This is a genomic window from Enterobacter sp. Bisph1, from assembly GCF_000814905.1.
Taxonomy (GTDB): Bacteria; Pseudomonadota; Gammaproteobacteria; order Enterobacterales; family Enterobacteriaceae; genus Kosakonia.
On sequence record NZ_JXAG01000017.1, the window covers coordinates 1 to 44,142 of the forward strand.

The following is a 44,142-nucleotide window of genomic DNA, read 5'->3' on the forward strand; positions in this document are numbered from 1 at the left end:
CGAGGCACAGCGAAACGGGGAATTACCCGCCTCGACGGATATTGAAGCATTGACCCGATTGTACGTCAGCATCCAGCAGGGAATGTCTATTCAGGCCCGCGACGGCGCAAGCCGTGAGCAACTGCTCGGTATTGCGCGTATGGCGATGGAAATGTGGCCGCAGGTGTAACCACCGAAATAGATACAGATTTTGTAAAAGCAATATCCGTACATGTTCAAGTGTATAAAAACACCAGAATTGCTGCTGCCACGTGGCAATCCGAAAAGGGGTATATTCGATAAAGGAGATGTGGGATGGATCCGAAATTAGAGGACGTGATCGCTTTTGTGCGGAAATGTACAGGCTGCTATCGTGAAGCAATAGATGAAAATACATTACTGGAGAACGATCTTGGTGTAGCTGGCGATGATGGTGATGAGCTTTTGCAAGAAGCAGAACAAGTTTTTGGAGTCAGCTTTGGGAGGGAAGAGCATTTTCGCGCGCTCTTTTCCTTGAAAGAGAATGAGTATCTTTTTACTGGAGAAGGTTTGGATTTATTAGGTATTTGTTATTTATGGCGCAAATTGCGTGGGATACCTGAGCCTGTGTTTCGCGATCTCTCAATAGCTCAACTGCATAACGTTTTGGTTAAGTTACGCAGTAAGCAATTACGTTAAAGACTGGCTTATATCACGCGCTCAAAATTAAAATAGAGTAATCAGTACATTATCTTATGCCTAACCGATTCATCCGTTATAATGGTCTCTTAAAGTTCTCCATTGCGTTCCGCATATTCAACATGTTTTTTTCGGGATTAGACCGCAAATAAACAACCGGAATGGTAAGGCCCACCTGAAACTTTGGTAAGTCCATCGTTTTTATGGCGGTCAGGTTATTATTTCTTTTGAACGTTTTCCCATTGATTGCCGTAAATTCATAATTAACCGTAATGTTTACTATCCCGTAACTCGTTGGAGTGCCTGGTACAATATCAGTTATAGTTGCCTCAACATAGCATGGATCGCTTAATATTTCCATAGCGACTTTTTTCTCGAATAAATTTTTTATTGTTGAATAGCAGATTGCTGTCGCGGCGATTCCAACAAACAAATAAAGTCCCGATTTTAATAGCATTTCCATCTTGTTTACCTCTATTCTTATCCGCTAGATTTGTTTATAATGTCGTCTAAATTCACATTGTAAAAAAATTTCTCATGTGGAGCATAATCAACTTTAATATCAGTTAGTTATTCGTTCAGCTAAATAGCGATTGTGCAATATTGTTTGATATAGCTGCCTCAGCCAAACTTATTTTCACAGTTTTATAATTAACGATTAATACCTCAAATCATAATTAACAAATGGTATAGTCAATAAAATAAAAGGTTTCCCAAGTGTTGCCGAACGCCCTACAATCATCCGTTCTCATAATCAATGTAATAAAAAATGAATGGCCTTATGGGATCAACTCTTATCTTGATAATTTGTCCTGGTTCAAATTTATCTTTATCAGTGAGAGGATAACGTAGGCCGCGCTTAGAAATAATGGTTTCTCCATCAAAAACATATTTCACCGTTACGATGCTGAAAACTTTATTACTGCCTTCCTGATTTTTGTCCAGAGAAACCTTAATGATAGTTGCATCGACGTCAATGCCATATTCCCTGATATAGACGTCCTTTTGATTTGATTGATCTTCTTTGAAAATTATATAAGCCACTAATAGCATAATACCTAGCGGAATGATCCATGCAAGTTTTAGCATGATGTACGAAATAATTTACATATTTCCTCGATTAGATATATTTGGGTATGCGATAACTATATTCTAATGAAATTTTTTCGGCTGCCAAAAGGTAACAATGCAAAAAAACAAAATCGATTCTACCCTTTTCCTTTAATAAAACTAAGTAGGTATTTTATTTTCTATTAAAATCTTTCAGTGCATACTGTTTTACAACAGCCCTTTAATTCCCTATATCGCCCAGCACAACAATTTTCTTAGGCGAGTCATTCTTATACCGAATTGTGACATATTGTCCGGGTTTAAATGCATCAGCTTCAAAAATTTTCACTATAACATCTTTCTGCGTCACGACTTTTTCCATGTCAACAGTAAACTCAACAGTAAGATTTAGGGAGAGTCGACCTTCGGCGTTCTGGTTTCGATGCTGCTCCGCATTGACGATTAGCGCGCTGGCTGTTGTTCCATTTTGCCTTATCGACTCGCTACTACGTGCCGAGACAACAGAGTTCCGAATGCCAATGAAAACTACAACCGCCAATATCACGGTGGCGGTAAGCAGGCCCAACATTGCAATAGTTGCCATTTTCATCTTCTTAAACAAAAGTAGTTAATACATTAACAAAAGAGCGAAAACCGGATAATGTGGTTTCCGTTCCGCTAACAAATTGAACTTTATTATCATGGCGTTTAAGCTCAAAAGGTTTATTTTTGATTGAAAATGCCCCTACCGAGACGCTCATTAAAGATGTACTGATAGTAGATGCCGTAAAACCGAAAGAAGCACCGGTAAAACTTTCTGAAGTTCCGGTCATACTAAAAGAGTTGCCGGTAAAGCTTTCATTGTGTGCTTTCGCCTTGCTTTTAATATTCGGCGCATCGAGATTAATTTTGGTTGTACTACGTAGGGTTATGTCTTGTGGGCTAAAAATTGTAATTGTGCCTTCATTAACATTTTGCGTCCAGTTGCCGCTGTTAACATTAATGACTACACCGCCTAAGATCGTTTCCTTCCTCCCATCGGCACCGATGGTCGTTTGTTGTCCTTGATCATAGTCTTCTGTTAATTTCCCTGTTACGTGGTGGAATTCACTCCCGTTGATAAGTGTTTCACGACGTTCGTTAACTTTAACCGTATCCCCGCCGTCAATGATTGTTAGCTTCCTTCCTTTATGAATAGTGGTCTGCTCGCCATTATTAAATGTTTTTAATTCCAGATCTTCAACTGTGGTAGTCCTTTTTTGAAGATATGAAAAAGTCGCATCGCCAATAACATCATCTTTCTGCTCTTTTTTGATAGTAGTTAAGCGTGAACCTTCAATATTAACGCTGTGATCGTTTTCGACAGAGACGTTCATATCGCGTTCAGAGTGCAAATCGACGGATTCGCTGCCCAGTTTGTCTTCAAAGAAGAGATAGCTGGCGTTGTCTTTATTGCCATCCTTGCTGCGCGTCATAAAGCCCATACGCGTTGAATCACCCGGCAGATCCCAGGGCGGCATACTCGCTTCGTTATAAACGCGGCCGGTGACGATAGGGCGATCCGGATCGCCGTTAATAAAGTCGATGACCACTTCATCGCCCACGCGGGGGATCTGCACGCCGCCAAAGCCCTGACCGGCCCAGGCGCTGGAAACACGCACCCAGCTGGAGCTGGTATCGTCACCTTTGGCATGGCGATCCCAGTGGAACTTCACTTTTACGCGACCATATTTATCCGTCCAGATCGATTCACCCTGCGGGCCTACCACGCGCGCGGTCTGCGGGCCATGAGTTCGTGGCCACTCTGTGCGCTGGGCTGAACGAAAGGTAATTGACGCCGGTATCACCACAAACTGGATCTGGTGAAGGCTGTCGGTCGCGCTGCCGCTGGCGTAGCTATTCTCTTCCAGGGTATAGCTGGCGCTGACCACAAGGTAATCATTACTGTTACCGGCAAACGGCGGATTACCCAGGGTAAAGGTGTATCCCGGCACAATGCCTAACGTGGTGCCGCTTGCGTCAATACGCTGCTGCTCGGCCTGCCACTCTTCCTGACGGATGCGCGCGTAAAATTCACCATGCTGATGATCGACAAAACGGCCCGGCCATTCGTAGTAATCAATCTGGCCTGGGGAAGGGGAGGCCGGGTTCTGCCGGGCCTGGAACATCCACGCGTTCGGCTTACGGAAATCGTAGTCATCAATACTGTACAGCCCCGGCGTTACGCGTTCGCTGATGGCCCACTGGCCGATCCCTTCTTCGTCTGTCGAACCGCCGGACAGGCTGGTGTGATAAGGGATAACTTCATATCCGCTGTAGGGCTGATGATGCTCCGCCGCATCCATTAGCACCAGCGTGTGGGAATCCGCTTCATGACGGAAGAAGAAATAGATCCCCTCAAGCTCCATCAGACGTGAAATAAAGTTATAGCTGCTCTCCTGGTACTGAACGCAATATTCCCAGTTGCGATATTCGCCCGTCAGCTTGTCTTCCGTTTTAACGCCATATTCCGCCAGCACCGTTTTGATAATATCCGGCACCCGTTGGTTCTGGAAAATACGCTGGTTACGGTCGCGCAGCAGTGGCCATAAATCAGACTCTATCTTCAGGAGATAAACCGCATAGCGTACGCCGTTCAGTTCGGTACTTTGCAGGTTAACTTCGGTGATTTTGCCGTTGAAATAACGCGGCTGCAGACTCTGGGTGGGAACCGTCACCGTTAAGGATTTGCCAAGCAGCGCCTTGCGGTCAATATCGCCGTGCTCACTTAGCATCGTGACGTTCAGTGCAAAGGAGCGGGACATCACTTCGGTGCCATTAAGTTTCCAGAATAGCAGCGACTCGGCACCCGCAGGCGGGGTGACAGTGATACGGTCTAACATCGAGGCTCTCCCCAGAGAATCCGTGAGCAGTTGTGATAATTATTTGTACTGTGAGCGGGGTAAAATAATCACCTTCAGCAACAATATTGAAAGGATGCCCGCGCTGTAAAAGTCGTTATTTTACAGAATGAAGCTTCTATATACATACCGCTGCGGTTGAAATCGAAATACAAAGCGGCTTTTACAGATAATTCTTAAAACCGCTGTCGTAAATAGCCTTGTCACCTTAAGGCAAATTAAATAGGGCAAAGGGATATCAGGCCACTCCCTGGCCTGATTATTTACATCTCGGGATAAACAATATTTGCACCCGGCGCTTCGCGGTGCAGATGGATAAAGTTCAGGTGACGTTCATACTGATCGAGAATATCGATGATCACCTGTTCTTTGTTGTAATCCATCAAATCATTCCCCTGGCTGCCCTCCAGCAGGAAGGTTTCCAGACGGTAATAGTGCGACTTACCGCTGCGGGCGCGGTAGGTAAAGCCCGGTATCGAATATTGCTGGGGCCAGACCTGATAAATAAAGTTCTGTTCCTCACCAAGATTAACGCGTAAATCCAGATAGCCCAGCGGCGGGTTCTCATCCGCAGGTACAGACTCCAGCGAGACGCGCGCGCCGCGCAGTTCCAGCTCTTTCGCCACATCCTGCATCGCCGGGAAAATAACCGTTTCCATCATCTGCTGGGTGTAACGCGTGCCGGGGTAGTTCATCAACCGCGACAGGCGTTTTTTCCAGCTCAGACGATCGTTGCTGGCGGGAATATAGGGCGCGGTATCGCGGTTGGCGCTGGCGCGGCGGTGATCTTCGACTTTCAATGACTTATACAATCCGGCCATAACAAAGAAGATCACAAAACTGAACGGCAGACCCATGATCACCGTGGTGTTTTGCAGCGCCGAAATGCCGTTGGTCATCAGCATCGCCATGGTTAGCACACCAATCGCCACCGACCAGAAAATACGCAGCCAGTTTGGCGCGTCGCTATTAATGTCTTTTAACGTCGACGTGAAGTTCCCCAGTACCAGCGAGCCGGAGTCCGCCGAGGTGACATAAAACAGCATGCCGGTAATGGTAGCGACAGAGGCGCTGAGTTTAAACGCCGGGTATTGCGCCAGCAGACTGTAGAAACCGCGCTCGGCGTGAGCAATCACATCCTGGGCAAAACCTGCGTCCCCGTGAATGATTTCATACAGCGCAGCGTTACCGAACACCGACAGCCACAGCAGGGTGAAGGTAAAGGGAATGATCAGCGTGCCGAGCACAAATTCACGGATGGTGCGCCCGCGAGAAATGCGTGCGAGGAACAGGCCAACAAACGGCGACCAGGCAACCCACCAGGCCCAGAAAAAGAGCGTCCAGCTGTTCATCCACTGCGTTGGGCGGTCGAAGGCGAAGGTGTTCAGCGTCATGCCCATAAAGCGATTAATGTAATCACCGACGTTAAGCACCAGCGCATTAAGCAGAAACTCTGTCTTGCCCATAAACAGCACGAACAAAATCAGCCCGAGGGCCAGCGCCACGTTGAGTTCTGACAGGATACGAATCCCTTTATCCACGCCGGAGGTGACGGAAATCGTGGCGATCACCACCGACAGCACAATCAACGCCATCTGCGCCGTCAGCCCTTCCGGAACGTCAAACAGCACTTTCAAACCGTAATTGAGCTGCACCACGCCAATACCCAGCGTGGTGGCAATCCCAAAGATTGTGCCGATCACCGCGGCGATATCCACCGTATGACCAATCGGGCCGTTAATCCGTTTACCGAAAATAGGGTAGAGCGCCGAACGGATGGTGAGCGGCAGGTTGTAGCGATAGCTAAAGTAACCGAGCGCAATGCCCATCAGGGCGTACATCGACCAGCCGGTTAAGCCATAGTGGAACAGGGTCCAGACCATCGCCTGGCGCGCTGCTTCCATTGTCTGACCCGCGCCTTCTGGCGGCTGCATATATTGCGTGACCGGCTCGGCGACGGAGAAAAACATTAAGTCGATCCCGATCCCGGCGGCAAATAGCATCGCCGACCAGCTCAGCAAGCTGAACTCCGGTTTGGACTGTTCCGGCCCGAGTTTAATCGCGCCGTAGCGCGAGCAGGCCATATAGATAACAAACACAATATAGAGCGTCGCGGCCAGCATGTAGTACCAGCCAAATGTGGACGACACCCAGTTGACGGTGGTCTGGATATACGCCGCCGCCACATCGCTAAACAAAATGGTAAGCAGTGAAAATGTCAGAATCAGTCCGGCAGAGGTGTAAAACACCACGGGATTGATTCTGTCTTTTTCACTGGCAGGGGGATTAATCATCGATGACCTCTGGTTAATTTCCTGTGAATATTCAACGTACTCTTCGCATAAATCGGACTGTCTGCTGGTGTCGTTTTCCCTCATCTCGCGCGGCTTAATGCACCCGCTATAGCTTATACATTACCGCTTCGTTTTTGTAACAATTGAAGCACGACAGCTTAACAAAATCTCTTTTTATATTGAACGTCCAATCAAAAAAAGATTAAATAAGGCTCTTACAGTGCGCTGGAGAGGGAGCCATGCCAAAGGTGGGAATGCAGCCGATACGCCGTCGGCAACTGATTGATGCGACCCTGAGCACCATTAACGACGTGGGGATCAACGATGCCACCATCGCGCAGATTGCGCGCCGCGCAGGCGTCTCAACCGGCATCATCAGCCACTATTTCAAGGATAAAAACGGCCTGCTGGAAGCCACGATGCGCGATATCACCCGCCAGCTGCGTGACGCGGTGGCGAGTCGATTAAAACCCTTAGCGCAGGCCAGTACAGAAACGCGTTTGCTGGCCATTGTCGAAGGCAACTTCGATGACAGCCAGGTGCACAGCGCCGCAATGAAAGCGTGGCTCGACTTCTGGGCCAGCAGCATGCATCAGCCGCAGCTTGGCCGCCTGGAGCGCGTCAGCAGCCGCCGTCTTTTTTCCACCCTCGCAGCGGAGTTTCGCCGCGATCTGCCGCGTGAACAGGCACGGCTGGCGGCCCACGGGCTTGCGTCAATGATTGATGGCCTGTGGCTGCGCGCGGCGCTCAGCGGCGAGCCGTTTAATTTGCATATTGCCCGCACGCTCACCACCCAATTCATTCGCCAGCAACTGGCTGGCACAGAATCACTGAGGAAGGAGGAATAATGTCCCGATTCGCAGAACAGCAGCTTTATATCGATGGTCAATACGTCCCGGCTGCGGCGGGGAACACATTCCGCACCATCAATCCGACTAATGGCGAGGTGCTCGCCGAGGTGCATGAAGCCGCACAGGCCGATGTCGATCGCGCCGTCGCCAGCGCGCGCAAAGGGCAGAAAATCTGGGCGGCGATGACCGCGATGGAGCGTTCACGCATTCTGCGCCGCGCCGTCGATATCCTGCGCGAACGCAATGACGAACTGGCGGCGCTGGAAACCCTTGATACCGGCAAGCCGCTGAGTGAAACCCGCTTTGTCGACATCGTCACCGGTGCGGATGTGCTGGAGTATTACGCCGGGCTGATCCCGATGCTGGAAGGCGAGCAGATCCCGCTGCGCGACACCTCATTTGTTTACACACGCCGCGAACCGTTAGGCGTGGTTGCCGGAATCGGTGCCTGGAACTACCCGATTCAGATCGCGCTGTGGAAATCCGCACCGGCGCTGGCGGCGGGTAACGCGATGATCTTCAAACCGAGCGAAGTCACGCCGCTGACGGCGCTGAAGCTGGCGGAGATTTACACCGAAGCGGGCGTGCCGGACGGCGTATTTAACGTGCTTAACGGTAGCGGCGCGGTAACCGGCCAGGCGCTGACGGAACATCCGGGGATCGACAAAGTGTCGTTCACCGGTGGGGTTGCCAGCGGCAAGAAGGTTATGGCTAACGCCGCCGGTTCGACCCTGAAAGAGGTCACTATGGAGCTTGGCGGAAAATCGCCGCTGATTATCTTTGACGACGCGGATCTCGATTTGGCTGCCGATATCGCCATGATGGCGAACTTCTACAGCTCCGGCCAGGTGTGTACTAACGGCACGCGGGTATTTATTCCGGCGGCGTTGCAACAGGCGTTTGAAAACAAAATTGCCGAGCGCGTGGCGCGTATCAAAGCCGGGGATGTTAACGATCCCGAAACCAATTTCGGGCCGCTGGTCAGCTTCCCCCATCGCGATAATGTGCTGCGCTATATCGAAGCCGGTATTAACGAAGGGGCGCGTATTCTGTGCGGCGGCAAGCCGCTTACCGGCGGCGCGTTTGACCAGGGTGCCTGGGTTGCGCCGACGGTATTCACTGATTGCCAGGATGAGATGACTATTGTGCGCGAAGAGATTTTCGGGCCGGTGATGTCAATTCTCACTTATCAAAGTGAAGAGGAAGTGGTGCGCCGCGCCAACGCTACCGATTACGGTCTGGCCGCCGGTGTGGTGACGCAGGATCTTAACCGCGCGCACCGCGTTATCCACCAGATTGAAGCGGGTATCTGCTGGATCAATACCTGGGGTGAATCCGCCGCCGAAATGCCGGTGGGGGGCTATAAGCACTCCGGTGTCGGGCGCGAAAATGGCCTGATGACGCTGCAAAATTACACCCAGGTGAAATCTGTGCAGGTCGAACTGACCCGTTTTCAGTCCGTATTTTGAGTAAAGTTTTAACCTGAGGAGCGACGAATGGAATTTGATTACATCATCATTGGAGCCGGATCCGCAGGGAACGTTTTGGCAACCAGACTGACCGAAGAGAGCGACGTTAGCGTTCTGCTGCTCGAGGCGGGCGGTCCCGATTATCGTTTTGATTTTCGCACGCAGATGCCCGCCGCGCTGGCGTTCCCGCTGCAGGGAAGACGCTACAACTGGGCCTATGAAACGGAACCTGAACCGCATATGAATAACCGCCGCATGGAGTGTGGACGCGGCAAAGGCCTGGGCGGCTCATCGCTGATTAACGGCATGTGCTATGTGCGCGCTAACGCCATGGATCTCGATAACTGGGCCAGTCAGCCCGGGCTTGAGAGCTGGAGCTATCTGGATTGTCTGCCTTATTACCGTAAATCGGAGACGCGCGATATCGGCGCGAACGATTACCACGGCGGCGACGGTCCGGTGAGTATTACCACCTGCAAGCCGGGCAATAATCCCTTGTTTGCGGCGATGATCGAAGCGGGCGTGCAGGCGGGTTACCCGCGTACCGAGGATCTGAACGGTTATCAGCAGGAAGGTTTTGGTCCAATGGATCGCTTTGTCACGCCAAAAGGCCGACGCTCCAGCACCGCGCGCGGCTATCTGGACCAGGCGAAAACACGGCCAAACCTGAAAATCATCACCCATGCCACCACCGATCGCATTCTGTTCGACGGCAAGCGCGCCATTGGCGTGGCTTACTTAAAGGGTAGCAGCAACGCGCCCCATGAAGTGTATGCGCGCCGCGAAGTGCTACTGTGCGCCGGGGCGATTGCTTCGCCGCAAATTTTGCAGCGTTCCGGCGTCGGTGCCGCTGAACTGCTTAAGCAGTTCGACATTCCGCTGGTGCATGATTTACCGGGCGTTGGCGAAAACTTGCAGGATCATCTGGAGATGTACCTGCAATACGAATGCAAAGAGCCGGTATCGCTCTACCCGGCGCTGAAGTGGTGGAACCAGCCGAAAATCGGCGCGGAGTGGTTATTTAACGGCACCGGCATTGGTGCCAGTAACCAGTTCGAGGGCGGCGGGTTTATCCGCAGCCGGGAAGCGTTCCCCTGGCCGAACATTCAGTACCACTTCTTGCCGGTGGCGATTAACTACAACGGCACCAATGCGGTGGAAGCGCACGGCTTCCAGTGCCACGTTGGCTCGATGCGTTCGCCAAGCCGCGGCTTTGTGCGTCTGAAATCGCGGGATCCGCGCCAGCATCCGGCTATTCAGTTCAATTACATGGCTCATGAGCAGGACTGGCAGGAGTTCCGTGATGCGATTCGCATCACCCGGCAGATCATCAACCAACCGGCGCTGGATAAGTATCGCGGGCGCGAGTTAAGCCCCGGCATTGAGTGCCAGAGCGATGAACAGCTGGATGAGTTTGTGCGTAACCATGCAGAAACCGCCTATCACCCGTGCGGCACCTGCAAAATGGGCAGTGACGAAATGGCGGTGGTTGACGGTGAAGGGCGCGTTCACGGGCTGGAAGGTCTGCGCGTGGTCGATGCCTCGATTATGCCGCTGATCATTACCGGTAACCTTAACGCCACCACCATTATGATTGGTGAGAAGATTGCCGATAACATCCGCGGCCGCGCGCCGCTGCCGCGTAGCACCGCAGCTTATTTCGTGGCGGGCGACCGCCCGGTGCGCGGTATACCGCTGCGGGCGTAAAAAATGCCGCCGGTAAAGGGATGCTTACCGTCGGCATAGTTTCATTTTAGCGCGACCGCGTTGCATTTTTCTCACGCCAGACGCTGGCTGGTGAAGATACCGAATCGACTGCCTCGGTCGCGGGCTAGGTCTCTCCAGCGGTCACACATCTCTTCTGATTAAATACACCGCCCGGTGGCGCAGCCATAGATCATGATTAATGGAAAAGCGGGCACCATTAACGGCGCGGCCCATGACACGTTTTGTTTGGTGTTGTCATTAATCGTCACCGTAACGGGTTTTTCCAGTTTACGCGTAGTCGGTCCCGGCGGATGTTGCCGAATATAGATGACGTTCCCGTGTGCGTTAAAGGTTACCGCCAGCTTCTTGTTTGGCTCAATTATCGTTGCGCGGTAGTGATAACGCAGGCGCTCAATCTGTGCGGCCGTGAGCCCGGTTGCATCGACGAAGGCGCGATATTGAGCCGTCACCTTTTCATCCTTGACGACAAAATTCACTTCCACGCCGGGAATATGGCTGGCGAACTCCTGATAAAAACCAGCGTACTGCGCATAAGCATCCTGCTGCGGATCCTGACGCTCGAAGCTGTAGGCATAGTTACTGGAGTAAGCGGTGATACGCGTCTGGGTGACTTCTAGTTTGGTGATCTTGTCCCACTCAGGCATGGGCGAGGTCATCGCACAGCCCGCGAGCAGCATAATAAAAAACAGCAGTATACATTTTTGCATCGTTGCCCACCTGTTAAGCCGCAGCGCAGCGGCGTGCGGTTAGCATACCTGGCTGGCGCAACGGGACAAGGGGGCCTACGCGATCGGGTAGGGGGTTCACGCCGCCGGGTGCAGCAAAATGACCTCTTTATCTACGCGATTGGCCTGGCTTTGCGGCGCGCTGGCGTGACTGTCATAACGTGGCGGAGTGATCACCGGGTAGATAAACGAGCCTACTTCATTGCAGTGCTCCGGCGCATCGGCGTCGGCATAAAACAGGTAGTACTGCCCGGAATCCGGGAAAAAAACCAGATTATCGCCATTACTGAAATTCGTGCTCCAGAACGGCACGCCCGCGTTGGTTTTGCTGCGCTCTTTCCCGGCGGCGATTTGAAAATGATCGCCCCATTTCATGGTCATCAGGTTGTAGTTAAAAAAGGAGACCGTTAAGTCGCCACGCGTTGGGCAGTGGAGCTTAACGGCATCGTCGGCCCTTACGTTGGCCATAAAAGTTATTAGCAATAACAGAAGGGAATATTTCATTGGTGGAGTTTGCAGGTTAAGGAGACGTTGAAAATAATGCATTGTACGGCGGTAAACCCGTAAAAAAATGTATCAAAGAAACGGAAAGGGTTTCTGGCGATTTCGCGCTGGGCCAGAGCGGAAAATGCGTTTAATCAGCGGCGTTGCGCCGCTTTACACAATTGGATGTAGGCACCGGCTTTTGGGCGGAGGCGGTTCATTACGTACAAAGGCTAACGCTAGCGCCGGGCCTCAATTAAGTGCCGGGATGAGTAAGCGATAAAAGGTGTGCCGCCGCGCATTTGAGCATCCAGCGCCTTGAGCTGCGGGGAATATTTGTCCACAGAGAAATCCGGCACCCACCAGACGCACTTGCGTAAAATCCACACTACCGCGCCGATATCATAAAACGCCATCCGACAGCGTACGGACTGGATATCAACAATCTGCAGACCGGCAGCTTCTGCCGCTTGCGCTTCCTTATCCGGATGCCGTAACGCTCGCTCTACCGGTAGCGGCCCGAGAAAGTATTCAATAAGTTCAAAGGCAGACGCCGGACCGACATGCTGGGCAAAATAACGTCCGCCGGATTTCAGCACGCGGTAAATTTCAGGCCAGTCTGGCGCAATCGGATGTCTCGCCGTGACCAGTTCAAACGTGGCATCTGCAAAGGGAAGCGTTGTGGCCTGCGACGTATCAACAATAGTTACTCCACGCGAGGACAAGCGCGCTCGGGCTTTGGCAATATTCGGCGGCCAGGCTTCGGTGGCAAACATCTGTTGTGGGAATACCGGCATCTCGCTCAGCACTTCGCCGCCTCCGGTATCGAGATCGAGGGCGGAATTGACGCTTTTCAGCCGCTGAGCGAGTAATTTAGCGTAACCCCAGGGTGGCCTCTCTTCTGTCGCTCTGCCATCCAGCCAGCCAAATCCCCAGCCCTCAACGTCCGCGTCTGTTGCTTCTGCAATTAATTCATCGAAGGGTTTCATCGGCAGCTCCGTCTGATTAAAGCGCTATTGCACCACAAACTGCGGGGTAATTGCGACGCGGTAAAGCAAGATTTTGCACGAGCTGTTTCTGAGACAGCAGGGTCCGTTTGGAAGAGACGAGCAGCTGGTTGAGCGCATCCAGCAAGCCGCCTGGTCGAGAAAATGCAGAAAATGTTCGCGGGACGCGCTATTGATAACAGGTGCATTTTAAGCAACTGTCTCGATGGCATCGCCGATCGGCCATCCCGGGATGGCCGTGGTGTCATCCTCAACCCTGGGTCATTCCGCCATCAACACAAATCTCGGCTCCGGCGATATAGCTGCTCTCGTCACCGGCGAGGAAAAATACCGCGTTTGCCACCTCTTCAGGGCGCGCCATTCTGCCCAGCGGTATTGCACTGTTTAAGCCTTTACGCACTTCATCTGAGACTTTAGCCATCATCTCCGTATCGACAGGACCGGGTGCGACAACGTTAACCCGGATGCCGCGCCCGGCGAGTTCCCTTGTCCAGGTGCGGGCAAAAGATCGCAGTGCCGCTTTGCTGGCCCCGTAAACGCCATATCCCGGCGTGCCGATAACATCCGCAATGGAACCAATGAGTACGACGCTGCTGCCGGGTTTCATCAACGGTAATGCTGCCTGCAGAGCAAAGAGGGGAGAGCGAACATTCAGGCCAAAAGTCTGATCAAAATGCGTCTCATCGACCTCTTCAAGGGTGGCGTATTCCGACATGCCAGCATTGATTATCAGGACATCGATCTGGCTTGATTTATCGGCGATCGTCTGCATGATACGGCTCAATTCGTTCTTATCACTGACATCTGCCCGCAGTGGCATCGCGCTGCCGGCTATTTTGCTTTTGGCACTTTCAAGATCGGCTTCTCGTCTTGATGTGAACCAGGTTATCGCCCCTTCGCTTGCTAAACGTTGGCTGATAGCCAGCCCAATCCCTTTTGCGCCGCCGAGTACCACCGCGATTTTTTTCTCAATATTGCCCATCTGATTTCTCCGCTTTAGGTCGAAAACTGATGGTATAAAATCTATACTTAATATCAATTACGCACTTTATCTAAACTAACTATAAGTGACTATACCGCCATGCCAGAAAAAGATAATAACTGTCTGAAAGACATCGGGAAAACCAGACCGGTGTTAGAAAACATCACCAATAAATGGTCGATATTAATTCTCACAGTGCTGTGTAGTGAACCTTGCCGCTTCAATGAAATTCGACGACGCCTGGGCGGGATTACCCATAAGGCGCTGGCCGATGCGCTGAAACGGCTGGAGCGCAACGGTTTAGTCACTCGTCAGGTTTTGCCAACTTCACCGGTCAGCGTGGAATACTCGATTACGCCGCTGGCGAAGTCATTACAGCCGCCTTTTGTGGCGCTGGCGAACTGGGCGCTGGAATTTGGTCCGGCCATGGAATTGGCGCAGGCTGAATATGATCGTCTTCATGCGGGTGAAATTAGTGAGCAGGCGAGCCCGGTCTCCTGAAGAATCATAAGGGGCGGAGTTAACTGCGGCTACAGTGAATAGAAATGACGAAGGCGCATAGAGTGAATGCGCCGGGTTTAGATGGTTACGGATGTACTGATCCAGAAGTACGCGCAGCGTAACGGCGACAGAGGCGGGGCAGGCGCTGGCGGCGCGCATTGCTCCCTTGCTTATGGACATGAGAGCCGCACTTAATGATGTTACGAGTTCCCGGCAAAGTTTACGCGGCGAACTTAAATTGAACGTCACGGGAGCGGTCATGGTGGACATTTTGCCCCCCGTGTTGGATCGTTTTCTTACGCGCCATTCGCAGATTCGCGTAGAGATTATGGTTGAGGACCGGCTGGTAGATGCATTAGCAGCGTGCTGCGATGCGGGCATACGCTACGGCGAACATCTGGCGAAAGATGTTATTGCGGTGCCAATAGGACCCAGAATACAACGATTAGCCCTGGCAGCAGCACCCGCTTATCTGGCATCAAGGGGAGTAATCAACCATCCAACCGATCTACTTGAGCATGACTGCATACGCATGAAATTTTCGAGTGGGGCGCTGGTTCCGTGGCGATTTGAGCGCAATGGTGAAACCGTCAATGTTGATCCTCCGGGCCGTATAACCATCGGCGTAGATGGTGCCTCTGCGGCCATCGACCTTGCGCGCTGCGGCAAGGGCGTTATAACCACATTTGAAAATTGGCTACAGCCCCATTTCAAAAACCACGCTCTTGAACCTGTCTTACCGCAATGGTGGCAGGCGTTTGAAGGACCCTGGCTCTATTTTTCCAGCAGATTTACGTCGGCACCGCTACGCGCATTTATTGATTTTCTCAGAGAAGAGCGTGAATAGCGTTTAAGCATATTGTCGATGATTCGGCAGATCATGGCGAAATAAGAACACGTTCTGTCAGTTCATTGGGTCGCTGTCCGTATACCTTCACTGCCAGTTATGACATTGCTCCAGTAGCCGTATAGCAGGTAAAAAATAAAAAACCGTTATATTTTGATGGTATATTCATCTTTTTCAGCAAAATAAGTGTTCAGACATGAATAAAATCGGTAATAAAGCCCCTACCATCACTGATATTGCCCGTCTGGCGGGGGTCAGCAGCATTACCGTTTCCAGAACTTTTACCGATCCGGATAAAGTGAAAACCAAAACGCGGGAGAAAATCCTGCGTATCGCCGCTGAAGTTAAGTATGTACCCAACATCTTTGCTCAGAATATCAAGACCACCCTGAGCCCGATTATTGGCATTGTGACTGACGACACATTTAATCAGAGTTATTCCTATGTGATTCAGGAGCTATGCCAGCATGCGGAATCAAAAGGCTATTCGGTAATGATTTTTACTACCGGAGGCAGCCGTGAGTCAGAGGTGAAGGCTATCAACACCCTGGTAGGTTATAAAGCGGCCGGGGTAGTGTTATCTGTCATCAGTGATACGCCCGACTACGATACCCGCCATCTGAAGACGCTCTGCCACTCTGCCACCAAACTCATTCAGTTTGATCGTCAATTCGATACGACGCTTCCCGCTGTCTACGTCAATGATGAGCGTGCCGGGGAGCTGATTGCTTCTGTGATTAAGCAGAAGCAGTACCGGCATGTGCTGGTAATTGGCGGGCAGGAACGGTCACGTATCACTCAGGCGCGGGTAACCAGTATTTGCCATAATCTCCCCGCCACAACGCAAGTTACCCATCTGTATACAGATTATCGTTACGACAATGCCAAAGAGATGATTGCCGCACATTTTGCAACGGGCGAAAAGTGTTATGACGCAATAGTTGGCGTCAATGGCGCAATCTCACTGGCGGCGCATAGCGTGGCGACAAAATGGTCGCTGACAAAGGTAGATTTTCTGTCTATAGACGACATTCCTAATGCTGAAGCCTTTGGCTTTTTTTACCCCTCCGTCGTTCACGATTACAAACAGTGGGCCACTATTGTGGCTGAAAATCTGGTCGCTGCTATTGAAGGACGCCCCTGGCAACCTCGTACCGTCATCAACGGCTTTCTGAAGAATAATCGCTGACCGTCCTGCCCAGCAGAATTTTTTTGTCCCTCAATGTTCACATAAACATTATGGAATGAAAATGAGCTTTTCAATTAAACAATTTTAAAATAACGAAACGGTGTTTCATTTTAAGTGATTGATATTAAAGAGTTTTAAAAGTAGATTGCAACAATGATCACAAATTGAGCGGCGAACCTTATAAATGTTTACGAAAACATTATAAGGTTATCCAACCTCATTCGTTACAGGAACGCTGCTGTGAACATAAAATCTTGCGATATCAAACAGCTGGTCAACTTTGGCCCTCATGATTACCGTTTAGTCTCTTCTCCTCTGCCGGTACCGCAGCGAAATGAGCTGCTGGTGAAAATAGGGGCGTGTGGCATCTGCGCCTCTGATTTTCACTGTTATCACGGCGCGCCGATGTTCTGGGGGAATGAAACCTTCCCGCCATATGTAAAAACACCGGTGGTAAGCGGCCATGAATTTTTCGGCACGGTTGTTGCGGCGGGTCCCAATGCGCTTGAGCACTTTGGCGTTGAAGAAGGAGACCGGGTGATCGCCGAGCAAATTGTCCCGTGCGAGAAGTGTCGATTCTGTCGTAACGGCCAGTACTGGATGTGTGAAAAACATGATATCTATGGGTTTCAGAAACAGGATGCTGATGGTGGGATGACCGAATACATGCTGTTCAAACCTACCAGCCGGGTACACAAAATTCCGCTTTCACTCTCGCTGGAAGAGTGCGCGCTCATCGAACCGTTCTCCTGTTCCGTACACGCCGTAAACCGCGGGGATATCCAGTTTAACGATGTCGTGGTCCTTGCCGGGGCCGGAACACTTGGGCTGGGCATGGTACAGGCCATTAAGCTTAAAACGCCTAAGAAGCTGATTGTTCTTGATACCATGCCTTATCGCCTGGCACTGGCGAAGAAACTGGGGGCTGATGTTGTGCTTAACCCGCTTGAAGAGGATGTTATCGCCAAGGTGAAAGCTCTGACAGACGGTTATGGTTGCGATGTTTACATTGAGGCATCGGGTAACCCCGCAGCTGTTACGCAGGGGCTGCAAATGATTCGCAAACTGGGCCGCTTCGTTGAGTTCAGTGTCTTTAGCCGCGAAACCGCCGTGGACTGGTCAATCATTGGCGATCGTAAAGAGCTGGATATTCGTGGCGCGCATTTAAGCCCCGGCTGCTACGAGACCGTGATTGACCTGTTCAGCCGCAAACTACTTACCGCCGAAGGGATCGTCACGCATAAATTTCCTCTCGAACACTGGGAAAATGCCTTCGAAACCTTTGGTACGCCAGAGGCGGTAAAAGTGCTGCTGGTCCCGCACGCCGGGTAACGCGTTTAACGTTCGCCATTCGCTGCTGGTGGCTTCGGGTGCCAGCGCGATCCCCTGTCCTCTACGCTCGGGGCAAAATAAAATGAAAGAACGAAAAATCCAGTTACACCACTATCTGGCTTACGGGTCAGGTGATTTTCTCGGTGCCGGTACCGCGGTGCTGACATCTGCCTGGCTGCTTTATTTCTATACCAGCTTTTGCGGGCTTACCCCCGTTGAAGCGACGCTAATCTTTGCCTGTGCACGTGTGCTGGACGCGGTGGTAAGCCCGCTGATGGGGTATCTGAGCGATAATTTCGGCGGCACCTGGTTTGGTAAGCGGTTTGGGCGGCGTAAGTTTTTCATCCTGCTGGGTATCCCCAGTATTTTCAGTTACGCCATCATGTGGGTGAGCGGGATGGATTTCTGGTACTACCTCCTGACCTATCTTCTTTTCGACATCGTCTACACCATGATCCTGGTGCCCTATGAAACCCTGGTGCCGGAAATGACCGACGATTTCAAACACAAATCGAAATTCTCCGGCGCGCGTATTGCGATGGGGCAACTCTCGGCGATTCTGGCGGCATTCCTGCCTGGCATTTTTCTCGGTTATTTCGGTAAAGACAATCCACTCTCTTTCTTTTATGCCAGTCTGGTACTTGCCATCATTTGTGCGGTGGTACTGACATTGGTGTGCTGTTTCACTTGGGAGCGACCAGCGGAACTAAAATCCGATGCCGAACGGCACGCAGAAGAGGAGTCGCTGACTCCCGGGCAACGCTTCAGGCGCCTGTGGATCGAACTGACTTCGACACTGCGCATCAAAATTTTCCGCCAGCATCTTGGGCTCTATCTGGGGGGCTATATTGCTCAGGACGTCTTCAATGCCGTGTTTACCTATTATGTGGTGTTTGTGCTGATGCAGTCCGCCCAGACCGCCTCGAATTTAATGGGCGTAATGGCGATTCTGCAGTTTGTGGCGGTTGTGGGGATGATACCGCTGTGTATCCGTTTTGGACCCGCGCCATCCTACCGCTTCGTCGTCATCCTGTTTGGTCTGGCCTCGGCGTCTTTTTCGCTGGTCTATTACCTCGGACTGCACGATATCTACACCCTGTTACTCTTTATCTCTGCGGTGGCCGGTCTGGGACGCGGCGGGATCAACTATATTCCCTGGAATATCTATACCTATATTTCCGATGTTGATGAAGCGGTAACGGCTCAACGCCGCGAAGGGATCTTTGCCGGGGTAATGACGATGGCGCGCAAAGCCTCTCAGGCCGGTGCCGTCATGCTGGTGGGCGTTGTGATGCAGGTGTCCGGTTTTGTCTCGGGGCAAAGCATTCAGGACCCGCAGGTTAGCCATACGATTTTACATATCCTTAGTTTTGGCACTCTTGCCGTCCTGTCCATCGGTTTTTTGGTCTCACTGAAATTTAAGCTCAACCTGCAAACGCACCGACTGTTGCAACAGGAAAATCAACGTATGCGTAACGCGAACGGCCCGTTGCCGGAAAGCGTATCGCCGGAAACCCGTACTACGATGGAAGTGCTGACGGGCATGCAGTACGAATCACTGTGGGGCAATAACAACATTGGCTATCTCAATCGCAAGAAAGCCGCACCGGTTAAAGCTAACAGACCACGAAACTCTTTCTCTCACTCTGAAAACGACAAATATACAGGATGACATAATGACGATTTATCCCGTGAAACATAGTGCGTTGCTGCGCCAGCCAGAGCACTTTATCTCGCGCGATGCGCTGAAAGCGTTAATTCACAAAGTTACAAAAAATCTGGTCGCGATTGAAGATACTACCGGCGAGTTTGCGCTCCATCTGGATGACGGCCGGATCATTGATGCGAAAGGCTGGGCGGCAGGATGGGAATGGACGCATGGCATTGGGCTGTATGGTATTTTTCAGTTCTACCAGCAGACTGGCGAGCCCGAGATATGCGCCATTATTGACGACTGGTTCAGCGCAAGGCTGGCCGAAGGAACACCGACTAAAAATGTTAACACTGTCTGCCCGTTATTAACTTTAGCCTGCCGTTATGAAGAGACGCGCAATCCGGCCTGGTTGCCGCTACTGGAGCGCTGGGCCGAATGGGTAATGTACGAGATGCCACGTACGGAAAAGGGGGGTATCCAGCATGTTGTCATTCACAAAGAAAATAATCAGCAACTCTGGGATGATACGCTGATGATGACTGTGATGCCCCTGGCGAAAATTGGCAAGCTGCTGGGGCGGCAGGAGTATATCGAAGAGGCCAAATTCCAGTTTCTGACCCATATCCAGTATCTGATGGATCGGGAAACCGGGCTGTGGTTTCACGGCTGGACATTCGAAGGCAACCACAACTTTTCTCGCGCCCGCTGGGCACGGGGAAACAGTTGGTTAACGGTAGCAATACCTGATTTCATTGAGTTGCTGGCACTGCCCGAACACGATGCGACCCGTCGGTTTTTACTTGAGGTGCTAAACAGTCAGGTTAGCGCGCTGGCGCAGCTTCAGGATGAAAGTGGTCTGTGGCATACACTGCTGGATGACAGGGATTCTTATCTTGAAAGCTCAGCCACAGCAGGTTTTGCCTATGGCATTTTAAAAGCCGTACGCAAGCGCTACATCAGCAGCCACTATGCCGTCACAGGGCAAAAAGCGATCCGTGGCGTGGTGGGCTGTATCAATAACGAAGGGGAACTGACTCAATCCTCCTTTGGCACTGAAATGGGGCCAAATCTGGATTACTACCGCCAGATTCCCCTGACGCCAATGCCTTACGGTCAGGCTATGACAATTCTGTGTATGGCTGAATATTTACACACCTATCTTTAAACGATGAAGTGTAATGGCGGTCTTTTACCGCCATTACTTTTTTACGGTAAAGCAATGATAAGGTCGGGCTGTTCGGTTTTTTGGGCTGTCTACAGGTGTCAGCATTAGCGTACCAGCCGTGTCTATTCAGGCAGGGTAGACACTGGATTTTTGCGATGAGGCAAATTGCGATGAGCCGTGAATTTACTGTGAAGTGATTTTTGCCACTATTACTCATAATAGCGGCATTTTCGCTCAGGCCAGACTTTTAGTTCAGTTACCTGAGCCGCTTTGTGCCAGAAGCGGACCTGACATAATAATGTGTTAATCAATGAGGTGCAGGTCAGGGGCACTGTACGGTATGGACAACATTAGTGTAATGACACCAAAACAACATATCGGACATCATAAACAGGAGAAATAATATGATAGAAAAAAATTTAATCAGTGATTATTCAGAGGCAGAGTTTTTAAATTATGTAAAGAATCTCTATGATTTTTCTGGCCGCAGTGAAATTGAGGGTAATAGTTTAGCCCATGTATTTGAAATTCTAACTGAACATTCTGATGGTTCCGATCTTATTTTTACCCGCAGATAATCGTTAAGACAGTCCAGAGGGTATTGTTCATGAAGTAAAAGAGTGGCGCGCAGCTAACGGCAAACCAGGCTTTAAAACAGAATAAACACTTCATGACTTTTCTATCGACCAGATCCCGGTTGACTATCCCACGTCAAGTTAGTCCAACATCCCATTGACTGTGACAAATGCGGACTTCCGCTGTTTACTCAAAGCAGATTTTTGCTTACGCGATAGTCTGTACTGTACCAAAAAAGGAAAGAAACGCTGTATACACGTTGGTTGAAACTGGTGACCTGTACCGGAAACTCGATGAGCAACTGCTGTAGCCTGCAAACATCTTTACAGGCTACATTTATAATGCATATGTATCTGTCTATATCTGTAGATTAAATGAACCAGTCGCGATTTTTATGGATGAAACTTTGAAGCGTCTCTGGATAATGCCCCATGAGTTTAAAAAAATCGGAACTAGCATGTGCAGCATCCCAGATTTTACTTTCATGTTTCATATACTGAATTAACGTTTCCGCCTGTTCTCCTGCCCAGTTTTTAATTCCTGCATCAGTATCTTCATACTGAATATCCTTACCCGTTTCAGCACTGATAATCGCAGCGACATCGCTAAATCTGTAGCGACCAATCCCCGTAATACTATGATTCTTCCCGGCGTGTTTTTCCGGCCCCTCCAAAAGGACTTTAATAAATATCGCCGCGAGATCGTCCTCATTCAGCCAGAAACGAGATGCGTCGTGCGGCAGAAGAACTTTTTTATGCTCTTTTACGTCTGAAGCAACCATCCATGAGAGATTACTAAAGAACCAGCCACCCGCATTCACAAATGCAACAGGAATATCACTTTTTGCATATATTCCCTGTGCAACAGTGTGCAAGCTGCTACCCACTTTAACCGCTCGATATTCTGGGTCGAGATCGTCGGCGCTGGTTGTTTGTGAATTAGCAAGCATACGAACAACAAGATCAACGGTTGGACTGGCTTTCGCAGCGGTAATAATGTTTGGAGTAGCTTTCTCTTCATCGGTTACAAAATCAGGTGGGATCACAACGATACGATTCATCCCTTCAAACGCAGCATGAAGACTTTGCACATCATACCAATCAGCATGCACGACCTCAGCTTCAGGGTATGCAGCTTGTAGTTTTTGCACTCCTTCCTTGCGGCTGCTTGTGAGCCTAAGAGAGACATCCGTTTTTTGGGATAAGCCCGCGACGATGCGGGAAGCTACGTTGCCTGCCGCGCCAATGATAAGAATTTTTGTCATGCTTGACTCCATATACCGCATTATAGGTGATTGATTTTAACGCTATGAGCATCAATATAATTAAATCTGTACGCATGTCCAGATTTAAATTGGACATGTGTACAAATCTTTTTTAGTTTATTCTGCTCAATTATTTTTAGGTTCAATGAGGCCGTTAATGTCTTATCTAACTCGGGAAGAGCGCCGGGCACAAATTGTGGACGCTGCTGTTTCATTAACGATCAGCGATGGCTTAGCTGCCGCAACGGTTAGAGCTGTTGCAGCAGTCATCGATGCCTCTCCAGGTCAGATTCATCATCATTTTTCCTCAGCAGATGCACTTCGCGCCGAAGCTTTCAGAGAGTTTGGATTACGTCTGGCAAAAAGGTATGACCATATAAGAGACTCACTGACTCCAATTGATCAACTGCGACTTTTGCTCGATTGTGAGGCTTCTGATTCAGGCCCAGGTGTGGAACGCTTGTGGAAGGAGGCAATTTTTACGTCATGTCAGAACAACCTTATCCGTGAGTCAGTCCAGACTGTTCTTGAAAGCTGGCGCGTCAGGGTTGCCGCTGCGTTGCATGCCGTTGTAGATGAAAGAGGCTTAGCCGTCACGGGAGATCTTCATGCATCTTCACAGCGTCTTATAGGCATTGCTATAGGTTGGGATCTTCTTACCGACTTCAATTTTCAAATGCCTGATAGTAATAAAAACCTTTCCAGTTACATTGATTTCGAATTATTAAGCCTTGGTTGTTAGCAAGGGTTATTAAGCAGGCCGACTCGCTTTTCGCTCAACTCGAACATCGCACCTGACCCGTTCCCCGTTATTGATAACACCATTCAGCGTGTAGCGTGTTCGGTATGACCGGCTGCACTGGTCAAAAATTGAATAAGCGCCTGGCATGCTGATGACATGCCTTTATGTGGGGGGAGATTAAGGAAAAGGGGCGGGAGCGCCCGCGGCTGGTAACGGCGGCGCAATGAAATTCTATCCACAAACGGCTCTGCAACAGGCGGGGGGAAAATTTAGCAGCAACGATGAGCCCTTTACACCGCATGTGGAGACAGATCGTGAGTTGATTACCGGTCAGAACCCGGCCTCGGCCAACGGTGTGGCTGACGAACAACTGAAGCGCCTGAAATAATCCAGCTAAAAATAAGGAAAAAAATGGACCTGCAACTGAACGGTAAAACAGCGATTGTCACGGCAGCGACGCATTGGTTTTGCCATCGCCCGTACGCTGGCAAGGGAAGGGGCTGAGGTCACGATTACCGGTCGCGATCGGGAAAAACTGGCTGCGGCAGTAGACGAGATTCACGCTGCCGCGCCGCTGGGTAAAATCCGCAGATTCCTGGCTGACATCAGTACCGCAAAGGGCGTTGAGGCTTTGACCTCCCAGCTGAACCAGACCGATATTCTGGTGAATAACCCGGTAGGTTATCGTAAACATCCAAAGCACGGGCGGGATAAGTTAACGCTGCGCCGGTGTTCAGGTTAATGGCTACGGCAAGCGCTTCGGCGATCTCTTCACGCGTGGCGCCATTCTTGACCGCGGCATCCACATGCACGGCCAGACAGCCGTCGCAGCGGGTGGTGACAGCCACGACCAGTGCGATCAGTTTATGGGTTTAGGATCGAGGTGCTTATTTTCTGCGGCCCCTTTATCCATTTGCTGAAATCCTTGCATCAATTCAGGCTGCAGTTTGGCAAATTTACTGAGGGTGGCGAGCAGGCCGCTGCGATATTCATTCCAGTTTAAAAACAGTGAAAAACTCCGGTCTGTTTGCAAAATACCCGTTACATCACGTCATATTGAGGGCGATTATCAGTAAGCCCGACGGCTTCAACAAATCAGATAACCTTGTGCAGCAGAGAAGAAATTCTATGTCGTTGTTGATGGCTTAAACGTTATACCTGTTCGGCGAGGACGTCCTGAAGAAGCCAGTCGTGAAAGATTTTTACTTCATGGCGCAGGGCGTGGTGTTGCGGGGTCACCAGATAGTATGACCAGGTGAGGGGCCAGCGATGAGCGGGGTGCAACTGAACCAATTGACCGATTTCAATCAGCTGCTTTACCAGCGCGTAACGAACAATCGCCACTCCGCGACCGCCGAGAGCCGCCAGGATGACGGCGGAAGTGGAATTGATATGCAGCCCGCTATCTAAGGCTTCGGGCGCGTCTACGCCCCTGAGAATCTCCCCCCAGGAGGGAAAATTCGCGCCGGGGTGCGGCGTGTCATCGTGGATCAGTTTTTGCGTGGCGAGCCATTCACCGCAGGCCATTTTCTCAGGCGGAACCAGCCGTGGGCTGCAAACCAGCACCGCTTCTTCATCCATCAGCCAGGTTTTATTCACCCCCGTCCACTCTCCCTGACCGCAGCGAATGCCGATATCCGCTTCGCCGTGCGACACATCCATCAGCTTTTCCGTCACGTTGAGCCGCAGGTCGATGGTCTCATGGGTTTCTGAGAAGCGGTTAAGCCGATCCATCAGCCAGTTCATCATCAGGACCTGTGAAGCGGTTACCACCACAGCGGAGCGTGCCCGGCGCCCGCGCAGTTTGTTTAAGCCGATTTCCAGCTTGTCCAGACCATGAGTAATGTCCTGAAGGGCTTCTTGCGCTTCATCCACCAGCGTTAAGCGCTCTTTCCCTGAACGGGTGCGGTGAAGCAGCGGATGTCCCACCCATTGCTCCAGTGAACGGACAAGCTGGCCCACGGCGGCGGGCGTCACGCCCAGCTCCTGGGCTGCGCCGGTAAAGCTGCCGTGCCGGGCGGTAGCTTCAAAAGCGTGCAGCCATTTCAGTCGGTTTAGGGATCGCATCACAGGTTTCCTGATTCATCGTTTTTTCAGTATACCTGAGCGAGAAAGATTTTCTTTTCTGTATCGCAATTTCTTCTCAGTCGTCAACCTGGCTTCGGGCTGGCATTCTGGGTTCACACGATGAGGAGCAGGGCTACTAATCCATGACAATTGAATGATTTTAGAGGTTTGCGATGAACGCATCTTTTGCAGGTAAAAAACTGTTAGTGGTCGGCGGTACCAGCGGTATGGGCTTCGAAACGGCGAAACTGGTACTAAAAAACGGTGGCAGCGTAGTGCTGGTGGGCAATCGGCAGGACAAAGCCGAGCAGGCTCGCCAGGCGCTGGCAGCAGATGGACAGGTTTCCATTATTATTGCGGACCTGATGAAAGAAGAGGGGATGCAGCACGTGATGAACACCCTTAACGCTGAACATAAAGATATCAGCCTGCTGGTGAATGCTGCCGGTGTGTTCTTCCCGAAACCGTTCACCGAACATGAAATGTCTGATTACGACATGTATATGAACCTCAATCGCGCGACCTTTTTTATCACCCGCGACGTGGTGCGCAATATGGTGGCTGCCGGTATTAAAGGCTCCATCGTAAATATCGGTTCTATGTGGGCGCAGCAGGCTATTGGCGCTACACCGTCTTCTGCCTACTCCATGGCGAAAGCCGGTCTGCACGCGCTGACGAAAAACATGGCGATTGAGTTGGGCGGCAACGGTATTCGCGTTAATGCCGTCTCCCCGGCCGTTGTCCATACCCCAATTTATGAAGGCTTCATCCCAAAAGAAGAGGTGAAAGGGGTGATGAACAGCTTCGACAGTTTCCACCCGATTGGTCGCGTGGGTACGCCGGGTGATATCGCAGAAACCGTTGCTTTCCTGCTCTCTGATAAGACCGGCTGGGTTACCGGCGCTATCTGGGATATTGATGGCGGCGTAATGGCTGGCCGTAACGCCTGATAACCATGCCGCACGGGGGGCTCGTGCGGCACTGGAGTAATGATGCCAATCCAGACTGCACATTATGACCTGGTGACGACGTGGCGCGAAGGCATGCGATCAGAACGTGTTGCCACTCCTTTACCAGTGATAAAACCTACTCATTGTTGCTCTCGCACTATTCGTAATACAGGTGATACTGTGCGTGCTATGCAGGTCGCGGCGCTGGAAAAGGTTGTCAGGCCGCTGCCGTGCCAGCAGCGGATGAAGCGCTGATAAAAATTGAGGCTAGCGGCGCGGACAGGCGCTACCGGCTTGCGCTCACCATGAATCAGGATAGGTAATCAGATGACTGCAGAACTTACTCTGCCCGTTGCAGAGCAAAATAATAATATCATTCGCCTGTCTGCCGCTCAGGCACTCGCGGGTGCTAATTCGGTGGTCTTCTACGCAACCGGTGCCATTGTCGGTAATGCCATCGCCCCCAGCAGTTCGCTGGCGACGTTGCCTATTACCATGTTTGTGTTGGGGATGGCGGCCTCTATTCTGCCGTTAGGGGCACTGGCGCGAAAAAGGGGGCGTAAAGCCGCTTTTATGGTCGGCACCGGGGCTGGTGTCATTACCGGCCTGACAGCCGCGCTGGCGGTGGTGACTGGCTCATTTCTCCTGTTTTGCATCGCTGCGTTTATTGGCGGTGCGTATGCCGCCGTTGCTCTCAGCTTTCGGTTTGCCGCAACGGATGGCGTTGCACCCGAGCGCCGGGCACGAGCCCTCTCCCTGGTGATGGGGGGAGGGGTATTGGCCGGTGTGATTGGCCCAATGCTGGTAACCGGGACAATGGATCTCTGGCCGCCGCATACTTTCGCTATCACCTTTATTGCGCAGGCTTTCGTCGCCGTTCTCTCTGCCTTCATACTGCGCGGCGTGAAGACAACGGAGTCGGTCGTAAGCGTCAAAGCCGCTGGGCGCCCTTTGCGCGAGATTGTCCGTCAGCCTGGCTTTACCCGTACCGTTTTCAGCGGCGCCGTGACCTACATGGTGATGAACTTTTTAATGACCGCCGCACCACTTTCTATGCATATGCACGGTATCTCCCAGCAGGCGTCCAATCTGGGCATTCAGTGGCATGTGATCGCCATGTATGGGCCGGGCTTTTTTACCGGCAGGCTGATTAACCGCTTCGGTGCCATGCGGATCGCGGCGCTGGGTTTGCTTATTACGGCGTGCTCTGTCTTTGCCGGTCTCAGCGGGACGGATGTCTTCCATTACTGGCTGTCGCTGATTTTACTGGGGCTTGGCTGGAATTTTGGCTTCACGGGAGCCTCGGCGAAAATCATCGACTTTCACCGCCCGGAGGAGAAAACGCAGGTTCAGTCATTGAATGATTTTGTGGTGTTTGGTGTCATGATCGTCGGGTCGTTTTCGTCAGGCGCACTGCTTAATCACTATGGCTGGAATGCAGTGCTATGGGGTTCACTTATCCCTGTGTGCATCGCGTTTCTGGGCATCATGAGCGAGTTGAATGTTAAGAACAAGCCTTAACTAAACTGAGGGAACGCTATCCACCAGAGGGGGAAAGCGTCCCCTCAGTTAGCAAACGCAACCGTTTAGCGCTTTCGCTTACAACCCAAGGGGCGCTAACAAAACGCAGGGGTTCATTACTGCTGTGAAGTTCAGCGCTACCTTTTTCGCGTGTTAAAACGGCTTGTCACTAATTCGCTTTTACGGAAATGGCGACATCCTTAACCGCAGCCTCAACCCCTGCGGCATTCTCCTGAATGCTGGCGATCACTTCACCCGCCTCACGCATCAGCGTGACGCCCTCACGGGTATTCATCAGGTTGTTTTCAATGCCGCTGAGAACCTCTTTAGCCAGCTGATTATTGCTGGCGACGACGCGCTCAATTTCTTCGGTCGCGCTACTGACGCTGGCCGCCAGAGTGCGTACTTCTGCGGCAACCACTGCAAAACTTCTGCCGAATGTGCCCGCCCTTGCTGCCTCAATCGCGGCATTCAGTGCAATAAGTCGTGTCTGCATGGCGAAGCTCCGGATGGTTTCAACCATGCCGTCAATGCTGTCAGATTGATTGTTGAGTTGGGAGACATCGGTGGAGACAGCGCCCATCCCCTGTGCAATTTTATCAATCATACGGATGCTGTTTTCGATAACGCTGGCGCCGGTCTGCGCACTTCCGCGAGTCTGTACGGCCATATCCCATGCATGCACAGCCGCCTCTTGCTCTCTCTGGTTGCGCAGAACATCTGCCGTGACATCCGTAGCGAATTTCACAATTTTGTACAGCTTCCCGTCACTGTTGAAGACAGGGTTATACGTTGCCCGCAGCCACAGAGGCTCTTCGCGACTATTAAGGCGCGGATACTGACCGGAAAAAAATTCACCCTGATTCAGCCTCTCCCAGAACTGTCGGTACTCGTCACTTTTATAAAGCGTCGCTGAACAAAACAGACGATGATGCTTACCGATAACGTCACGTCTTTCATAACCTGTGGTGTTAAGGAAATTTTCATTGGCGTCCAGCACGTTACCGTCAGGGCTGAAGGAGATAATGGCCATAGAGCGGTTGATAGCATTGACGATGGCTTCCTGTTCAAGGGCAAAATGGATGCGCTCAGAGATATCGGCAGCAATTTTAATCACTCTGGTTACCCGGCCACGGCGGTCAGTAACGGGGATATAACTGGCTTCAAGCCATACGGGACGGTTTCCTTTTGCCAGCCGCAGATACTTGCCGCTAAAGCTCTCGCCCCTGGCAAGGCGCTGCCAGAACTCGCTGTATTCCGCTGAGTTAACAAGTGTTGGCGGGCAGAATATACGATGGTGCTGCCCGATGATTTCGTCAGCCCGGTAGCCCATCGTCGAGAGAAAAAGCGGACTGGCTTTATGTATCGTCCCTTGCGGACTGAATTCAATGACCGGCTTATTGTGACTAATTGCATTATAAGAAGCGGCTGAGCGCAGGCGGCTCAGCGGGAAAATATGTTTCAGTGACGGGATACGCATCAAATTTACCGGGTAATGTGAGGGCTGATGTTGTTATCGGCAATACTTCAGGCAGCGTTATGTATTGCTGCGATAGTTGCAGATTATTTAGAGCAAAAGGTGACCGGGAAGAGAAGGTGACCCTGACCCGAAATCCTGCTCCATTCAGAAACAGAATACCGGCATGATGATGACTCCCCCGAGTGGAGGTTGTGCCGATGAAAAAGTCACGATTCACCGAAGAGCAGATTGTCTTTGCCCTGAGGTAGGCTGAACTGGGTACGTCCGTGCCGAAGTCTGCCGTAAGCTGGGCATTTCCGACGCCACGTTTTACACCTGGCGAAAAAAATACGGCGGGATTTCTCCTTCAGAACTGAAACATATGCGGCAGCTCGAAGAGGAAAACCTTCGCCTGAAGAAGCTGGTTGCCGATCTGAGCCTCGACAAGGCCATGCTGCAGGATGTGCTGGCAAAAAAGAACTGACGCTGGCGCGTCTGCGCGAATGGGTCCGGGATCTGCAGGCACGCTACGGAGCCAGTGAGACAGGTCTGTTTTGCGCTACGGGTCAGCCGCAGCTCTTTCCGCTACCGTTCTGTGGCGGCCGATGACAGTGCGCTGCGCCTGCGTATCCGCGAGATCACGGAAACCCGCGTGCATTAAGGTTACCGGCGGGTTCACATCCTGCTCAGGCGGTAGGGCTGGCGGGATAACCATAATCGCATTTACCGTCTCTACAGCGAGCAGGGCCTGTCCCTGCGTCTCAAACGTCCCCGTCGCTATAAGTCGGCACAGCGCCGCCAGCAACAGCCTCAGGGGCTGTATCCGAACCATGTCCGGTACATGGACTCTGTCTCCGGTGCGCTATTTGACGGCCGCCGGCTGCGTCTGCTGACGGTTATCGATTTGTTCACACGCGAATGCCCGGGGATCTGCGGGGGCCAGAATCTGCGCTCAACGGAGGTCGCAGAGATGCTGAACACCATTGCGCTCAGACGACCCTTACCACAATTGCTGAAAACCGATAACGCCTCTGAATTTGCAGGGAAAATGCTGGACAAGTGGGTGTATGAACGGGGGATCCATATAGACTTTTCCCGGCCGGGAACACCGACGGACAATGCCACAGTGGAGTCGTTCAATGGCAGGCTGCGACAGGAATGTCTGAACGAGAACGGGTTCAAGTCTCTGGAGGATGCACGGTGCAAAATCGGGGCCTGGCGCATACACTATAATCAGAGGCGTCCCCATTCTGCACCGGGCTGGATGACGCCATCTGAATTTGCTGAGAAGTCTGCCGGTTGGCAGAATATGCAGCCAACATGAAGCCGGTTATTCCTGATTACGGCTGGATCATATTCTGGGTCAGGATCAATCAACCGACATTACTAACTGAACGTTATATCTAATCCTGGGGGCAGGTCACACCACCCACAGCCTTTACGCCTGGATAAAGAAGTACGGTCCGGATTCCTCCACTCATAAAGAACAGTCAGATGCTCAGGCCGAGATCCGCCGTCTTCAGAAAGAGCTGAAGCGGGTTACTGACGAACGGGACATATTAAAAAAAGCCGCGGCGTACTTCGCAAAACTGTCCGACTGAGGTACGTCTTTATCCGTGACAACGCCCGTTGCTGGCCTGTTCGCCTGCTCTGTCGGGTGCTGGATGTTCATCCCCGTGGCTTTTACGCCTGGCTTCAGCAGCCGCATTCACAACGCCATCAGGCAGACCTGAGACTGACAGGACAGATTAAACAGTTCTGGCTGGAATCGGGATGCGTCTATGGTTATCGCAAGATCCATCTGGATCTGCGGGACAGCGGGCAACAGTGCGGAGTCAACAGAGTCTGGCGACTGATGAAACGTGTCGGGATAAAGGCTCAGGTCGGATACCGGAGCCCGCGGGCACGTAAAGGCGAGGCCAGTATCGTGTCGCCCAACAGGCTCCAGCGACAGTTCAATCCGGATGCTCCGGATGAGCGTTGGGTAACCGACATAACCTATATCAGGACCCACGAAGGCTGGCTGTATCCTGCCGTGGTTGTTGATCTGTTCTCACGCAAAATTATCGGCTGGTCCATGCAATCCCGGATGACAAAGGACATTGTCCTGAACGCACTGCTTATGGCTGTATGGCGGCGTAATTCCCAAAAACAGGTGCTGTTCATTCGGATCAGGGCAGTCAGTACACAAGCCATGAGTGGCAGTCGTTCCTGAAATCACACGGACTGGAGGGCAGCATGAGCCGTCGCGGTAACTGCCACGATAATGCGGTTGCAGAAAGCTTTTTCCAGTTGTTGAAACGCGAACGGATAAAGAAAAAGATCTACGGAACGCGGGAGGAAGCCCGCTGCGATATTTTTGATTACATCGAAATGTTTTATAACAGTAAGCGTCGGCATGGTTCTGGCGATCAGATGTCACCGACAGAAGATGAAAACCAGTCTTATCAACGGCTCGGAAGTGTCTAGATTATCCGTGGTGATTCACGGTTCTTTTTGATAGAATTTTCTTAATATCTAAAAGTAATTGTGTGACGACTTTAAATCAAATTTTCAGGATATAAAATTAAAGAGAATTTCTGTGCGTGTTATCAACTCTTCTGTCTGTAGCAGCTTGGTTTTATTTTCAATTTTTCATTACGGATATACTGCTCCTGTTGCTGATGAACAGCTTATCCGGCAACAGGAAAACCAGCGTGCGCGTGAAGCACAGCTGGCGCCGCCGGTGCCAGATGTCAGGCTTTCACCGCAGACTGCGCTTTCAGAATCTATTGATTTTTCCGCGGAATCGCCCTGTTTTCTTATTCAACAGGTTGAATTACAGCAGCGCGATAAATTACCTTCATGGCTGCCACTGCAAAAACTGGGCAGTCTCGGCGTAGGGCATTGTCTGGGTGCAAAAGGCATTAATAAACTGATGAGCCTAATACAAAATCGCCTTATTGACAGCGGTTACGTCACGACACGCGTTCTTGCCCCCCAGCAAAACCTTATTTCGGGTAAGTTAATACTTTTTATTTTGCCGGGGACAATCCGGCACGTGAAATTTACCTCTCAAAGCGGGAAATATGTTTCGCTGTTAAATAGTTTCCCTGCAAAACCAGGTGAGCTGCTTGATTTACGTAATATCGAGCAGGGCCTGGAAAATTTCCAGCGTGTGCCCACCGTTCAGGCCAGTATGGAAATTATCCCCGGAGAACGGCCAGGCGAAAGCGATATATTGCTGGACTGGAAACAGTCAAGAATGTGGCGTCTTGGTCTGTCACTGGACGATTCAGGAAGCCGCAGTACCGGCCGCTATCAGGGAGGCGTCACACTCTACGTTGATAACCCGTTAAGCCTGAGCGATACGCTCTATCTTAACGCCGGAAGAGCGCTGCAGCCCCATAATGAGAAAGGTACGCATAACTATACCGGACAGTATGCCGTGCCTTTTGGCTACTGGATGGCGACCCTGACGGCCAGCAGCAATGATTATTATCAGACTATCGCCGGGCTGAACGGGGATTACCGTTATCGGGGTGAAAGCAGTAACCTCGCTTTCCAGCTCAGCCGTGTACTGCATCGCAACGGCAGTCAGAAGACCAGCTTTACCTACGAAATCCTTACGCGAGAGTCGAAAAATTTCATTGACGATACCCGGATAGACGCGCAGCGCCGGAAGATTGCCGCCTGGAAGATGGGGCTTCAACACCGCCATTATATCTACGCGGCGACGCTTGATGCGGGTATTAGCTACCAGCGTGGTACCCGCTGGTTTGGTGCGATCCCGGCCACCGAGGAGTATTTTGGCGAAGCGACGGCTCTGAGTAAAATTCTGCAGCTGAATGCCCAGCTTGAACTGCCCTTTGCGCTTGGCGGGCAAAGCTTCCGCTACAACGTGCAGTACATGCGGCAAATGACCAGCACACCTTTAACGCCGCAAGAGCAGTTTTCCATCGGTAGCCGTTGGACGGTGAGGGGCTTCGACGGCGAACGCACGCTGAGCGCGGATAACGGCTGGACCGTCCGCAATGAGTTTGGCTGGTATACGCCGCTACCCCACCAGCAGCTCTATCTCGGGATGGATTACGGCGAAGTCAGTGGTCGCAGCAGCCCTTATCTTGTCGGTCGCCACCTGGCTGGTGGTGTGGCCGGACTGCGGGGTCTGCTGTTTGGGGCCAGCTATGACGCCTTTGCCGGGATCCCGCTGTCAAAACCCCAGGGCTTTACCACTGATCCTGTAACGTTCGGTTTCAACCTGAACTGGCAATACTGAGGACTCAAGGATGAACAGGAATCTCTATCGTATCGTCTTTAACAAGGCGCGCGGAATGATGATGGTCGTGCCGGATATTGCCGCGTCAGGTCGTGCAGCCGCCTCCCCGTCCGGGGGCGTGGGACACACTCATCGCCTCTGCCTGAGTCGGCTGACGCCTGTCAGCTTCAGCCTTTTAGTGGCGATGGGGTGTGTCAGTACGCCAGCCCGGGCGGGGATCGTGGCGGACGGCAGCGCACCAGGTCAGCAGCAGCCGACTATCATAAGCAGCGCTAACGGTACGCCGCAAATCAATATCCAGACGCCGAGTGCTGCCGGGGTTTCACAGAATAAGTACACCCAGTTCGATATCGATAAAAAAGGGGCGATTTTAAACAACTCGCACCAGATGACCCAGACTCAGCTGGGTGGGATGGTTGCGGCAAACCCGTGGCTGGCAAAGGGCGAGGCGAAAGTCATTCTGAACGAAGTGAACTCGAGCGATCCCAGCCAGCTCAACGGCATGCTTGAGGTGGCTGGCCGGCAGGCGGAGATAGTCATCGCCAACCCGGCGGGGATCACCTGTAACGGCTGCGGATTTATCAATGCCAGCCGCACGACGTTAACCACGGGGCAGGTGCAGCTGTCGAACGGTCAGATAACCGGTTACGACGTCAACCGGGGAACCATTACCGTACAGGGACTCGGGATGGACAGCTCGCGACAGGACACGACCGAACTGATCGCCCGGGCGGTAAAAGTGAACGCCAGTATCCAGGCGAGAGAGCTTGAGGTGACTGCAGGACGTAATAGCGTCAGCGCCACCAACCATACGGCCACAGCGAAATCTGATGATGGCAGTCTGCGACCGCAGTTTGCTGTGGATGTTGCGCAGCTTGGCGGCATGTACTCCAATAAGATCCAGCTGATAGGAACGGAGGCTGGCGTCGGCGTCCATAACGCCGGAATACTTGGCGCCTCGGCCGGAGACGTGGTGGTCAATGCCGACGGTTCAGTCACCAACAGCGGCCAGATCCAGGCGAGCAATAACATACAGATCACCTCCCGCAATGATATTTCCAGCAGCGGCGTGCTCGCCACGGGAATTAAAGCGGACGGCAGCATCAGCCCGGCAGGTGACCTGGCGATGCAGGGTCAGGGTAAGCTGACCGTGAGCGGGCAGAACAGCGTGGCAGGCAAACTGACGGCAAAGGGCTCGGGCATTGATTTCAGTGCGAGCCAGAACCGTGCGGGCTCAGTTGAGCTTGCCGCAACTCAGGGTGATGTCCTGACCACAAAGGCGAATGTCGCGGCACAGCAGATTACGGTCAGCACCAGCGGAATGCTGAACAACGATGGTGGCACTCTGAGCGCGGATAAACTCAGCCTTACCGCCCGACAGGTTTCCAACCGGCAGGGTGCGCTGCAGCAAACCGGCGAAACTGAGCTGACGCTTGCGCATGCCGACGGTATTGATAACCGTGACGGTAACATTGTTGCTAACAGTAAAAAACTGACACTGAGCGGAGCGAAGCTCGATAACCAGCAGGGGCGCATTCAGGCGAACGCAGTCGAAATTAATACTGCGAAACAGAGCGTGAATAACCAGCAGGGGGTGATTGCCGCCAGCAACAGTGTGACGCTGCAAAGCGGCGGACTGAACAATGACGGGGGGCTGGTTCAGGCTGGTACTGATATCGCGGCAGACCTGCATGGCGGTGTGCTCAGCAACCGTAACAGCGGGAAAAACGGCATTTTCAGTAACGGTTCGCTGACGATGAGCGGTGGTGTGGTGGATAACCGGCAGGGGGTTATCGCCAGCTCCGGAGCGTTACAGCTCAGCAGCGATCAACTGAATAACGATGCGGGCTCGCTCCAGTCTGGCTCAACGCTGGACGTCAATGTGAACATCGGCAGCCTGACAAACCGCAACGGAGGCAATCTGTCGGGCAAAGGCGCGCTGAATATCAAAGGTGATGCGCTGGATAACAGCGGTGGCGTGATTGCCAGCGCCCGGAGCCTCAGTATGAAGGGCAGTCGGTTAAACAATGACGGCGGCTTGCTGCAGGCGGGCAGCAGTCTCTCCGTGGATGTCGCGGATGGCACATTCTCCAACCGCAATAGCGGAAAAAACGGTGGTGTACTGAGCCTTGGCGCACTGACCGTGAACAGCGGCGCGCTGGATAACAGCAGCGGATTTATAGCGTCCGGCGGAGAGGCAAGCCTCTCCACGCTGGCGCTGGATAACACCTCCGGCACACTGGCAAGCGATGGCATGCTTTCGCTCATCAGTGATGATATCAGTAACCAGTATGGTCTGATTCAGTCAGGCCAGTCGCTTTCGCTGGATTTACGCGGCGGCAAGCTGGTTAACACACAAGGTGAGCTGACGTCAGGCAGCGCTCTTACCCTGTCCAGCGGCGTATTGCTCAATGATGCCGGCCGAATCATCGCCATGGAAAATGCTCAACTGGATACCCGGGGTAATCCGCTAAACAACCAGGGGGGCATCATTGCCGCCGGGGGGGAAGCAAACCTCACCGCCAGCACGCTTAACAACACTAACGGACAGGTTCAGGCTGCCGGGAACCTGCAGATCACGGCAAAAAATGAACTGGAAAACAGCAGCGGACTTATTCGCAGCGGCAAAACCGCAACGCTTGACGCCACCAGTATAGCCAATGGTGGCACGAATAAAGAACAGCTCGGTATTGAAGGCCAGGCCGTCACGCTCAATACCGTCTCGCTCAACAACACCGATGGCGCGGTCCGAAGTCGTGACGCCTTAACGCTCAACGCGGGCTGCACCCTTGACAACACCGGCGGGCTGCTTTCCTCAGGTAGCCAGTTAACCGTCAGTGGTGGTCAGGGTCTCGCGCTGAACAACAGGTCAGGGACGCTCATTGCCGGGAAGATGCTTAGCCTGAACGCCGGATCAGCCACCGGTGACGGCAAACTTCTTTCGCAGGATGCGATGGCACTGAACCTGCAAAAAGCGCTGCTTAACGTTGGCCAGATTATTGCTAACGGCAACGTCACTTTCTCTTTTGCCGAAGGGCTGATTAACGAAGGTCTTGTGAAAGCCGGCGGCATTTTGACGGCGAGCCTCCCTGCTCTGCTCAACCGGGTAAACGGCGAAATCAGCGCCGGGGAGACTCACCTGCTCGTGGGCGGAACGCTGACAAACTGGGGACTGCTGGATGGCGGTTTAACCCATGTCAGCGCCGACACGCTGAACAACTATGGCACCGGGCGAATTTATGGCGACCACGTTTCCCTGCAGGCAGGGACGCTGAATAACGAAGCGAAGAACGGTACGGCACCGGTAATTGCCGCCCGTCAGCGCCTGGATGTAGGCGCCGGGACGCTCAATAACGTGGCTCATGCCCTGATTTACAGCGCGGGCGATATGGCTGTCGGCGGTAGCCTCAACGATCAGTGGCTGGCTCAGGGACAGGCGCTGAGGTTAAATAACCACAGCGCGACGCTGGAGTCCTCCGGCAATATGACCCTCAGCACTGGCGAGATTAACAACCTCAACGACGACCTGAAAACGCAGGTGGTGGTGACGGAAAAATCCACGCACCACGAAGCGGCGCTACAGGGTTCTCCGACGCATTACGACTGGAGTGATGTCGACACCAGCAAAAAAAATAAATACGGCGTTCATAATGCCACGATGCCGGACGGCTCCAGCGGCGAAAAATTTTATGAGTACAACTATCAGCGCACTGTAAAAGAAACCAGAGTGTTGAAAACCGACCCGGGCAAAATTATTGCCGGGGGCAATATGTCCATCAACAGCAACCAGTTAAACAACAACGACAGTATGGTTGTGGCCGGTGGGTTGTTAAACGCAGCGATAGTTAGCCTGAATAACGTGGCCACGCCGGGCGAGCGCGTGATTACTGACGCAGGTAATCAGACGCGCTGGTATGCCAAGAAGAAGAAAAAGAAACTTGGCGGGACCAAAACCAGCCAGGGCAAGGACACCAGCAATTACACACCGGCTGCGGTTATACAGAAGATCGACCTGAAGCAGATGGCCTGGCAGAGTAACACGCTGCTCAGTGGGAGCAGCACGGCGATCGCCAGCCGTGATACCGGCGGCGTCACAACCCAGATTATTGATCCTGGCAAGCTGAATACAGCGCTGGCGCAGCGTCCAGTAACGGCACCTCCGGGGCAAATCGTCGAGATTGCCAGCGGCCCGCACAGCGTGATCCGCATCACGCCGCCTGACCTTCGCCTGCCCGATAACAGCCTTTACCGGCTGCGTCCGGCGAACAATGTTCCCTTCCTGATTGAAACTGACCCGCGCTTCACCAATCAGAAGCAGTGGCTGAGCAGCGACTATATGCAAAGCCAGTTTGCCCTGGATGGCGGGAATATCCTCAAACGTCTGGGCGACGGTTTTTATGAGCAGAATCTGATCCGCGAGCAGATTACAGACCTGACCGGCAATCGCTTCCTGAAAGGGTTTGATAACGATGAGAACCAGTATCGCTCGCTGATGGATGCGGGCGTGGCGTTTGGCAAACAGTACCACCTAATCCCGGGAGTGGCGCTGACGCCCCAGCAAATGGCGCTCCTGACCAGCGACATGGTGTGGCTGGTGAAACAGGACGTGACATTGCCTGACGGTTCAGTAGAAAGCGTACTGGTGCCTCAGGTTTATGCCCGCGTTCGCTCCGGCGATCTTGATGGTAGCGGCGCGCTGATATCCGGCAGCAATATTGCGCTGAACGTGAAAGATGATCTCACCAACAGCGGGCACATCAGCGGACGTGATGTCACACAGATCACTGCCGAAAACATCACCAACAGCGGCTATCTTGGCGGCAACCGTATCAGCCTTCAGGCACGTACCGATCTCAATAACATTGGTGGTACGCTGCAGGCTGGCGACAGACTGATTGCCGTGGCTGGACATGACCTCAACAGCATTACCACCATGCGGGGCGACGGCATCAACAACTGGATAGACCGCCCGGCCGGGATATTCGTGCAGAACGAAGGGGGGGAGCTGGGGCTGCAGGCGCTGAATAATATCAACCTGACCGGCAGCCAGGTCAGCAACAGCGGCAAAAACAGTAAAACGCAGCTGATTGCCGGAAATGACCTGAACCTGAATACGGTGACTGCCACCCATACGGAGTCCGGCGACTGGGGCGGCGGCAATGACCGGCACGTGATCCAGACAACGGACACTGGCAGCCAGATCAATGGCAACGGCAGCGTAGCGTTGAGCGCCGGACATGACGTGAATGCTCGCGCAGCAGGCGTGACGGCGGCAGACAAACTCGCGATGGTGGCAGGTAATGATATCAGTATCGCCAGCGGCGAATCCTCTTATCAGGTGACGGAGAACAGCAGGCAAAGCTCCGGTGGCTGGCTATCGAAGAAATCGATCACCACCCATGATGACGTGAAAGTCACGGACGCGCAGGGCAGTACGCTGGACGGCGACAGCATCACCCTGCAGGCCGGATATAACCTGACGGTGAAGGGAAGCAACGTGGCGGCAACCCATGACGTTAACCTGATCGCCGGGAACGATCTGACCCTGACCACGGCGGAAAACACCCGTCAGGAAAACCATCAGTACCAGGAGAAAACCTCCGGTCTTTCCGGTACTGGCGGAATTGGTGTGAGCTATGGCAAGAGTGAGCAGAAAACCACAGACGACGGCAAATCACGGAGCAGCACCGGCAGCATGGCGGGCAGCACAGACGGTAACGTGAACCTGAGCGCCGGTAACGCCCTGACGGTGAAAGGCTCGGACGTTCTGGCTAAACAGGATCTGCTGCTGACCGGGAAAGAGGTCAGCATTCTCGCAGCGGAAAACCAGAGTACGCAAACCCACATCACAGAACAAAAAACTAGCGGCCTTACCCTCGCCCTGTCCGGCACGGTAGGTAGCGCGGTGAACCAGGCGGTGAGTCAGGCGAACTCCGCCAGAAAAGAGAGCAATGGCCGCCTTGCAGCCCTGCAGGGTGTGCAGTCAGCACTGAGTGGTGTGGAAGCCTACCAGGGGAACCAGCTTAATAATGCCGAAGGCGGTTCACCGGGTAGTGTGGTGGGCGTGAACCTCTCCTGGGGCAGCCAGTCGTCGAAATCTACTCAGACCCAGACCTCGAACCAGAGCCAGGGCAGCCGGCTTACAGCCGGGAATAATCTGACGATGAAGGCCACCGAAGGCGATATCCATGTACAGGGCAGCGAGCTACAGGCCGGCAAAGATATGCTGCTGGACGCGAAGCGCGATGTGCTGCTGGAGTCCGCGCTGAACAGCCAGAAGCTGGACGGTAAAAACGAAAGCCACGGCAGCTCCTATGGCGTGGGGATCAACTTCGGCAGCGGGGCAAACGGGATTTCAGTCAATGCCAGCGTAAACAAAGGTAAAGGCAGTGAGAAAGGTAACGGCACTTCACATACCGAGACGACGCTGAACGCGGGCAATGCTCTCAGCATTGTCAGCGGGCGGGACACGACCCTGACCGGGGCGCAGGCAAGCGGCAACAATGTGAAAATGGACGTGGGCCGGAACCTGACGCTGACCAGTGAGCAGGACACAGACGATTACGACTCGAAACAGACCAGCATGAGCGCCGGAGGCAGCGCGAGCATGGGCGGTGGCTCGCTGTCCCTGAGCATGTCCCGCGATAAAATGCACAGCACGTACGCGTCGGTGCAGGAACAGACAGGGATTTTCGCCGGAAAAGGCGGAGCAGATATCTCGGTTGGCGAGCATACGCAACTGAACGGGGCGGTAATCGGCTCGACGGCAACGGCTGACCGGAACCGGCTGGATACCGGGACGCTGGGCTTTAAGGACATAGAGAACAGCGCGGAATACAAGGTGGAGCACCAGAGCGTGGGGATAAGCTCGGGCGGTAGCGTAGGGAGCCAGTTCCTGGGTAACGTGGCGAGCGGGCTGCTGATGGGCGCAAACGGCTCCGGCAGCGCCAACTCCACGACGAAATCAGCAATCAGCGAAGGAACCATCATCATTCGCGACAGGGAGAGGCAGCAGCAGGATGTGGCCAGCCTGAGCCGCGACGCAGAGCATGCAAACCAGACGCTGAGTCCTATCTTTGACAAAGAGAAAGAGCAGAACCGACTTCGCGAGGCGCAACTGATAGGGGATATTGGGGTTCAGGCAGGAAATATAGCGGCGACACAGGGGAAAATTGAAGCCACCCGTGCGGCGAACGAGAAGATGAAAAATGTCTCGCCGGATCAGCTCAGGGCCGCGAAGGAAGCGCTGATCAAAGCCCATCCGGACAAAGAGCCTACTGACAAAGAGATTGCCGGTCAGGTTTACCAGTCGTTTTATGACCAGGCATTTGCTGACTCCGGCTTTGGCACGGGGGGGAAGGTCCAGCGGGCTATTCAGGCGGCCACGGCAGCGGTACAGGGTCTGGCGGGTGGAGATCTGGCTAAAGCGGTGGCGGGAGGATCTGCGCCTTATATAGCGAATGTCATCGGACACAGCGGTCTGGACGATGGCGGGAAAATACTTGCTCACGCGGCGGTGAATGCGGCACTGGCGGCGGCGCAGGGAAACAATGCCCTGGTGGGGGCATCGGGTGCCGCAACGGCAGAACTTGTCGGCATGGTAGCGGTGAATGCTTACGGTAAAACTGTCAGCGAACTGAATGAAACCGAAAAACAGACGGTAAGTGCACTGGCCACGCTGGCCGCTGGGCTTGCAGGCGGGTTGGCCGGAGGCAGCACAGCGGATGGGTTCACGGCAGCACAGACCGGTAAAACGACGGTTGAGAATAATTCGCTTGCCAGTGTCCTAGCGGCAGCCGATGCCAATAAGCCAGGTACTACGGAGAAATGGAAAGATGAGCAGCAAGCAGCGATTAAAGATGCGTGTAGCGGAGATACTCCAATATCATGTCAGCAAGCTGTAGCGCTCATGGGAACTGTTGCGTCAATGCCAATTACTCCTATTGAACTTGTAGCGGCTGGATTGAGTAGTGCTGGTGCTGTAGCTATTGCTGACCAAGGTATTAATGGTTCCGTCGATCTCAATAACGTTATGGCTGCTTATTGGGTGACAATAATCACTAAAGATATGGAATTTGTTCCTACGGTCGTCGTGAATGCTACTGCCGGCGCCACTGTTAATTATGTTGAAGGTAATAATCCTGGTGTTGGTTGGCTTGCAGGTACGCTTGGTGGATCGCTTGGTTATGCCGTAGGTAACAAGATAGCAACCCCACTTTTGGATAAAATATTCAATACGGCAACTCCCAGTTCTCTCTGGACTGATATTGGAATGGGAATAAGCAAAGGTGTGCAGCCAAGCTCTATTCCTGCAATTACTGGCGGAACGATTGGTGGTGGTGCAGGTGAAGCAGTGAGCGATGTAACGAACAATGCAGCTCAGAAGGCTGGTGTAAAATGAGAAAGAATCTTATATTTATTTTCATATATCTATTTACTGTTTTTCCATTGAGCATAATGGTTTGTTTTCTACTTATCTATTTTGGGTCCGTCATATTTGTGCATTTTTTCTATCATGTTCCAATGTTTGTTTCGTTAGAAGATATATGGAAGTATGCCAGAACAGGGCTTGTTGTGGGCATTTATTTGGCAATGATTGTTTTTATTGGTGCGTTATTGCAAAAAAAAAGAAATAGCAACATAACTTAAATCCTGCCCATAATTAGCAGGATTTTTTATCCTGAACTCCTCCTATTAGAGACAAGATATGTTTTTGGAACACTGCAGTAATCGGCACTCCAAAAAATATCCCGTCAGTGTGAAGCCCCGTTCCCCTAAAAAACTGGTAGATGCGGCAAGTAAAGCTGATGCGGCCCAGCAACAGAAGGCACAGTCTACCCAGATTAGTAAGGATTATCTGGTGAAACAGCAGGACGCGCTGATTAAACTCATGCAGTCCCCTGGCTGTGATGCTGATTACCAAAAACTGGCGCAGTACAGCATAAACCAACTTACACCAGTAATTGATAACTATGACCAGTTGCAGAGATCGAACAACATTCCCAAAGCAGCAATCGCAACGATTTCACTCGCTATGCCTGCGTTAGGCAAGGCTGTTGCACCCTCTGTAGCTGAATGGGCGGGTAGCTCAACTCTGGTTAATAGAGGCATAGTTGCGGGAACTAATGGTGTCGGGAACCTTTTAGCTCAAGGGGACAAAATGTATGTTGATCCTAACGAAAAATTTAGCCTGAATAGTTTTTACGCTGCCGTAATTGCAGGAGGTACGACAGCTAATATGGGCTTTTATGGCACTACGACGGTAAATACAGCCGCTGCGGGCATTTCCAGCGCATTAGATGGCCAGTCTCCCTGGGTTCCTATGGCCACAGGAATGGCTGGTTCAATGGTCGGTTATGGAGTTGGCGGGAGGGTGCAAAAACACTTCGAGTATGTATATAACCCTTGGTCTAATGGCTTTCAAGAAACGTATAGCTTAAAGATGCCACCACTTTCCACTGGAGCGAATAAAATATCTTTGCTTCCATCCGCTATTGGCGCAGGTGCTGGTTCAACCAGCTCTGAGTTTACAAGTTGGTACCTAAGTGAACAGGGTAAAAAAATTCTTAAAGGAGATGGGAAGTGAAAGTAATGGTTTATTTCGTAATTCTTTCAGTAGTTCTTACCACAGTAATGAGTGCTCTTTTTTTAGCATTGAAAGTAGCTGTTGTGCTGATTTTTTATTTTAAAACAAATGTTTTTGCTTTTGATGTTAGCGATATCAGGGATGTTGTACTCCCTGGATGTGTTATAGGGGTATGGCTGAGTCTGGTAACAGTTCTTATTCTGTACCTTCAGCACAGGAAAAATAAACGCGATTTTTTTTGATACAGAGAATTATTGGCCCTGGAATGTTATTTGGGTTACCACTTAAATTAAATCCTGTGTCACAGAGGATTACGAATCGTGAGCACCTGCGGCTATCAATGAGGCTTGTGATGGTGAGGTATGACCCTGACCCGAAATCCTGCTCCATTCAGAAACAGAATTCCGGCATGATGATGACTCCCCCGAGTGGAGGTTGTGCCGATGAAAAAGTCACGATTCACCGAAGAGCAGATTGTCTTTGCCCTGAGGTAGGCTGAACTGGGTACGTCCGTGCCGAAGTCTGCCGTAAGCTGGGCATTTCCGACGCCACGTTTTACACCTGGCGAAAAAAATACGGCGGGATTTCTCCTTCAGAACTGAAACATATGCGGCAGCTCGAAGAGGAAAACCTTCGCCTGAAGAAGCTGGTTGCCGATCTGAGCCTCGACAAGGCCATGCTGCAGGATGTGCTGGCAAAAAAGAACTGACGCTGGCGCGTCTGCGCGAATGGGTCCGGGATCTGCAGGCACGCTACGGAGCCAGTGAGACAGGTCTGTTTTGCGCTACGGGTCAGCCGCAGCTCTTTCCGCTACCGTTCTGTGGCGGCCGATGACAGTGCGCTGCGCCTGCGTATCCGCGAGATCACGGAAACCCGCGTGCATTA

The 44,142-nt window shown here is 52.2% G+C and carries 31 protein-coding genes and 5 pseudogenes; 23 read left to right on the forward strand and 13 right to left on the reverse strand.

The features are described 5' to 3' along the window. The first annotated feature begins 294 nt into the window (after positions 1-294). Entirely contained in the window at positions 295-657 is a 363-nt protein-coding gene (locus tag RW65_RS00935) for a hypothetical protein (RefSeq protein WP_039054780.1), read from the forward strand. 76 nt (positions 658-733) lie between these two features. On the opposite strand, the gene RW65_RS00940 is transcribed toward RW65_RS00935, so the two are convergent. From RW65_RS00940 to RW65_RS00960, 5 genes are all read right to left on the reverse strand, one after another. Next, on the reverse strand, positions 734-1,120 hold the full coding sequence (locus RW65_RS00940) for a hypothetical protein (RefSeq protein ID WP_039054781.1): 387 nt from the start codon (positions 1,118-1,120) through the stop codon (positions 734-736). A 275-nt stretch (positions 1,121-1,395) separates the two neighbouring features. Beyond that, entirely contained in the window at positions 1,396-1,746 is a 351-nt protein-coding gene (locus tag RW65_RS00945; RefSeq protein ID WP_231564340.1) for a hypothetical protein, read from the reverse strand. 202 nt (positions 1,747-1,948) lie between these two features. Next, positions 1,949-2,311, reverse strand: coding sequence for a DUF3592 domain-containing protein (locus tag RW65_RS00950; RefSeq protein ID WP_039054782.1), 363 nt, complete (start codon positions 2,309-2,311; stop codon positions 1,949-1,951). Between the two features lie 10 nt (positions 2,312-2,321). After that, positions 2,322-4,589, reverse strand: a complete 2,268-nt coding sequence (locus tag RW65_RS00955) for a type VI secretion system Vgr family protein (protein WP_039054783.1) — start codon at positions 4,587-4,589, stop codon at positions 2,322-2,324. A gap of 281 nt (positions 4,590-4,870) precedes the next feature. Then, positions 4,871-6,901, reverse strand: a complete 2,031-nt coding sequence (locus RW65_RS00960) for a choline transporter (protein WP_039054784.1) — start codon at positions 6,899-6,901, stop codon at positions 4,871-4,873. 239 nt (positions 6,902-7,140) lie between these two features. Here RW65_RS00960 and betI point away from each other — a divergent pair, with 239 nt between their 5' ends. From betI to betA, 3 genes are read left to right on the forward strand one after another with little or no spacing between them, the layout of a single operon-like run. Then, the gene (gene betI, locus RW65_RS00965) at positions 7,141-7,749 is read left to right on the forward strand and encodes a transcriptional regulator BetI (protein ID WP_039054785.1); all 609 of its coding nucleotides are present in this window, start codon (positions 7,141-7,143) and stop codon (positions 7,747-7,749) included. Next, positions 7,749-9,221, forward strand: coding sequence for a betaine-aldehyde dehydrogenase (gene betB, locus RW65_RS00970; RefSeq protein WP_039054786.1), 1,473 nt, complete (start codon positions 7,749-7,751; stop codon positions 9,219-9,221). Before betI ends, betB begins: the two co-directional genes overlap by 1 nt. Positions 9,222-9,248: 27 nt before the next feature. Continuing rightward, positions 9,249-10,928 carry a choline dehydrogenase gene (gene betA / locus RW65_RS00975; RefSeq protein WP_039054787.1) on the forward strand — a complete coding sequence of 560 codons (1,680 nt, stop codon included), beginning with the start codon at positions 9,249-9,251 and terminating at the stop codon, positions 10,926-10,928. A 158-nt stretch (positions 10,929-11,086) separates the two neighbouring features. Here betA and RW65_RS00980 read toward each other — a convergent pair whose 3' ends face one another. From RW65_RS00980 to RW65_RS00995, 4 genes are all read right to left on the reverse strand, one after another. After that, positions 11,087-11,656, reverse strand: a complete 570-nt coding sequence (locus RW65_RS00980; RefSeq protein WP_039054788.1) for a hypothetical protein — start codon at positions 11,654-11,656, stop codon at positions 11,087-11,089. Between the two features lie 96 nt (positions 11,657-11,752). Beyond that, positions 11,753-12,142 carry a hypothetical protein gene (locus tag RW65_RS00985; RefSeq protein WP_231564341.1) on the reverse strand — a complete coding sequence of 130 codons (390 nt, stop codon included), beginning with the start codon at positions 12,140-12,142 and terminating at the stop codon, positions 11,753-11,755. A gap of 254 nt (positions 12,143-12,396) precedes the next feature. Next, the gene (locus RW65_RS00990; protein ID WP_039054790.1) at positions 12,397-13,146 is read right to left on the reverse strand and encodes a class I SAM-dependent methyltransferase; all 750 of its coding nucleotides are present in this window, start codon (positions 13,144-13,146) and stop codon (positions 12,397-12,399) included. Positions 13,147-13,414: 268 nt separating this feature from the next. Further along, positions 13,415-14,146, reverse strand: a complete 732-nt coding sequence (locus RW65_RS00995) for an SDR family NAD(P)-dependent oxidoreductase (RefSeq protein WP_039054791.1) — start codon at positions 14,144-14,146, stop codon at positions 13,415-13,417. A 99-nt stretch (positions 14,147-14,245) separates the two neighbouring features. Here RW65_RS00995 and RW65_RS01000 point away from each other — a divergent pair, with 99 nt between their 5' ends. The 7 genes and pseudogenes from RW65_RS01000 (at position 14,246) to RW65_RS01030 (ending at position 21,497) form a co-directional block, all read left to right on the forward strand. Continuing rightward, on the forward strand, positions 14,246-14,647 hold the full coding sequence (locus tag RW65_RS01000; RefSeq protein ID WP_039054792.1) for a winged helix-turn-helix transcriptional regulator: 402 nt from the start codon (positions 14,246-14,248) through the stop codon (positions 14,645-14,647). Between the two features lie 178 nt (positions 14,648-14,825). Continuing rightward, positions 14,826-15,494 (forward strand): LysR substrate-binding domain-containing protein, encoded by a 669-nt coding sequence (locus RW65_RS01005; protein WP_286133748.1) that lies wholly within the window; start codon positions 14,826-14,828, stop codon positions 15,492-15,494. Positions 15,495-15,690: 196 nt separating this feature from the next. Then, a complete protein-coding gene (locus RW65_RS21375) occupies positions 15,691-16,683 on the forward strand; it encodes a LacI family DNA-binding transcriptional regulator (RefSeq protein ID WP_052250250.1) in 993 nt (330 codons plus the stop codon). 240 nt (positions 16,684-16,923) lie between these two features. Beyond that, positions 16,924-18,015 (forward strand): alcohol dehydrogenase catalytic domain-containing protein, encoded by a 1,092-nt coding sequence (locus tag RW65_RS01015; RefSeq protein ID WP_197058852.1) that lies wholly within the window; start codon positions 16,924-16,926, stop codon positions 18,013-18,015. 82 nt (positions 18,016-18,097) lie between these two features. Beyond that, positions 18,098-19,687, forward strand: coding sequence for an MFS transporter (locus tag RW65_RS01020; protein ID WP_052250251.1), 1,590 nt, complete (start codon positions 18,098-18,100; stop codon positions 19,685-19,687). 4 nt (positions 19,688-19,691) lie between these two features. Continuing rightward, positions 19,692-20,834 (forward strand): beta-galactosidase BglB, encoded by a 1,143-nt coding sequence (gene bglB, locus RW65_RS01025; protein ID WP_039054794.1) that lies wholly within the window; start codon positions 19,692-19,694, stop codon positions 20,832-20,834. 404 nt (positions 20,835-21,238) lie between these two features. After that, positions 21,239-21,497, forward strand: a pseudogene (locus tag RW65_RS01030) (bacteriocin immunity protein). A gap of 283 nt (positions 21,498-21,780) precedes the next feature. Here the strand turns inward: RW65_RS01030 and RW65_RS01035 are convergent. After that, positions 21,781-22,674, reverse strand: coding sequence for an NmrA family NAD(P)-binding protein (locus RW65_RS01035; RefSeq protein ID WP_039054795.1), 894 nt, complete (start codon positions 22,672-22,674; stop codon positions 21,781-21,783). A 157-nt stretch (positions 22,675-22,831) separates the two neighbouring features. Here RW65_RS01035 and RW65_RS01040 point away from each other — a divergent pair, with 157 nt between their 5' ends. The 3 genes from RW65_RS01040 (at position 22,832) to RW65_RS21465 (ending at position 24,158) form a co-directional block, all read left to right on the forward strand. Continuing rightward, positions 22,832-23,416, forward strand: coding sequence for a TetR family transcriptional regulator (locus RW65_RS01040; protein ID WP_052250252.1), 585 nt, complete (start codon positions 22,832-22,834; stop codon positions 23,414-23,416). 223 nt (positions 23,417-23,639) lie between these two features. Then, positions 23,640-23,804 carry a type 1 glutamine amidotransferase family protein gene (locus RW65_RS22510; RefSeq protein WP_156123943.1) on the forward strand — a complete coding sequence of 55 codons (165 nt, stop codon included), beginning with the start codon at positions 23,640-23,642 and terminating at the stop codon, positions 23,802-23,804. A gap of 54 nt (positions 23,805-23,858) precedes the next feature. Further along, positions 23,859-24,158: an SDR family NAD(P)-dependent oxidoreductase gene (locus RW65_RS21465; RefSeq protein WP_072037679.1), complete on the forward strand. Its 300-nt coding sequence runs from the start codon at positions 23,859-23,861 to the stop codon at positions 24,156-24,158. On the opposite strand, the pseudogene RW65_RS21470 reads toward RW65_RS21465, so the two are convergent. Continuing rightward, positions 24,091-24,425: pseudogene (locus RW65_RS21470) on the reverse strand (carboxymuconolactone decarboxylase family protein); the annotation flags it as partial. The gene RW65_RS21465 and the pseudogene RW65_RS21470 sit on opposite strands and share 68 nt — an antisense overlap. Positions 24,426-24,568: 143 nt before the next feature. Further along, the gene (locus tag RW65_RS01050; protein WP_039054797.1) at positions 24,569-25,483 is read right to left on the reverse strand and encodes a LysR substrate-binding domain-containing protein; all 915 of its coding nucleotides are present in this window, start codon (positions 25,481-25,483) and stop codon (positions 24,569-24,571) included. Between the two features lie 173 nt (positions 25,484-25,656). Between RW65_RS01050 and RW65_RS01055 the strand changes: the two genes are divergently transcribed. Both RW65_RS01055 and RW65_RS01060 read left to right on the forward strand, forming a co-directional pair. Then, positions 25,657-26,433 carry an SDR family NAD(P)-dependent oxidoreductase gene (locus RW65_RS01055; protein ID WP_039054798.1) on the forward strand — a complete coding sequence of 259 codons (777 nt, stop codon included), beginning with the start codon at positions 25,657-25,659 and terminating at the stop codon, positions 26,431-26,433. Positions 26,434-26,760: 327 nt separating this feature from the next. Next, positions 26,761-27,954: an MFS transporter gene (locus RW65_RS01060; RefSeq protein WP_039054799.1), complete on the forward strand. Its 1,194-nt coding sequence runs from the start codon at positions 26,761-26,763 to the stop codon at positions 27,952-27,954. Positions 27,955-28,123: 169 nt separating this feature from the next. Here the strand turns inward: RW65_RS01060 and RW65_RS01065 are convergent, their stop codons facing one another. Then, positions 28,124-29,434, reverse strand: coding sequence for a methyl-accepting chemotaxis protein (locus RW65_RS01065; RefSeq protein WP_039054800.1), 1,311 nt, complete (start codon positions 29,432-29,434; stop codon positions 28,124-28,126). Between the two features lie 254 nt (positions 29,435-29,688). Here RW65_RS01065 and RW65_RS22925 point away from each other — a divergent pair. From RW65_RS22925 to RW65_RS22930, 7 genes and pseudogenes are all read left to right on the forward strand, one after another. After that, a pseudogene (locus tag RW65_RS22925) lies at positions 29,689-30,737 on the forward strand (IS3 family transposase). Positions 30,738-30,831: 94 nt separating this feature from the next. Continuing rightward, a pseudogene (locus tag RW65_RS21485) lies at positions 30,832-31,882 on the forward strand (IS3 family transposase); the annotation flags it as partial. Between the two features lie 91 nt (positions 31,883-31,973). Then, the gene (locus RW65_RS01095) at positions 31,974-33,671 is read left to right on the forward strand and encodes a ShlB/FhaC/HecB family hemolysin secretion/activation protein (protein ID WP_156123946.1); all 1,698 of its coding nucleotides are present in this window, start codon (positions 31,974-31,976) and stop codon (positions 33,669-33,671) included. 10 nt (positions 33,672-33,681) lie between these two features. After that, positions 33,682-42,072 (forward strand): hemagglutinin repeat-containing protein, encoded by an 8,391-nt coding sequence (locus RW65_RS01100; RefSeq protein ID WP_039054804.1) that lies wholly within the window; start codon positions 33,682-33,684, stop codon positions 42,070-42,072. 306 nt (positions 42,073-42,378) lie between these two features. Then, the gene (locus RW65_RS01110; RefSeq protein WP_039054806.1) at positions 42,379-43,257 is read left to right on the forward strand and encodes a hypothetical protein; all 879 of its coding nucleotides are present in this window, start codon (positions 42,379-42,381) and stop codon (positions 43,255-43,257) included. Further along, positions 43,254-43,499, forward strand: a complete 246-nt coding sequence (locus RW65_RS01115) for a hypothetical protein (protein ID WP_039054807.1) — start codon at positions 43,254-43,256, stop codon at positions 43,497-43,499. The genes RW65_RS01110 and RW65_RS01115 overlap by 4 nt, the downstream gene beginning before the upstream one ends. Positions 43,500-43,757: 258 nt before the next feature. After that, a pseudogene (locus tag RW65_RS22930) lies at positions 43,758-44,142 on the forward strand (transposase); the annotation flags it as partial.

Bases quoted from the DNA above. Each gene is read 5' to 3' on its own strand.
- RW65_RS00935 (WP_039054780.1), top strand. From the start codon at position 295: ATGGATCCGAAATTAGAGGACGTGATCGCTTTTGTGCGGAAATGTACA.
- RW65_RS00940 (WP_039054781.1), bottom strand. From the start codon at position 1,120: ATGGAAATGCTATTAAAATCGGGACTTTATTTGTTTGTTGGAATCGCC.
- RW65_RS00945 (WP_231564340.1), bottom strand. From the start codon at position 1,746: ATGCTAAAACTTGCATGGATCATTCCGCTAGGTATTATGCTATTAGTG.
- RW65_RS00950 (WP_039054782.1), bottom strand. From the start codon at position 2,311: ATGGCAACTATTGCAATGTTGGGCCTGCTTACCGCCACCGTGATATTG.
- RW65_RS00955 (WP_039054783.1), bottom strand. From the start codon at position 4,589: ATGTTAGACCGTATCACTGTCACCCCGCCTGCGGGTGCCGAGTCGCTG.
- RW65_RS00960 (WP_039054784.1), bottom strand. From the start codon at position 6,901: ATGATTAATCCCCCTGCCAGTGAAAAAGACAGAATCAATCCCGTGGTG.
- betI (WP_039054785.1), top strand. From the start codon at position 7,141: ATGCCAAAGGTGGGAATGCAGCCGATACGCCGTCGGCAACTGATTGAT.
- betB (WP_039054786.1), top strand. From the start codon at position 7,749: ATGTCCCGATTCGCAGAACAGCAGCTTTATATCGATGGTCAATACGTC.
- betA (WP_039054787.1), top strand. From the start codon at position 9,249: ATGGAATTTGATTACATCATCATTGGAGCCGGATCCGCAGGGAACGTT.
- RW65_RS00980 (WP_039054788.1), bottom strand. From the start codon at position 11,656: ATGCAAAAATGTATACTGCTGTTTTTTATTATGCTGCTCGCGGGCTGT.
- RW65_RS00985 (WP_231564341.1), bottom strand. From the start codon at position 12,142: ATGGCCAACGTAAGGGCCGACGATGCCGTTAAGCTCCACTGCCCAACG.
- RW65_RS00990 (WP_039054790.1), bottom strand. From the start codon at position 13,146: ATGAAACCCTTCGATGAATTAATTGCAGAAGCAACAGACGCGGACGTT.
- RW65_RS00995 (WP_039054791.1), bottom strand. From the start codon at position 14,146: ATGGGCAATATTGAGAAAAAAATCGCGGTGGTACTCGGCGGCGCAAAA.
- RW65_RS01000 (WP_039054792.1), top strand. From the start codon at position 14,246: ATGCCAGAAAAAGATAATAACTGTCTGAAAGACATCGGGAAAACCAGA.
- RW65_RS01005 (WP_286133748.1), top strand. From the start codon at position 14,826: ATGAGAGCCGCACTTAATGATGTTACGAGTTCCCGGCAAAGTTTACGC.
- RW65_RS21375 (WP_052250250.1), top strand. From the start codon at position 15,691: ATGAATAAAATCGGTAATAAAGCCCCTACCATCACTGATATTGCCCGT.
- RW65_RS01020 (WP_052250251.1), top strand. From the start codon at position 18,098: ATGAAAGAACGAAAAATCCAGTTACACCACTATCTGGCTTACGGGTCA.
- bglB (WP_039054794.1), top strand. From the start codon at position 19,692: ATGACGATTTATCCCGTGAAACATAGTGCGTTGCTGCGCCAGCCAGAG.
- RW65_RS01035 (WP_039054795.1), bottom strand. From the start codon at position 22,674: ATGACAAAAATTCTTATCATTGGCGCGGCAGGCAACGTAGCTTCCCGC.
- RW65_RS01040 (WP_052250252.1), top strand. From the start codon at position 22,832: ATGTCTTATCTAACTCGGGAAGAGCGCCGGGCACAAATTGTGGACGCT.
- RW65_RS22510 (WP_156123943.1), top strand. From the start codon at position 23,640: ATGAAATTCTATCCACAAACGGCTCTGCAACAGGCGGGGGGAAAATTT.
- RW65_RS01050 (WP_039054797.1), bottom strand. From the start codon at position 25,483: ATGCGATCCCTAAACCGACTGAAATGGCTGCACGCTTTTGAAGCTACC.
- RW65_RS01055 (WP_039054798.1), top strand. From the start codon at position 25,657: ATGAACGCATCTTTTGCAGGTAAAAAACTGTTAGTGGTCGGCGGTACC.
- RW65_RS01060 (WP_039054799.1), top strand. From the start codon at position 26,761: ATGACTGCAGAACTTACTCTGCCCGTTGCAGAGCAAAATAATAATATC.
- RW65_RS01065 (WP_039054800.1), bottom strand. From the start codon at position 29,434: ATGCGTATCCCGTCACTGAAACATATTTTCCCGCTGAGCCGCCTGCGC.
- RW65_RS01100 (WP_039054804.1), top strand. From the start codon at position 33,682: ATGAACAGGAATCTCTATCGTATCGTCTTTAACAAGGCGCGCGGAATG.
- RW65_RS01110 (WP_039054806.1), top strand. From the start codon at position 42,379: ATGTTTTTGGAACACTGCAGTAATCGGCACTCCAAAAAATATCCCGTC.